The organism is Absiella sp. AM09-50 (genome assembly GCF_003433845.1).
Taxonomy (GTDB): Bacteria; Bacillota_I; Bacilli_A; order Erysipelotrichales; family Erysipelotrichaceae; genus Hoskinsella; species Hoskinsella hominis.
The window spans coordinates 1-57,671 of the sequence record NZ_QVFI01000013.1; the positions used below are offsets into that span (position 1 = coordinate 1).

Here is a 57,671-nt window from a genome sequence, read left to right on the forward strand (position 1 = left end):
GGACAAAAATGTTTTAATTATTTTGTGTGTCTACTTGACACAAGCTGATCAAAGTATAATGGTTTTATTTCACTTTCACAAATATAACTTTCCTGATTTTCCTGTATGACAATCATCTGATTTTCATATCTGATCAAACAGCCAGTTACTGTCTGTTTCAGATATATCTTTAAACCATCCAGATGTAATATCAGACTTTCCTGCTTATCATCATATATTGCTTTTCCACGATACTGATCATTTTTATAATGATAAATAATACCATCTTTTGTTTCTTCAATATATCCATACCCAATCTGTGTATTGCCTTTGGTCATTTCTAAACGTGTAAATTTCTTATGCAGAACATATACCATATGACCATTTGTATCCAGCATTTGCCAGCGTTGATATTTCTTTCTCCAGATATACTTCACGTTTTATCACTTCTTTTATATAATCAGATAAGCAATACCGCCAATCACACCTGCCACAATCATAACGGTTGTTGGACTTGGTTTCCATTTTCTTAATACGAAAACACATACCGCAAAAATCACAACTGCCAAAATATCTGTTTTCTCAAGCATAATTCCACTTTCTCCCCAGAATGCCAGGATTCCAATAGAAATACCTGCTGCCGCAATCAATGAAACAACGGCTGGACGAAGTCCCTGTAACACTCCTTGAATAATTTTTAAATCACTATATTTGTAATATAAATAACCTAACAACAACATTAACACGATGGATGGGAATACACATCCGATTGTTGCGACGATTGCGCCGGGAAATCCAGCCACCTGAATACCAACAAATGTCGCAGAATTTATCGCAATCGGTCCTGGTGTCATCTGTGAAATCGTAATGATATCACTGAACTCTGTCATCGTCAGCCAGTTATGAATACTGACAACCTGATTTTGAATCAAAGGCATTGCCGCATAGCCGCCACCTACAGAAAATAATCCAATCTGTAGAAAGCTCCAGAATAATTGTAAAAATATCATAATTCAGCATCCTCCTTTGTTTCATCTTTCTCCATAGGTTCCTCCTTGTGAAGATGATGATCAATTACCATTTGCAATACACCCAATGCTCCACAAGCAAGTACGATCACGATAACATTTACCCCAAAGAAATAATTCGCAATAAATGCGCCAAACATAACAATTGTTGGAATCACTTGTTTTTCCTTTAAAACACCTGAACCCATTGTCCAAACAACATCACATATAACAGCCGCAACAGCAGACTGCATGGCCTTCAAAACAGCATTCACCACAACATTATCACGGAACGCCGCATATCCAATAGATATCACAGATAAGATAATCAATGGTGGTAAGACGGTTCCCAATACTGTAATCATAGCTCCTTTGATACCTGCAATACGATATCCTAATAAAATAGAAGCATTTACTGCGACAGCACCTGGTGCACTTTGCGCAATTGCTGCTAAATTTAACATTTCTGTTTCATCAATCCAATCTAAATCATCCACAAACTTTTTCTTCATCAGTGGAATAATGACATATCCTCCACCAAATGTGAATGCACTTAAATAGAACGTTGAAGTAAATAATTTTTCATATGTTTTCCAACCCTTCTTCATAACATCATCTCCATTTCTCTCTTTTACTTGTATTATAATCGTTGCATCATCATAAGTAAAATATTATAATTAAATAGTAATTATATCATTTTACTTATGATAGGAGGCACATATGAATATTCGTCATTTACGTATCTTTCTTACTGTCTGTGAAAGTGGCAGTATGACACAAGCCGCAAAGCAATTGTATATCTCACAACCATCGATATCTCTTGCGATATCAGAATTGGAAGATTATTATGGTATTCTTCTATTTGACCGTATTTCACAACGTTTATATATTACACAGGCAGGCGAAAAATTTCGCCAATATGCCCAGCATGTCATTCAGTTATTGGATGAAATGGAAAGCAATATCAAAACTTGGGACCATACTGGTACCATTCGCATTGGTGCCAGTGTAACCATAGGCAATTATTTTATGCCTGAGATCATCTCTACCTTTAAACAGCGTTTCCCTGATTTAGAAATCACATTGCAAATCAATAATTCCGATAACATCAAAGCTATGGTATTAGAAAACAAGATTGATGTTGGATATGTAGAAGGCAACGTTCGTGATGAATATCTGGAACGCATCACCTTATTAGAAGATTATCTGACTTTGATCTGCGCCACTAATCATCCTTGGACGAAGAAAGCTAAAATTTCTCCAACTGAACTAGAAAAAGAAAAATTCCTACTTCGTGAAGTAGGAAGTGCTGGAAGGGAATTATTTGATTCCTATGCACAATTACATGCGTTATCTATTACACCTGTGTGGGAAAGTACATCTTCTCAAGCCCTCATTCGTGGGGTAGAAAAAAATCTTGGGGTATCCATACTCCCATATCTGCTTGTGAAGGATGCCATTGATGAAGGAAAAATCGCTTCTGTACAGCTGGAAGATGGAGAATTATCCAGAAGCTTTTCCATCATTTATCATCGCAATAAATTTCTGCCAGAAACTTTTCATGATCTTGTGGAAATCTCAAAGGATTTCTCTAAAACCATTCGATATCAATAAACCTAATGATCTATTTATCTTATTCATAACACAAACAGACGCTTGAAAAAGAGTCTGTTTTTTTATAATATTCTAATTTTAAGTCCCGTTACTCTCGAAGACATAACTTAATAAGTCAGCATCAGGACTAACTCTTTGGTCATATTTTAATTCAGAACTAACAAAATTAAATCTGTTTCTGTTTTCCATACCATTGCACATACAAAAAGAGAAACAAATTATACATCTGTTTCTCCTATTTTTGAATATCATTCTGTATTTCTTTTTGTGATTTCTTTTTATATATCATATGATATAACTGTAAACAACGTTTTTTTATTCCTTTGATAATTGATAATATAGGATGAAACTGTTTTGATATCATACCACTTGTTTCAATAAACAGTTCTACCACAATGGCAATAATAAATAACACCAAAAATCCAGTGCCTTTATTCACAAGATATAAATATGCGGTAAATCCAAACAGTGCTGTAACAATATATAGAATCAATACTGTATTTCGATGACCAAATCGCTGCATCAATAAGTGATGCAAGTGCTTTTTATCTGCTTCATTGAATTTATGACCGCTTAGTTTTCGTCTTAATATAGCACCCAGCGTATCCACAATTGGTACTGCCAGCAAAAGAATTGGTAATGCAAGTGTCATAATCGTAGAGCTTTTGAATCCAAGCAATGATATTGCGGAAATAATAAAGCCCAAAAACAATGCACCACAATCCCCCATAAATATACTGGCTGGATGTAAGTTGTAAAACAGAAAGCCAAGAATAGAACCCGCAAGCAATAAGGACATCGTTTCAATATCCAGTCTTGCTTCTACCACTGACATACAGGCAATTACCACAAGGATAATCGCACAGATACCACCAGATAACCCATCTAATCCATCAATCAGATTAACAGCATTGGTAATACCAATAATCCATACAAATGTCACAATAAAGGAAATAATTCCCATATCAATTGTAATACCAAATGGTAAACGTATGACATCTAAACTTACTTTTCCCACAACCATTAATACAATGGCAGCCAGACATTCGATTGCCAATTTGTATTTTGGTTTGAGATCCACCATATCATCAATCAGTCCGCCAAGGAACATGATGGTTCCACCGATGAGGATTCCATTGATTGTTGCATCTGTCTTCATAAAACACGCCATACACACGATGAAAGATACATAGATGGCTACACCGCCAATTCTTACGATTTTTCCACTATGTACCGTTCGTTCATTCATTTGAGCATATATCTCTAATTTAACCGCAATCACTTTAAGAATGGGTGTAATCAGTGCAGACATGGTTAATGGAATCAACAGATATTTCAGCCAATCCATAGATCCACCTCGCTTTTTTTATCTTACCATATGAAGGTTTTCTAACAGAATACCAGTACCTTCCGCTACACAGCGAAGTGCATTTTCTGCCACATATACTGGAATATGTAATTCATTACGCAACAATTCATCAATGCCATGAAGCAATGCTCCACCACCTGTTAATACAATACCTCTTGTGACGATATCACTTGCAAGTTCTGGAGGTGTCTGTTCCAGAACTGTTTTACATGCACGTACAACATCCTGTAAACTTTCACGCATACTTCCTTCGATTTCATCACTGTTTAAGGAAATGGTTGTAGGCAGACCGCTTACTAAATCACGTCCACTGACTTCCATTGTTTCATGAATACTGCCTTTCCATGCAGTACCGATATTTTTCTTAACTTCTTCTGCTGTACGATCACCGATCAACAGTTTCTTTTCTTCTTTTACAAATTTGATGATATCACGATCCAGTGTATCACCTGCGATTTTTAATGAGGTACTTGATACAATTTCACCAAGGGAAATAACAGCGACATCGGTAGTACCACCACCTATATCCAATACCATACATCCACTAGGCTTTCCAATATCCAATCCAGCTCCAACAGCTGCAACTTTTGGTTCTTCTTCGATATAAACCTTCTTTGCACCTGCACGATATGCTGCATCACGAATTGCATTTCTTTCCACACTTGTAATATTACTTGGGCAACAGATTAGAATAGTAGGACGTTTAAACATTCCTTTGATTGCCAGCTTCTTGAAGAAGAAGTTCAGCATAATTTCTGTTACTTCAAAATCTGCGATAACTCCATCCTTTAATGGACGAATAGCAAGTACTCTGCCTGGTGTTCTACCAAGCATATCTTTCGCTTCCTGTCCTGCAGCAAGACATTTTTTTGTTTCTGCATCTATTGCTACAACGCTAGGTTCGTCAATAACGATTCCTTCGCCTTTTACGTACATCAATAAATTTGCCGTTCCTAAGTCGATTCCAACTTCTTTTGAAAACATGTATTCTCTACCTCCGTTTCGCGCATGTACATTATATCATAATTTTTCAATTTAAAAAGACTTAACCTAACGTTTCTTAAGGAACCTTAAGAATTGTTTTTTATAAGAAAATAGTACCTGTTATCGGTACTATTTGATTTCTTCTATGGTTTTGTCATAGATTGTTTCTGGATCAATGATCGCTCCTGTTTTGGTCGTCACAATATGTAAGTGGTTTCCCAGATCTTTATTGTAGATATTCGCACCGGCTTTACCAATCACAGCGCCTTGTTTTACTTCATCGCCCTGTTTCAAACCAGTTTCACCAAGACTTTGATATGTGATATCTAAATCATCTGTTGTAATCGTCACACTCTTACCAAAAACAGAATCATCTTTTACTTCACTCACTTTGCCAGAAAAGCATGCTGTTACATCAAATGCCTGATTATCAAGTGCATAATCCATGCCCTGATTGCCACGGAATACACCTTCAAATTCTGTAATGCTGTCAACCTCGCCTTCACTTCCATCAAAGTAATCTAATACCACTTTCGCATCTACCTGAAATGGCTTTTTCGCTTTTTCTTTGGCAGCATTAGCTGGCAGGGTTAATACAGGTACATCATCTTCATTGAATACTGCTGTATCCTTTTCTTTATTCAATGTGTATTCATAACTCAAAAAGGCAACAGCTACCACAAGTAATGCAGATAAACCTACGATCATTTTTCGCTTTGGAAACTTCTTTTTCTTTGTATAACTATACATTTCATCACCTCTATTGGTGAGTATACCCTTGATGAAATGCTTTATACACGTTAATTTTCCACTTTATTCCAACGGCTTGCTGGATAGTTTTTTGCGATATTCACTTGGCGAAATGCCAAAGCTTTTCTTAAATACCTTATTAAAGTAGAATTGATCATCAATTCCCACCTGCATAGCAACATCTTTGATCATATAATTATCATCCTTTAAAAGCTCTTTGGCTTTCTTCATCTTACGCTCATTGATAAAGCCAATCAGATTCATGCCTGTTTCATTTTTAAAGGTACGGCTCAGATAGCTTTCACTCATACCAAATGCTTCCGCAATCATCTTTAGCGTTACTTTCTGTGCAAGATGTTCTTCTACATAGGCAATGATCTGCATGATATTCTTCTTATATTTATCCGAACCGGTAGACCACAGCCATTTACATATTTCTTCAAAGGAACGCTCTACATTATCACAAAGCCGGTCAAAGGTTTCACTAGCATAGATATGGCGATGTAAAAGATCAAATGGATATACTTCTTTCATTCCTTTCACAATCTCATTTCCTTCGATATTATTCAAAATAAATATAATATATTCTTTGACAGAATAAGGTGCAATCCGGTGCACCTTCATATAATGAAGTGTTTTTTGTACGAGTGCATTAACCTGTTCGATATCTTTTGATGATATAGCCGCAAAGATATTGGTATGAAAATCAATCTGATTCATATCTAAATCTTCAAAATCAATGGATTCTTCACTTAATAACAATGTGCCTTCTCCCTCATAAAAACGTTTTTCATGTGAGGACAAGATATCCAGATAGCTCTGATAGAAAGTGGAGATATCTTTTTCTTTTGGGGATACGATAACGGATAATGGCAAGTCCAGATATTGGGATATATTACGGATAATGCTGTTACAAATATTCAACACACGTATTTTTTCTTCTCCATGAAACATCAAAACACCAGAGTGATTGCTTAAAAAGATCATCAGGTATGGCATGGAAAAGGGAATCGTTTCTTTGATTAAATCCTGTAAATTCTGTTTCAGCTTGGTATGATCACGTACTTTGTTTTCATAAAGGATATTGATATTGTCTATACGGAAGTATGCCATTTGATAATCTTTATGATATGGTGTAAACACTGGCTGTTGCAGGGTTGCTAAGAATTCTTCTTCCTCCATCACATGTTCGTTTTTCCTTAAAATCATACATTGTCGCAGCTGCATCAACGCCTGATCTTCTTCTTGTGAGATATTCGCATGTTGAGATTCACAGTTTTCTTTGACCTGTTCGATAATGGTTTCTAGTTCTTTTTCTTCTAGTGTAACTTTTAATAAATAATCAAATGCACCGGCTTTCATCGCATCACGCACCAATTCAAAATCGGAATAATTGCTTAATGCAATCACTTGTGTATTGGTATTTTCACTTCTAATCTTTGTGATTAGTTCAATGCCATCCATTTTCGGCATCTTTAAATCTGTAATCACTATTTCCGGGTGTGCTGCACAATAGATATCATAAGCTTCCTGCCCGTCTTTGGCGAGTGCAATCACTTCACAATCTAATGCTTTCCAATCAATCATATTTTTCAACGTGATACGAATAAGATTTTCATCATCTGCAATCAATACCTTATACATGCCTATGCCCTCCTATTTATCAATTTTCCAGCGGCAGCAGCAACGTTGTGATTGTGCCAACATCAATCACGCTTTCAACTTTCATAGAATATGTATCTCCATACATTAACTGAATACGTTCCTGTATGTTTTTCATACCGATACTAGATAATTTCTTGTTGCTGGATACTGAATCTTCTACACAAAACCCTTTCCCGTTATCCCCTATTTCTATGCAAAGATAGCCATTTTTTTCTCTTGCGCGGATGGTTAGTATTTGATGTTCGCGATCTTCTTCAAATGCATGCAAAATACTGTTTTCCACAATTGGCTGTAATAAAAATTTTAAAATCTTTTTTTGTTTGATATTTTCATCTATATTATATACCGTTTCAAATAAATCGCCATATCGAAGTTTTTGAATAATGATATAATTTTTTACATTTTCTATTTCTTCCTGTACACTTACCATTTCATTACTATCCACGATGGTATTGCGAAGCAGTTTCGCAAGCGCATTGATGCCCTCACTTACCGGCTTGTCCTCATTCAAAATCGCCAGATATCGTAAAGTATTTAACGTATTAAACAGAAAATGAGGATTGATCTGTGCCTGTAACAGCTGTATTTGGGTTTCTCTTCGCTGCTCTTGTTCTCTTTGCACAGTCGTTAATAATTCTTCAATTCTTGTTAACAGATCATTGAATGTAGTACTCAAATGATGTAATTCATCTCTTCCTCCATCCTTGATTTTGATGGTTTCCAGATTATCTTCTCGAAAATCCTGCATAGAGGACAACATCGCATTGATTGGATCATGCATACTGTGATATGTCAAACTTGCACACAACAACAATACAATCATGGCAATCAAGCAATATACTAGTATCAGATTTCTAAAGTTGTGAATCTCTTCAAAAACATGATCACTGCTGACCATATCCATGATTTTCCAATCCATGCCTTCAATTTGGCGCAATGTCACAATATATTCCATATGATTTATTTTTGCCATTTGATCATCTATCTGAATTTTCATCTGATAAGGCAGACTGCTTTGTCCAAAAAGGATACAATCATTTTCATCTAATATCTGGATTGCATTGGTTTTACTGTTTTTTTCAGTAAACAAAGGCGCAAATACTTCTTTTGGAAAATATGCATATACACTGCCAATCAAGGTATCATCTTCTATAATCGTACTGATATACAACATTTTATCGATATCATGTTCATAATACCAGCCCTGCTTATGTTGATGAAGCAGATTAGAAATACCATTAGACTGACCACTTTCACCAATCAGTTCTCCCTGGCGATTATACAACTGGATCAAAGTGCTTTCCATATTGTTGCGGGATCGCTCCATAATCTGTTTCTGTGCATCTGTTATGGTCTTATTTTGTATTATCTGGATACATGAATTTTTTTCACTGAAATTATCCACCTTGCTTTTTAAACGTTCAGCATTTAAAGACAGATTTTCTTCTGCCATGGTAATGAGCTGGATACTTGCCTGTTCACTTTTCTGAAGCAGCACAGACCTGCTAAAGGAATAGTAAAACATAAAACATATCAACATAAGAATGCTTGGCAATATCGCAAAGCCAAACAAACGCTGCTTTATGCTGAATCGTCGTATCCAGTCATTAAATCGTTTGAGATAAAATGTTTTCATTTAAAATCCCATGGATAACGACAATAAAAATTGTCCACAAAGATATGCTAATGCCATGGATAACAGCAACAGCAGCATCTGTGTTTTACCCGGCTTACTAACATTTGTGAATTTTTGAAATTGTACATTAGATAATGCCCAAAAGCTTAAACAAAAACATATGAGGTAAACGCTAAGACGTACGAGAAAATAAATCATAGGAAGGTCCTCCATCTTTTAATTATTATTATACGGTCTGAAATGCCAAATGTAAAATAACATCTTTATTTTTTTCAATTTTCTGCGGTTTTTACCAAAAAAAAGATTCATTACTTCTGAATGATATTTACATTGGTTTTAGATTTTTGTTTAATCGTTCCACCATCCATTTGATACGATGCTTGCGCCCTGTTTCTGTTTTAGCGTCAAGATAAGCCTTTGTATATGTCTTTTTCACAGATGGTGACATTGCCATAAAATTCGTATAGGCAGGTTCATATGCTTTTAATATATCCGCAAGCGAAGTGATTTGTTGCTCTGTCACTGGTGGTGCTTTGGGACGATCCCATTGACCATTCTGCTTTGCCTCTTCTACTTTTGCTTTTCCTTGTGCTGTCATCTTTCCTTGTTTTTCAAGCTCCATGACGATTTTTTTATTTTTATCTGACCATTTGCTGTTTGATCGCCGGATAGAAAAATATTTCTTATATGATGTATCATCAATGCGCTGCATCACACCATCAATCCATCCAAAACACAATGCTTCTTCCAATGCCTCTTTACTGCTTATTGTCTTTGGACCATTTTTCTTCCCAAATAACAGCCATACACCATGTTTTGATGTACCGTATTCTTCCAGCCATAAGCGAAATTCTGCCCTACTAGAAAATGTTAATATTTCATCCATCTTTTTACCTCCATCATGCTCCTACATTCATCGTACCATATCCTATAAGAAAAAGAAGCATCTTGTGCTTCTAATGTTCTTTATGAAAATAAATAGAGCTGCTGCTTAAGATTAACAGGAATAAAAATCCTGTCTGAACCCAATAAACAGTATAATCTAAAATTCCATGAATCAACACTGTCAGAATACATGCGACAATCAAAGAGAATAAACGCATATCGATTCTTCTTTGAAATAAACGCCATACCTGTTTCAGATTGCTTCCTAAATATACCGCAAATATCGCAACACCAATCACTCCATGACTTAAGAACGGATCAAGATATACACTGTGTGCATGCTGGGTTGGATGTCCATGATATAATGGATAGATATGATAATATGTTAACGGTCCTTCTCCTAACAACGGATGTGCCTGTATCCCTTTCCAAGCTGTCTGCCATATATTTGCACGTTTTAGAAAATCAGTAAAAATACTGGTACGCTGTAAGATATCCGGTTTGAGTAATAATGCGATGCCACCTGCACCAAGGGTTCCCATGGTTGTGCCAAAATATCCCATGCGCTTATTGATCAAAAACATAAATGGAATGGTAACCACAAATGGTACCCACGCTGTTCGACATCCTGTCAGATATAGCGCAAACAGATTACAAACGATTGTCACGATATAGAATACAATACGACGCATGGTTTTTACCTGCATCATCTTATAAACACAAATCAATACCAGAAATTCAATCATCATGGCATAATAATTGGCATTAAAGAAAGTTGAATTGATACGATCTTTTGGATTATCTTCCACACGAAGTTCTAAAAAGCTGTAATCCAGACGATGAATAATTCTAAAATATTCCATCAATGCCCAGGCAAAACAGAATAAGGATATGATACAACAAGCATCCAGCAATAATTCAAATAAACGCTTGTTGATGATTGTACGATAATAGAAAATAAACAACAGCAATAATAAAATACCAATTGCACAAACACCGCCTAAATAGTTGCCATTCACAAATGCAACAAGCGATGTCAGTAAACAAAAGCCTATGGCCCATTTACTGCGGGGTACTTCATTTATGATATTTTTCCACCGTTTTTTTACCAACAGATATACCAGTGTACATGCAATGGCAATCAAACAACAATAGAATGGAAGAAAAATGGAACACACAACAAACATGATGATGTATTCATCTAACGTAAAACCATCCAGTTTTCGATGTAAAAAGGCTTTTAGTCTTTCCATAACCATCCTCCGATCCTTTATTGCTCTCCCATTATACCATTATGTAAAAAAAATAACAATTTCTACAGCGCAGTCTTACAAAATTGATATAAAGGCTGTAGAAACCGTCATTTTTAGGAGTGAATTAATATCTCTTTTTAATATCCAGGGTTTCCAGAAATTCATACAAGGGAACACTTTCATCTTTTAAAGCATCCAATATGCCATATGGATCTTCGATTTTCACATGATTGACTCTCAACATCTGTATTAGATTACAAATATCTTTACGATCATGTCTGCCATTAAGAGTTGCCCCGCCAAAACCACTTGGCATAATGATCCCATTATCAATAGGATCAATATATAAAGGCAGCTTTTCATTTCCAATATAGAGTGTTAAACGATACGTATACCAAGAATATCCCAGCATGCCACTCGCATGACACATCGCATCAAATACCCCTTTTTGTATATTCTGAAACGGTATTACACGTAAAAAAGGTTCTATAGTATCGTTGCACAATATGTAGCCAATAACTTTCCATTTCTTCATCAAAGGATAGGATGGAAGGATTTTCATACTGTGTTCATCAATATCAGATATCTGACTTTCTGCGACAAACATAGGCAGCCATAAGATGACCAAAAAGATTGTAAAAAACAATATACACAGAGAAACATTAAAATGAAAGCCATATTCTTCAAGTCCAAGCAATGCTCTTGATATCAATAATCCAAATACAATGCCAAACGCTGAAATCGCTAAAATCAACATAATGATCCGTTTACGATTCCATACGATTATTTTTTGAAATCTACGTTTTTCCATTGTATCACCTGTCCTTTTTAATAACGAATTTTTATATCAAGACTTTCCAAATAATCATATATCACAATCTCTGTGTTTTCTAACGCTTCTATCATATGATAGGGATCTTCGATTTTTACCTGATTGACCTCAAAGAATTTCATAATATTGCAGATATCTTCTCTGCTCTTTAAACCATCAAAGATGAAGCCACCTCTGCCACCGGGAATAAAGATACCATTATCCATGGGGTTGATCACAACCACAATATCACGATTATCTAAATAAAGCGTCAATACATAAGTATAGTTGTGAAATCCCCATCCTGCATAGCGACGATCCACACTGAATTCTCCATAATAGATAGCAGATAAAGGGATTGTTTCCACAAACGCTGAAATATCATCTCTGCACAGGATATGCATGATCAGTTTCCATTTCATAGCGATGGGATAAGGAGGGATGACTTTGATTCGGTTTTCATCAATATCATAAATCTGTCCAACGGGCATCCATAAGGGCGTACACAAAAATATCACCATGACCACAAACAACACAATCATGAATGCCATATTCCAATGAGAATATTCTTTTGTTGTAATGGATATCGCCTGAGCACAGCTGACACCAAGCAATGTTCCACAAAAGATTTCAATCAACAGTTGTGATATGATTTTTTTCCTGTTTATATTTAATTTTTTAAACAATCGCTTGTTTTCTGACATCCAATCATTCCTCTTTCGTTTTTATCAGCTTCTAATAGCGAATCTTGATATGCAGACTTTCCAAATAATCATACATCACGATATCCGGATTTTTTAATGCGTCAATCATATAGTAAGGATCATCAATTTTTATCTGATGTATCTCAAAGAATTTCATAATATTACAAATATCTTCTCTGCTTTTATATCCACTAAATACAAAGCCGCCTCTACCCGCAGGCAACAATACTCCATTGTCCATCGGATTGATGGCAAGTTTTACCTCGTGATCTTTTTGGTAAAGTGTTAAAAGATACGTATATCGGGAATAGGCCCAGGAACCTGCATGGCGGTCCACACTAAATTTTCCACCTGTAAATGATGATAACGGCATCGTTTCTATAAATGGAAAAATATCATTTTTACATAAAACATACAGGATAATTTTCCATCTTGTGCTGATATGATATTGCGGAATAACCTTGATATTATCATCATTGATATCATACACCTGCCCTTGCGGCATCCATAAAGGTGTCCACAAAAACACGAGCATACATACAAAGATAATAATCAATAATGGCATATTTACATCTGCTTCATCCACAATGGAAACAGAAGTAATCGCCTGATGACATACAGAGCCAAGGATTACTCCCAGAAAAACTTCTGTGATTAATTGGAAAAGAATCTGTTTTCTACCTACATTTAATTTTTTAAACATCATTCTATCTTCTGACATAGCCATCATCCTTTCTAACCATATCATACCCCAATTCTGAATGAATGTATGGATATTTGCAAATGTGGTTTAATTTTCAACATCATCGGTATTCAAAAAGGACACCGCTGTAGTAAAGATTCCATGTTGATCATCCACTTCACATAAAAGTTCTCCATGATATTTCTTCGCAATGCCTTCGATATTCTGCATACCAAAACCATGAGCGAAACGATCAGGCTTGCTACTTCCCTGTACAACTTCTTTTTCTATCGTACTATTTTTCATCTTCCAGATAATTTTATCATTTAAAATGCGCATACGAAGTAAAATAAAACGTTGTTCACATTTGATACAGCTCTCATATGCATTATCCAGTAAGTTACAAAGCACGGCACAGATATCCACAGCATCCATAAAGTCATAATGAATGTCTTCACTTTCTATATTACACTGAATATTTGCTTCTTTAAATTTTGGATGATATAACTGTAACACTTTATCAATCAGCACATCCCCTGTTTTTTGATACTGCAGCAGCTCTTCACTTTTTTCATAAATCTCTTTACGATAGTGTTCAATCTTTTCATTCTCACTACCCATCTGATCCAACATATCCAAATGCTTTTTTAAATCATGCATATTCTTCATGATAAACTCATTTTCTTTTTGTATGGCTTCATATCGTTCTTTATTTCCCACCATGGTATGTGCTTTTTCCATAGCCAGTATTTCTTTTTCCTTACTGACTTCCATACAAAAACAGATACGATAAAAGGAAGATACCAACATGAACAACAACTGGGTTGCCATCAGGATGATATCCTGATCAATATATTGATGATGTGTAAAATACACAAGAATGAACAAATAGCTGATAACCGCAAATATGACAGGATATATATACATCTGATCATATCGTTTTTGGCGATGACTGCAGATTGCCAGTTGACATAAAAAAGCACTTCCCAATATAAATAAATCATCATGAAATGCATAAGAATACAAGATTTCATGTGATCCCATATACACTCCAACCAGCTGATATGCAAAGACAGCGACAAGATAAGATCCCAGTAACCATCCTGTTGTTTTTATAAAATCTTCTTCTTTTCGATAAATCAAGGATGCCACAATAATCATCACAAAACATAAGATGTGATACGCCAATGCGTTTAATAAAATACTTGATAAAAAACAAACGACATAGATAATCAAAAACTTTTGAATCCTGGTGTATAAGGAACGATATCCACTTGTCATAATTTCATGAAACTGGTATACCTGTACTAGAATTAACGCAATTTCCATACCTAATACAAGATAGTTCATAAACTTTTCTCCTGATAGGCAAACCATTTTCGATTAATTTCTTCCACTCTTCTTCTCGCAAGTGGTAATGTCTGTCCATTCTCCAACTGAATGATTTCTTTTTGTATCATTTTTATATGTTTTAAATGCACCAAAATCCCCTTATAACACTCACAAAACATGGAAGCATCCAGCTGTTCCACCCATGTCCCAAAAGATTCTTTACTGATAAATGCTTCACTTCTTGTGTGGATACAGACCTTTCTGCCATAAGATTCAATATAATAGATATCTGAGCGGCGGATCCTTTGTGAAGTCGCACCATCTCTTGCGATGATATAAGAACCATGATCATACAACGATAATACTTCATCCAGCTCACTAAATAACAATGACTTTGCGACTGGCTTCAACAAATATCTTGCGGCCTGTATCTTGTAGCCTTCCATGCTATATTTTAGATAGGAGGTAATTACCACAATAATCATATCTGGTTCATGTATTCTTAATTTCTTTGCGATATCGATTCCATTTTCATTTCCTACTTCGATATCCAGAAACAATACATCATATTTTGTTTTCGATTTTAACAGAGATGTCCCATCATGAAAGACATCAAATCGATTGATTTCCATTTCTCTACAGTCAAAATATTCTTCGACCATGCATTTTGTATCCTGTGCACAAATTGCGTCATCATCTAAAATACAGATGTTTAACATGTCTGATCCCCTCGCTTTTCTGTTTTTTCATTATACCATGTCATAGATACGTTTTGTATCAGTTTTTGTATAGATGGTTATTGATTCCATAAAAAAACAAACCATATGCCCTTTTGGGCATATGGCCTAGTTAAACTTATTCAATTCTGTTGTTTTATCAGATACCTGAATTTCCAATGCTTCCTGTTCTTTCTTCAGGTTATCTAATTCATCTTTTGCGTCACTGATTGCTTTATCAAGTGATTTTACTTTTTCCGCGTATTTTGTATTTTCTGTTTCAAATTCAGTAGAGATGCTAGAAGCAGCCTGTTGTTTTTCCTGCATATCTTTCTGTGCAGCATCTAACGCTGCTTTATTTTCCTCAGTTGGATTTGCATCATAATTTGCTTGTGCATCTGTATAAGCCTTTTCTGCTGCTGCCTGATTGTTTTTCGCAGCCTGTGCTTCCTGACTTAATGTACTTACCTGATTCAGATAATTTGATTTATTTGTATTCGCTTCATCCAATGCTTTCTGTGCTGCCGCAACTTCATTTTTCTTAGAAGCCAGCTGATCTTCTAATGCTTTTAACTCACCACTGACCTTTGCCTTTTCCGCACTGTTATCGGTGATATTCGCATCAGATTTACCATCATTTTCATTTGTTTTATCATCATCAGTTTTTGGAGTATCTGTAGTAGGCTTGTTGGTTTCTGTAACTTTTGGATCATCTTTTTTCTTATCACTATCACCAGACAAGAATTTGCCAAGTGCATATTTCACACCAAAACCACCAGCTACTAATAGCAACACAACGACAACACCAATAATAACATACGTAATTATCTTATTCATTTTCTGATCTGCTTCAGGGTTTTTATCTTTTTTTGATTTAGATTTCTTTCGTCTTGGAAGATCATCATCTTCCTCCTCTTCTTCATCCTCATCATAATCGTCATGAAGATCACTAAAAACCTGTGTATGTGAAGAATTATCCATTTCTTCTTCCTCTTCCTCATAATCAGGTTCTTCATATTCCTCTTCTTCTACTTCTTCACTTTGGAAAGTAGCTTTTGGTTTACTATCCATAATAACCAAAGTCTTATCATAAGCACTATCGCCATCAAAACCGACTCTTGTCTTGGTTAAATCATCATCGGCCTGAATATCAGGAATTCCACTTGTCTTTGGCAATGGCTGCGTATCATCTGCTTTTAAAGTTGAAAAAGCAAATGTATCTTCTGTTTTTCTTGTACTTTCAGCTTCTGCTTTTTGTTTTTTCAACTCATTGATTTTCTTTTTCAATTCGTTATCCTGACTGTACGCGTTGATCATGTCTGACAAATCATCCTGATTTGCATTGTTTCTTTCGTCTTCTTCATTCCACATAATGAATACCTCCACATCAATATATTCAAACAGCATCTGCTGTAGTCCTAATAATGGAAAGAGTGTTCATAGAAATGAACACTCATATCGAATTATCTGCATCTCAAAGGAGGAGAGAGAAAATTCGTATGTAAGTTCACATACATTACTTTCATTGGCTAGATGAAAATATGCAATCTTACACATAGATTATACCATGGAATTTTCTAATCCGTCATTTTATTTCTTAAAATTTACTTACATTTAGATTAGATTATTTCCTAATATTAGGAAATCCATCCTTTAAGGGAACTTTTACGTACATTAATCATGGCCATATTATAAATATATGGCAATGTAGACAAAAGAACATCTGCGATTAAGCAGATGTCCTGTTTACTTAAATCCTAAGCGCTGATATTGTTCATTTGGTGCATGATTCTCTTTCATTGCTTTAATCATTAATTGTTCCATATAACTTATAATACTGGTATCCTTTATTTCCCTTGTCTGACCATAATCTTCTACAATATCAAATAAATGATCTGTATTTACATATGTTGGATCTTTTACTATCGCATTATGATAAGATGGCACTCAATGCAAAGGATATGGAACATCAGGTAAGAAATGCCCGCATTCTATTTCCTGGGGAATATCTTTACACCACAAAATTTTTAACAACTATCTACATCATTTACATACTATTTGGTATGTAAATCACATATTCGGAAGAAAAATATTATTACTTAGTCCTTAAGCTCAATTACCATATATGAATATTTTGTTACACTTCATCTAGCTTTAGAACATTTGATATCAGAAAAATGTCTTTTGTCTACATCAAATTTAGATAAAAGTTAATAGTAATGTGATTAATTCAGTTGTCTAGACAAAGCCAAAGATCAGATAGAAATTTATTAGAAGTTCTTTTATTTATCAAATAAAAAAGCCATAATTCATAACGCAAAAAAAGACTATCATTTTATATAGTCTTTTCATTTACTCTGTTCACTATGATATTTCAGGAAGAAATGATGTCCCATTTTGTGGTGCTTCCACATGGAAATAATCACAAACACTTGCACCTACATCTGATAGTGTGTGTCGCAAGCCAATACTGCAAGGTGCATGGCCTTTCTTATAAATCAATAATGGTACATTTTCTCTTGTGTGTTTATTATGCCCAATCAAAGGATCATTTCCATGATCTGCCATAACCAATAAAATATCATTTTCGTTTAATTTTTCTAATATCAAGCCAATCTTTTTATCCGCAATCACCAATAAATCTTTATACCATTCCACATTCTGACTATGTCCAGCCAAATCAGTTTCTTGTACATTCGTACAAATAAAGCCATAATCCATATTTGAAAGCTCTGCGATTGTTAAATCTAATACATCACTTGTGTCAACACATGAAACAGATTTTCCTTCATCATTTGCTACGATATCCGCAACCTTGCCAAATAAAGATACGGGAATTCCTGCTTTTGTCAATATCGTTGGTACTTGTACATTCTTATCTACACCATAGCCTAAATGCAGGCACTGATATCCTTGTTCATAAGATTTAGATTTTACCGCATGAATGCCTATGTAATCACTGCCTCTTGTTTCTTCAGCAGCCAAGATATCTTCAATCGTATTTCCAGTGCCACCAAAGACGATTACGCGATTTACAGTAGCGATTTCACGTACTAAACGGGCAATTTCTAATTCTTTTTCAAATGGCATCTGATCTAAAGGTGCAGTACAGTTATATGCCATACCCAAATCTGCATCGATATTATCTGCCACTGTACAATAATGATCCACCAATAAATAGCGTAATTTTCCATTTGTCTTTATTTCTACATCATGGTTTGCTTGAAGTAAATGCTCTGCGATTTCATCTACTTTTTCCTGAAATGGAATTGCTAATGGTTTCTTAGGCTTTGTACCCATAATTTCTTGATGCCCCATAAAGGTATCAGCGCCAAAATGCATTAATTCACTTTTTCCAAAAACTGCCTGATTGGAAAAATGCATATTCTTGCTTTCTTTTCCATATGCATTCATTAACCCTAATTTTTCCAGATTGGGAAGTTTTAAATCTGGATAGGTTTTTAAAATGCTTCCAAACGTTGTGGATACTTCATCTCCTGGTCGTTGTATTTTTGCATCCTTCATTGCTCCCATACCAAAACCATCTAACACAATGACGATAAATCTTTTATTCACAATACTTCCCCCTGACTGGTATACATTCCAACAATTTTAGGTGATCCCTGATGAATTCCTTCAATCAGACAAACATTGCTTCTGGTTACGAAAATCTGAAAACGAAAAGCCATTAATACCGTATCATTTACATTGCATATTTCATTTAATCCAAAATAATAATCAATACTTTCTAATGTAGGAGGTGTAACCTCGACCTCTTTCATTTGTGTATATTTTGTACCTACAAGCGCATGTTTTACATGTGAACGGCGATAGAATCCGCCTCCATAACAATAGGCATTCCCTTCAAAGTTATGTGAAATTTCTGATACATATACCACACAAGGCTTTTCATCACATGCACGATAGGCATGTAATGGTGTAGTCCCACTTAGTCCATGTCCCGGTTCCCCACTTGTGACATGATAAGGTCCCATCTGTTTTAAAGTTTCTACAGAAGTTGTAGAAGGTGCATTGATATTTTCGATTTCAATGCCATGAGATGACAGTATCTCTTTCGCTTTATATAATGTTTCAAAATTAGGTGTAGGATGAATAGATTCTTCTTTTTCATCATATAGGAAACATGGGAAAGATGTTACTCCTCTGATTTTCACATGATCAAGTGCTTTTACTTCTTTGATTAATTCATCTAATTCATTTAGATGAAACCCAGCAGTCTGACCACTATAAATCATGTCATTTTCTCCTACAACTTTTATCAATAATTTCTGAACAATGCCTGCTTTCTTTGCACATTCATTAATATCTTTGATTTTTTCAAGAGAAAATACAGTGAAATAAGTACAATGGTAATTCACCAATGCCTGTAACATAGCTTTTGGAGGCTGAACCAAATGCCCTACATTTGAAATCGGAATATCATGCTTCATCATTACCTGTGCTTCTTTAAAATCAACCACAACTGCCCCATCATATCCTAATTCGACCAGCTTTTTTGCGATATATGGATTTCTTCCTAACTGCTTCAACATAAAATACAAATGGATATTTTGTTTTTTCGCCTCATTTAAAATCTTTTTTGCATTTTCTAACAGCATATCCATATCGATGACATAAGTATCTGGTAAAATCATGCCTGCCTGATGAAGCTGTGTAGCTGTTTCAAGTAATTCTGGGTTGGTTTCAGCTATTTTTTCAAGGAACATGCTTTCACCTTCTTCATACTTTCTGTTAATATACGAATAATTGTATCCGCCCCAGTACGATTTGGATTGATACGAATCATACGATCATCTAGTGTAGGATCTTTCGCTCTAAAAGTTCCTGAAACACGATAGAATAAAGGACACATTTCATATTTTGACTCAGCGCCTACAGGATTGCGTAATGCGCCAAGTTCTTCTGCATATTTCAATACTTCTTTTGCGATTGGTTCTTCAAATTCTACCAATAATACTTTTGATTGTGCATTGGCAAGGAAAGCATCAGCGATACCCTCCACTTCTTTCTTTACGCATAAACGTTCTACAAGCTCTTCATTTACCATAGCCTGAATTGCCAAAGAAACAGGAGCATAAACCAATCCATGCAAAACATCCAATGCTTCCCAACCCTGTGTCTGACTTCCACCAGAATAGTGCTCTTTTACCAAAATATCAATATATGCTTTTTTTCCTACAATACAGCCAATTCCTTCTGGCCCTAATAGTTTAAATGTAGAGAAACATGCTAGATCTGCACCACATTGACTTCCTATTTTTTTCACTTTCATAACGGCATAATTATCATCTGTCACAATGGGAATATCTTTGCACCCTTTAATTGTTTGTACAACTTCTTCCATATTATATCGATCATCCATACTCTGGCGTGTGTATTGTACAAGTGCTCCTTTGATTTCAGGATGTTCTTTCATGACTTTTTTTATATCCTCTAAATCATTAAAATCAGCTTCTATTGTTTGAAGTCCTAACATAGAAATTGTTGTAGTGGTTGTGGAATATACAGGTGCTTTATGAATCAATAAAGTATCATTTGCATGCATTGTGGAAAACAACGCATAACGAATCGCTCCTGTGCCAGAACCTCTTACTAGAATTGCTGCTTCTGCGCCAAAGAAATTGGCAATCGCTTTTTCAGCTTTCAGCGTCGTTTGGGGTTTATTAATGCCTGGCACAACCCCTAAATCTCCGCGTGTCAGGATTTCACTGCCTTTAAATTCTTTTGTAATACAATCTATCATACGAAACTGAAATTGCATTGCTTCTTCCAGTGTAATGCTTTGTAATGGGTAAGTCTGTATCATCATGTATGACCTCCTTTCCTTTTCGTTAATCATACATATCTAAATTACTAAAATATCTTTGTACCATTTTCAATGGCTCACTTTTTATCATTTCTGCACATGTAACCATGCAGTTTATTTTTTCCAGTTTTGACTCACAGATTAGTAAATATCCTGTAGAAAGGGCACTTGATGGAACACAGATTGCTGTTGCATTTACCATATTGACAACTCTTAATAAACCTTTTCCTGATTTTCTTTGTGATGCTTTGCAATCATCACCAAAGCTGCCAAAGATACTATCGCCTAAACCTTCATAATCAATCGGACCTTCTTTAGATATCAGAAAATCACACTGCTTTAATGTTTTCTTCAAAAAACGGATAAGCTCCATTCGCTCATTGAATATATCTGGAAATGCGATTTTCTCAACATCAAATGGATATGATTCATTATCCAATGTGGATATATAAACGGTCTTTGGCATCTGAAAACATATAGGCATAATCACATCTATTGCTGCTTTTAATTCTGGATATGTTCTACACATAAAGCCAAGTGATGGTGTAAATTCTATTCCATCTGTGGATACTTTTTTAAATTTTTGCATATATGTTTCTTCAAACAAATTTGATATCATGCCATATAAATTTAATGACATAGCCGGAGCTAAAACAGAACCGCCGCCATCCGTACCGATTCCTAAATCATTTAGATAACAGAATACATTTACAGCTGTTCCACTGCTGCTGCCACTCATAATATTTCCAGTAACAGGATGCTTGATATTGATATCAACAGCTCTGCCACCCCATGCATGCGCATCATATGTATGTAAAACGTAATTGCCCTGGTCAATAAAACGTTTCACAAAATCTAATGGTATCTGTTCAACATCTTTTACACCAATATAATTTTTATCAACTGCCTGTTCCAACACTACCCGATTAACAGAATGATATGGATTTTTTCTGGCAACTTCTATTCTTTTTTCTTGATAAGTCATCATTCCATAATTCTTTTTGGATTATTTACTAACATATCTGTGATAAATGATTCACTTATGGCAGCTTTTCGTGCAGCAGGTAAAAAGCTTTCAAACAGATAGGCATATCCAATACCGCCTTTAAACGCTAAATGCGATTTTCTTGTTAAATCTTCTGATAATACAACTTGAGATGTATAACCAGTTTTCTCTAGTTCTAACAGATGTGCAATACGTTTTTCATCTGGTAAATAATTGTTTTTTCCAATGGTATCAAAACCAATGGTAACGCCTGTTTTCAACACTTCCTTGATATAGTTGATATCCTCGCATAAATCTACATGTCCAATCACAATTCTGTGTGGATCAACGCCATGACTCACAAGATATTTAGCCTGCTCCAGCGCTAATGTAGATAATGTTGTATGTGTATATATTGGTCGATTAGTTTTTTTATGTGCAATAATGGCTGCATCAAATAATCTGCGTTCACTATCTTTCCATTCATTTTTACTAGTACCAATTTCTCCGATCATCATCGCTTTTACATTGGTTCCTTCGATTCCGTTTTCGATTTCATCTATCATGATAGAAGCCAGTTCTTCTGTGGTCTTATTAAGATATTCCTCTGGTATAAATGGCTCTTTATACCAGCCTGTTGACTTTAATATCTGGATTCCAGTTTCTTTTTCAATACGCTGGATATAATCAATATCCCTACCCATACCGATATTACTGACTTCCACAATATTTCTTACACCATAGTGATATAACTTTTTTAATTCTTTTACTGTTTCTTCATAACAATCCAAATGGCAGTCTTCATCTTTTTTTACACCAGATAAGTCAATTGTCATATGCTCATGCATATAAGTATAGCCATCTATAAGTTTCATCATATACTCCTTATGCTGCCAAAGTAATTAATTGACACAGCATTAATACATTTAATAGAATTCCATAAAGTATACAAGCGACTGGTCCGATTGCAAGTTCTACAATTGGTTTTTTGGAAACACGATTCAGTAACAAACAGCCAATAACAAATAAAGCACCAATACCTGATAAACCAAATGCAGCAGACATTGCTTCTGCGGCAGTCACACCACCAACTAATAAAGCTACTTCCAACACTTTATTCATAGATGTACGAATATGTTCTCCCATATCTTTTACACCTGGGAATTTATCCATACCTTTTGCGAATACGTTAATCAATAATAATTCAATGACCATAATCGCTGCACCTAACACAAGTGCAATGATTGGATTTTTCACAAACATTAAGCCAATTGCGAATACAAATGTACATCCTGCAGGAGCATATACGCCTGTAACGATAGCCGTTGTAAATACCAATGGAATAAAACCGATAGCTCTTGCGAAAGCGGCAAGTGCTGCTTCTGAATATGCTCCATTACTTGCTAAAGCTAGAGAAATAGGGTCACCACCAATAATCAGCATACTTGTTCCACAAGCAATCAATCCACCCATTATCGCAAGTAAGAACCAATTCTTTCTGATTTTAGAAACTTTCTCAGAGAACACACTTACTAAATCAGAATTTGCACTGCTGTTATCCCCTTTTACAGTTGCGGCAAAGATTAACATTACAACTGTTCCAGCCAACATTGCCATACCTTCTCCATTTAATGTTAACGTTGCATCACCAATTGCAAACGTACCAAATTTTTTAACAAGGAAGAATGTTAAGACAGTGATAATACCTGTGATCACACCTTTTTTAAAGCCATGCTGATATCCAACTGCTAAAGATGGGAAGATTGCGAAAGCAACCATAACATAAGCAGATACACTTCCTAAAGCATTTAAGAAATTGTAAGGCAAATATGAGAATAATTTAACAACAAAATCAAGACCAAGTACTAGTAACACTCCATATAAAGCCCCGATAACACCAGCAGCAATCGTACCAATCTTACTATCAGGACACCATGTCCCAATGATATCTGTTGTTAATAATACACAGTGAATTAAAATAATAGTAGCTGCAATTGATGTAGGAATACCAAATCCAATTACCAATCCAAAACTGATAGCAAATGACATTGCCGCAAGTTCTTTTCTACTAATACTTCCTTCATAATACTGTGGTACAATTGGTCTGAAACCATCATTAAATACTGCAATACCTTTATTCGCCAGAATGGAAGCTAAAGCTCCAATAGCCGCAATTACTATATATTCCATTTAATTAAGCCTCCTCTTTTTCAGCCAACGCTTTCAATAAAACAGGTAATACCTGTGTAGCATGCTGTGCTGTAAATCCAAAAGCAATTTTACCTGAAGCAACCGCTGCCTGAATTTCATTATCACTGCTGATTTTTCCTGGCATACTGATGGTCTGACATTTATCTTTTCCTAGTAGTGCGATTGCCATGGCAAGCGCTCCTCCACCACCAGTGTTACAAGCACCTACATAATAATCGTATTTCCCCATTTTGATTAGATTTACTGCATCTAAATCATTTTTAATCGCAAGCTCTACGTTTCCCTTGAAATAATCATTGATAAAATCGTGAATTTCCTGTTTGTTAATTTGTCCTCCAACTACTATTTTCATCATCATTTCCTCCTATCGTATTTTTTATTGATGAAGATTGCATAAATGCATCATTAAGAATCTTTTTTCTCCCTCTGGAAATTTACATGGTGCCATTTCTTCAATCGTTATGAATGTTTGCTCGGCTAAGTCATAACATGGAGATTTTAAAACATCATTCCATATAGCTTCATCCAATTGCTCAACTTCATCTTGATTTATAATCCTTTGTGTAGCCATAGCAAGATGAGTAGTAAACATTTCCATTCCACTTTCTTTTTCTGAAAATGAAGGTTCCAAAAGATCAATTACCTGTTTTACATAATCGCTTACTTCTTGTGATATGACAGAAGCCTGTTGTAAAATGTCCATTCTTTCCTTTAGCATATGTGCCCTCCTTTTTTATTGTACATTTTTTTGTATATTGATTGGTTAGACAAGGACTTGCATCATGCAAATCCTCAATATACATTTTTATGTATTTTCTTTACACCTATAATTTAACATCATTCCCAAGGTATGTCAACCAAAATTTTGTATATTCACAAAATTAAATTAATAACTCGGTGTAATCTTCCCATCAAGTACCAATTTTTGATTAGATAAGACTGTCTTTATATCAATCATATCATTCAATAACATTGCCATTTCTTTCTTATTACTATCCACAACCAATACAGCTTCAGTATCTGCAGTATCATTTAATTGAACAGGCTGATAATTGATAGATACCAGTTTATCCGTTACCTCATCCTCATTCCATATCGCAGCATCCACTTCTCCATTTAAAGTTTTTTCCAATATCTGATTATATGCTAAAGGCACAAAAGTAACTTTTTTTCCTTCACAAATACGCATTGTTAATTGCGATTGGTCAATTGAATCCTTATCAATGCCCACACGCATCCCATCTTCAATTGCTTTTTTAGAAGCATCATGAAAAACTGTAATATGATGAGAAAGATAAGAATATTCACCAAATGATTTCACAATCTGAATATCCATTTTTTTCTTTTGCATTTCCAAAGCCGCAAATTTAGAAATTATTGCGAAATCATAACGATCAGATAACAACATACTGATTCTATTTTGAGCTCCTCGCATATAAGCCATGGATACCGGCATTCCATATTGATTTTCCATCGCTACAATAATGCCCGTCGCAAAGCCTTCATAACGTTTTGAATATGGCAGTGGCATAACGCCAACAATGGATGTGATTCCCGCAAATTCTAAAAGTATTCGCATATCTTTATGTTTTAAAAAAGTACCTAAATGACCTCTTGACTCCAAGCGGATAGCACCTTGACTTTGTAGCATTTTAATGGAATTTTGAATGGTACCTCTTGCAAGATCAATTTTATCATTCAACTCAGTAACTGTAGGTATTTTTTCCCCTTCTTTTAAACCTAAAAACAGTTTCGCAAGTGCCATTGTGGATAATCCATTTTTACTATATAACATTTCTTTATATTTCATATCATCCCTCCATCATTCTCACCTACATTATAATATACAAATTATTGTATGAAAAGAATTTTTATTATTTTTCATAAGAGAGAATCTAAACATTACTTTTTTTGTCGAAAAAAGTCAAAAATCCATGATATTTATGTAAGCCATTTCATAATCCCATGATATAATACTAGTACAGGTAAAAATGTACAGCAATATAGCGTTTAAGAAAAGAGGATTTTGTATGGAAAAAAACATAAGTGTGGAACTTGGATGCGAGCACATCCGCGTCGCTTGTGTTGGCATAAATGGCAAGATATATCAGATACTTAGCAGACCGACACAGATACATGAAGGAAAAGAAGGATTAGCAAAACAAATCATCTCCATGATTCATGCATTAGATGATGCATCAGAATGTAAACACATTGGCATTGGCGTACCAGGACCAGTAGACACAAAGAAAGGAATCATTCGTTTATGTAATCATTTCCCTGAATTAGAGAATTATGCAATTGTCGAACGTATCCAACAGGAGATACCTCTACCATGTACTCTGGTAAATGATGTCAATGCCGCTGCTTTGGGAGAAGCATATTTCGGTGCTGGCAAGAATCATGAATCCATCTATTATATATCTCTTTCCACAGGAATTGGTGGAGCTTATATTTATCATCATCGTATTATTTCCGGAAACAATGGATATGCTGGTGAAATCGGCAATATGATTGTGGATCAGAATCGTGATAAAATCAATAAACTGAATGTTGGTGCGATTGAAAATGAAGCAAGTGGACATGCGATTACACGGGAAGGGCAATATGTTTTTGGAGAAGATATGATACATAATGCTGGTGATGTATTTGAACAGGTAAGAAAAAAAGACCCTGTGGCCATCCAGCTATGTGAAGATGTCAGTAAGGATCTTGCGGTTATGTTATCTACGATTGCTTTGGTATTAGACCCACAGGTGTTTATCTTTGGAGGGGGCTGTATGAAAAGTGATGATGTATTTTTTCCTTTGATGGAAGAACATTTCCGTTCTTTGATTTATGATGATATGCAGGATATTCAATTAGTAAAAGAAGAACTGGAAGACCCTGAATTATTAGGGCTTGCCATGTGTGCGAGTGATAATGAAAAGAAGGCATAAGTTGCCTTCTTATTTTTTATGCATGTTTTACACGATCGTGTTCTTCTGCACGTTTTGCGTCATTAAAACGATCAACTGTGCCTACCAGATAACCTGTGATTCTTCTGATCTTTTCAAATCCTTCCGGCTGTAAGTGATATCCTAAACCAACTTCTTCACCATCAAATTCTAAATCGATAGAATCAATTTCCTTACGTGGATTGTTTTTACGTACATAGGCAATATAAGCCTTTGCAATCTGTTCACTGATTTCTTCATTTGAATGAATCGTGATACCTTCTACTACCTTTTCAAATTTCATAACATTCACCTTCCATATATTCATTATAGAAATTAGATGATTGCTTTGCAACTACAATGCCCTATTCCCCATTTCCTACAATCTTCATTCGATTAAACGGGAAGAATACATAAACATCTTTGCCAACGATATTCTCGCCTTTAAATGGTCCCACCATACGAGAATCTGTCGAATTCACACGATTATCTCCCATGAGGAAATATTCATCTTCACCAAGAATTACTTCATCAAAATCCGCTGTAAAATTATCTCCGCGTTCACGAATCTTATTTGCATAATCGCTATCCAAGTATGGCTCATCAATTGGTTTTCCATTGACATAAACCACATCATCTTTCGCATATATACGATCTCCTGGTAATCCAATCACTCGTTTTACCCAGTCCTCTTTCACCTTATCGTTATATACAACCACAACATCATATCGATCAACACCAAACATTTTACGAGATATTATATTCATAATTCCGATATCATCATCTTCCAGGGTAGGATACATACTACGCCCATCCACACGAACTGGTCTAATCAAGTAGGTTGTAATCAAAAATATAGCGATAAAACAAATCACAAAGGTTTTTATCAAATCGAATAATTCATATTTCCACCCGCTTTTTGGGGATTCCTCGGGTTGCTTATCATCTGGTTGTGTATCCGTATGATACTGTAATTCTGTATAGCTGTCGTCTTCCATAAAGCCACTCCTTTTACCAATGGCTTTATTATATCACTGAACATTCCAAATAGAAACAAAAGAAACCGTAAGAAATTCTGTTTTTTTAAAGATTTTTTCATATGATATATAAAAACCCTGTCCTGTGAAATTAAACAGGTTCTTTTCTATGATTCTAATTCACTATTTCCAACATTTTCATCTCATTAATATTCCTATCGGATGCATGTTTTTCCCCTGTACGTTCAATATCATCATGTAACATATTGAAAATCAGTATATAATCATGGAATCTTTGTAATCTTTATATTTCCTTCAAACTATCATGACGAATTTATGATATACTTAAATTAAGCAGAATCTATAAAATCTGAAGGGAGAAGCTTATGTATCAAGATGAGTTGTTTCAAAATTATAAAAACATCTTAAATGCTATTACAAATCCCATCATTATCCTTGATTTAGAGAAAAGAATCAAGTTTGTGAATACAAGTGCACTGAATATCATGCCAAAGGATGCCGGAAATGTGATTGGTAAGAAGTGTTCTTGTATGAATACTCCATATTGTAATACAAAGGACTGTTGTGTGGAACGTTTTTTAAGGGGAGAAGCCGGCATGGTCCAAAAAGGACCTGGAAAAATCGCAAATCGTGTTTCTCTTTCAGAATTAAAAAATGATAAAGGAGAGCGCATTGGCTATATTTCTGTATCGACTGATGTTCATGAGCTGATGGAAACACAGCGAGAATTAATGATCAATGAAGAGCGTTATCAAATTGCCTTAAAACAATCGCAGAGTATCTTATGGCAATATGATCCTTATGCCAAAACCATTACACGTATTGATTCAGGTAATCAACATACCTCAAAAATTCTTCATAATATTCATCGTGTAGAAAATTTTCCTGATGTTCTATGGGAAAAAGGAATGATGGATAAAGATTCCTTAGCAGAAGCGAAAAAGACATGTGAAGATATTTTAAATGGGAAAAAAGAATGTGAATGTGTTTTACATCTATTTGATGAGCATCATGATTCTCACTGGTTTCATATTTTTAGTACGTCGATTTTTGATAAAGATGGCACTGTATTAGAAGCGATTGGTATTAGTAAGGATATTACTGATTTGAAGCAGCTGGAATTAGAGTATCATAATGAAAAAGAATATCGTGATATCATTTCTTCAGATTTTGTCAGTGTATTTGAAGTCGATTTGACCGCAGATAAAATGTTAAATGTCAATAAACGCTGGATGGAAGAAATGAATTTAAAAGAAGATGCGACCTATGATGATTTGACACAACGCATTGTAGAATATATGCATCCGGATTATAGTTATATTAAAGCGATGAAAACCAGAGAAAATATGCTGGAATGTTTTTCACATAATCAAAAAGAACTTGTTTGTGAATATCGTAAATTAGTCAATGGAGAATATCGTTGGATTCATAGTGTGACCCGTATGTATCAACATAAATCCAGTGGACATGTCATCGCATGTACAGCAATGAAAGATATTGAAGATGAAAAACGAAAAGAAGCTCAATGGCGATATAAAGCCGAACGTGATTTATTGACTGGTGTATATAATCACTCCACCATTGTTTCTATGATCAATGCGAAACTAAAAGCTGCACCTGAAGTAAAACATGCGTTTATTATCATGGACCTGGATAATTTCAAGGATATCAATGATTTATATGGACATATGTATGGCGATCTTGTGTTAAAGAATGTATCTGCGCAATTATGTGAATGCTTCAAAGAGCACAGTATTATCGGGCGTATTGGTGGAGATGAATTTGTGGTCTTTTTATCTGATCTGCATGATCAGATTTCTGTGATATCACAATGTGAAAAATTCTGTGATGATTTGTCCTCCTCTACATATACCTATTTGAAAAATGCCCATATTTCTGTATCTATCGGACTGGCATTCTATGATAAAAATCAATTATGTTTTGATGATCTATATCACAAAGCGGATATCGCCATGTATTATGGTAAATATAATGGAAAGAACCAGTGTAGTGTTTATCAAAACGGCATGTTTGACTATACGCAAAGCAATCCTGTAGATCTTTCTCCCGACGTGAGTGGGCCTTTAGAAGGCAACATACGTGAATTTATATTCCGTACGCTATTCACCTCATCCTCTACTGATTTTACACATAAACTAGATGAAGTCTTACGCCTGACTGGCCACTTTTTCCAGTTACATCATGCGGTGATTTTATCTTATGATAATCAAATGGAAGAGATATCTGTTTTAAATGAATGGAAAGATTCTAGTATGGGACATGAGAAAATGAAATATCATGTTTCCTTGATGAAAGAATGTTTATCAACCTATCCTGATATTAGTGAACATGCGGTATTTATCTATGAAAATAAAAATAATACACCGTTTGAAAAAGCGATATTGGCTTCCGTACATGCGAAAGCCATAACCGCGATGTCCATGGCTTTGGATGAAGTAAATTCTGTCATGGTTATCTTTTGTGATAATCTTCGTGCACGAAGTTTTACACGCCAACAGCGTAATGATCTTCAGACCATCATGGAAATCATTGAGATATTCTTACAGAATCAAGCGCAGAAAACCCGACAGAATGAACAGTTGAATATGATGATGTATTTATTAAATCATATTGGCAGTGCAATCTATATCATTGATCCTGCTACGTATCATCTTATCTATTTTAATGAAGATACCAAACGGCTATTTCCATATGCGGAATATGGTTCTATCTGTCATAAATGTTTTCGTGGCAGTGAACATCCATGCGAGGACTGCCCAGTTAAATTATTAGAACATCGTGATCAAAACGATCGCAAGGTCGTAGATATTTATAATAGTGTTGTACATCAATGGGTACGCACCACTGCTTCTTATATCGACTGGCCGGATGGTCATCTTTATATCCTGTTATCTTGTACAGATATTACTGATTATATGCAATAAAGAGGAAGATCACATGCTTCCTCTTTCTTTATGTTATTCCATTTTGAAATCTTTTCTTTCTATTAAAATAGTATGAAACTTGGTTTTATAATTTTTAGTCTGTGTCATGCTTGTGAGTATATCATCTACTGGTTGATAAGAATCCGCTAATGAATGGTAGGTATAAGGATATTGGAACCAGCTGTCCTGGTAAATGATATTTGTGGCAAATTCCATCATTTGATCATCAGATATATCATGAATAGAATACACATATCCACGATGATGCTTTCCTTTCGCAAAGTTAATATCAAACGACTGGGATGATTCTTTTCTTCCATATGTTGTATCGCCTTGATCATACAAGAATGCGACCTCTTTATCCAGCATTACACCATTTTCTCTACTGGTATTCCATACAGGAATAATACTACAGTTTCCATTAAAATCTACTTTATCAAAGTTGATCCACATCAGATGATATAAATTTCCATCCTGATCAACCCCTACATATTCTTCTGTTTGTGGAAAATCTTGATTCTGATTTTCTTCATAAACACGGAAAGCTTTTACTTCTGATAATGCTTCTACTGCATCATCGCTTAAATCTTTACTAACCTGTTTTGACAAGCCTTTTTGAACCAGTGCATCTCGTTTTTCACCTGTACTTATTTTCCACACCTCATAATCACTTGTTAGATTTCTATGTACAAGATAGCTAGAAGTCATAATGATGGCGATGATCACGACGATATAGGTTGCAGCTGCTGGTATAACAGGCACAAAGCAGCATGTAAATTCTTTATTTTTCACATGTTCTTTCACAATGGAATGTATGCGATAGATCTGTACAAGAATGACAACCAATAAGATGATTCCAAAGTATATCAGCGAAGTTGGTACTACTATTGTAAAATACATAAGTCCAATATAAGCAAGATATTCCTTATAGATACTTTTACATTGTATTATGCTTTTCCCACCATATGCCAGATTTAAATCCTGCATACCTTTTCCATATTGATATAATAATACCAGCATACAGATTGGCTTCACTACACTGATAGAGGATAAACCTATCCATGGTGTTGCTCTTATGATTTCCACAAAGGTAAAAATCACAAGTATACAGGAAGTCAAAACAAATGATTTTCGCAGGGCTTCATTTTCTTTACGCAAAATATAACAGCCATACCACATCAACAGCGCAGATATTCCAGTTGTAAAATCTGTCAGATAAGAAATTTCTAAATGGATAAAACTGAATAGAAATCCTACAAACATGATATTTGAAACAGTGGAAAACCGATAACTTTTCGCTTTCATTTCATCACCCTCTATCTCTACTTTCAGTATATCATAAAAGCATAAGAAAAAGGCAGAATATCAATCATATCCTGCCTGATTTTTTTATCCTCCGTATACTTTAATACGGTTGATTGCTTTCGCAAGTGCAACTTCTGCACGTTTGATATTGGTACGGTTGTCACGTTTCGCAAGGCGTGCTTCTGCACGTTCTTTCGCACGTTTTGCTCGTTCAATATCGATTTCTTCCCGACCTTCAATTGCGTCTGTTAATATGCGCATTTCATTATCTTTGAACTGCATCATACCACCAGCCATCGCATAATCATGATAGTCGCCTTTTTCTTTTAAGGAGCACTTACATGTTTCTAACATGGCAACCAAAGGAATATGGTTAGGAAGAATGGTGATATCACCTTCCACGGTACGTAAATGAACAGCTTCCACTTCGCCTTCTTTATATAGACCAAGAGGAGTGATGATTTTCACTTTGATCATAGATTAACCTTCGTTCAAAGTTTTAGCTTTTTCCACAGCCTGTTCGATGGTTGAAACGAACATAAATGCTGCTTCTGGAAGATCATCATATTTACCTTCCAACAGTTCCTTGAAGCTTCTGACTGTATCTTCACGGGATACATAGCATCCTGGAATACCTGAGAATACTTCCGCAACGTGGAAAGGTTGAGATAAGAAGTTACGTACACGACGTGCACGGTTTACAATAATCTTATCTTCTTCACTTAATTCATCCATACCTAAGATGGCGATGATATCCTGTAATTCTTTATAACGCTGTAGAATTTGTTGTACACCACGAGCTACTTCATAGTGTTCTTCTCCTACAACAAGTGGATCAAGAATACGAGAGCTTGATTCCAGAGGATCAACGGCTGGATAGATACCTAATGCCGCAATATCACGGTCCAATACAGTTTTCGCATCCAGATGCGTAAATGCAGTCGCTGGCGCAGGGTCTGTCAAGTCATCGGCAGGCACATAGATTGCCTGTACAGATGTAATAGATCCATTCTTTGTGGAAGTGATACGTTCCTGTAACTGTCCCATTTCTGTCGCAAGGGTTGGCTGATAACCAACGGCACTTGGCATACGCCCAAGCAGAGCACTAACTTCAGAACCTGCCTGTGTGAAACGGAAGATGTTATCGATAAACAGCAATACATCCTGATGATCATGATCACGGAAGTATTCTGCCATGGTAAGTCCTGTTAAACCTACACGCATTCTGGCACCTGGAGATTCATTCATCTGTCCATATACCAATACGGTTTTGTCAAGGACACCGCTGTCCTTCATTTCATGATACATGTCATTACCTTCACGTGTACGTTCTCCTACACCAGTAACAACAGACATACCACCATGTTCTTTTGCGATATTGTGGATAAGCTCCTGAATCAATACGGTTTTACCTACACCGGCACCACCAAACAGACCGATTTTACCACCTTTTGAATATGGACACAACAAGTCGATAACCTTAATACCGGTTTCCAGCATTTCTGCGCTGGTCTGTTGTTCATCAAAAGTAGGTGCTTTACGATGAATTGGCCATTTTTCATTTGTGGCTGTTTCACCTAATCCATCAATTTCACGTCCTAATACATTGTACATTCTACCCAGTACTTCTTTCCCTACAGGGACACTGATTGGTGCGCCTGTATCAATGGCATCCATACCACGTACCAAGCCATCGGTACTTCCCATGGCGATACAACGTACACGGTCATCCCCAATATCCTGGCTGACCTCAACGATTAAAGACTCTTTATCTTTCATAGGAATCTCGATCGCAGTCAATAAGTCTGGCAGTTCTCCATTTTCAAAGACAATGTCAACGACCGGACCAATGACCTGAACGATTTTTCCGATATTTTTACTCATTCGCTACACTCCTTCCAGGGCATTGACAGCACCAACAATTTCGGTAATTTCCTGGGTGATGCTTGCCTGTCTTGCCTGATTGAATTCCAATTCCAGGGTTTCTTTGATTTCATCCGCATTATCTGTCGCACTTTCCATCGCCATACGACGGCTTGCCTGCTCACTGGTTTTTGTTTCTAAGAAATAACTGTACAATAATGATCTGACATACATTGGTACTAATGTATCCAAAATCTTATCTCCAGCTGGTTCAAATTCAGTTAAGGCATTTCCTGAATGTTCACGATCATCTTTTTCCACAGGCAGCAAGGTTACTAGCTGTGGCTCAAAGGATACAGAATTAATAAATTTTGTGTACAGAATACGGATTTCAGATATTTCTTTTTTGCGATATAAATCAAGTGCCATATCCGCAATTTCCACCAGTTCACTGTAACATTCATCTTCCAGATCTAGTTCTTCACGAATCACATGATATCCTTTATTGTGAATCCATCCGGCTCCACGAAGCCCGATCATTACGATATCATCATCTTTACTGACAGTATTTTGAAGCATACGATAAATATTTGCATTATATCCACCACATAATCCCATATCACTGGTAAATACGATGGTAAATGCTTTCTTCGCATCATTTTTCTGTAAGTATGGATGCATGCTGTTTTCAATAGAAGATAAGATTTCCTGCACTGTTTCTTTTAGATAATAGGCATATTCTCTGTTTTCTTCCATGAACTGTTTCTGTTTTTTCAGTTTACTGCTGGCAACCAACTGCATGGCTTTGGTAATTTTTCTTGTAGAGTCTACAGAACGGATACGAGCCTTGATCTCTAATTTACCTGCTGCCATAGACTATCCTTCAATTAAATTCTTGAATTCTGTCGCAAACGCTGTCAACGCCTCTTTGATAGATGCTTCCAGTTCACTGTCTAAAGCCTGCTTTTCATTGATTGCGGCAATGATATCTGCATGCTCTCTTTCCATGTATTTCAACATTTCTTTTTCGTAAACTTTCACATCTTCTACTTTGACAGGTTTCAGGAATTTATGTTTTGCGGCAAATAAAGATAATACCTGATGAGCGACTGGCATTGGATCATACTGATTCTGGATCAGCAGTGTTGTTAAACGTTCTCCATGCGCCAATGTTTCGGTTGTTGTCGCATCCAGATCACTACCGAATTTCGCAAATGCCTGCATTTCACGATACTGTGCAAGCTCCAGTTTTAAGCTTCCACTAACCTGTTTCATTGCTTTGATCTGTGCGGCACTACCAACACGGGATACAGATAAACCACTGTCTACCGCTGGTCTTACACCACTGTTGAACAGCTCTGTCTGTAAGAAAATCTGTCCATCGGTGATAGAAATAACATTGGTAGGAATATATGCTGCGATATCTCCGGCCTGTGTTTCGATGATAGGAAGTGCAGTTAAACTTCCTGCACCTAATTCATCATTTAATTTTGCGGCACGCTCTAATAAACGAGAATGCAGATAGAATACATCACCAGGATATGCTTCACGTCCAGGTGGACGTTTCAACAATAAGGACATGGTACGATAAGCAACCGCATGTTTACTCAAGTCATCATATACGATCAATACATCGTCCCCATTTTCCATCCATTCTTCACCAATCGCACAACCTGCATATGGTGCAATATATTGTAATGGAGCTGGTTCACTGGCAGTTGAAGATACAATGGTTGTATATTCCATAGCGCCATGACTTCTTAATTTTTCTACAATTTGCGCAACGGTACTTGCTTTTTGTCCGATTGCGACATAAATACATTTTACGTTTTGACCCTTCTGATTGATAATAGTATCGATGGCGATTGCCGTCTTACCTGTCTGACGATCTCCAATGATCAACTCTCGCTGACCTTTACCAATAGGAATCATAGAGTCAATGACTTTTAATCCGGTCTGGATTGGCTGGTGTACACTTTTTCTTGTCATAACACCTGGAGCTACACGCTCTACTGGGCGGAATTTATCTGATACGATAGGTGCACCACCATCAATTGCCTGTCCCAATGCGTTGACAACACGACCTAGCATGCCATCCCCAACTGGTACTTCGACAATTTTACCAGTACGTTTTACTTCGTCACCTTCTTTAATGGAAGCATCATCTCCCATTAATACGGCACCGACATGTTCTTCTTCAAGGTTTAATACCATTCCATAGACATCACCTGGAAATAACAGCAGCTCTCCAGCCATTGCATTTGCCAAGCCATGAACAAGGGCAATACCATCACCGATCGTGATAACGGTTCCTGTTTCACCAGTTTCCAGTTCATCATCATAGCGTCGGATCTGTTCTTTGATCAGTTTGCTTATTTCTTCTGGTCTTAAGCTCACCACATTCACCTCACTTGTTTGCTTCAGATGCAACGACTTTCTTCAAACGTTCCAGTTTGTTTTTCGCTGTATTGTCGATGATCTGATCATTGATTTTGATACGGATACCTGCCATCAAGTCTTCATCTACTCGTAAGACAAGCTCCACTTTTTGATTTAGTTTATTCATTAATGCTACTTTCAGTTTCGCAATCTGTTCATCATTCAATGCAGTTGCGCTATTCACATAAACTACTTGAATGTGGTTTTCCACATTGTAGCATTTCACAAATTCTTTTGTGATATCCGGCAGAATACGGAAACGGTTTTTATCTACTAAAATCTTTAAAAAATTTAACAGCATGTGTTCGATACTGTCTTTATAGATTGTTTCCAGCAGCTGCTTCTTTTCTTCCTTGTGAATTTTTGGATGGTTCATCACACTTACAAATTTTGTATCTGATGCCATCGTACTTTTCACAAGCAATAATTGTTCTTTATAAATATCCAGCTTGTTTTCTTCCTTTGCGATTTCAAACAACGCATCACAATAGCTTTTTGCTGCTATGCCTGCCATGTATCATCACCTGCATGTTCAATAAAGTCATCCACATAACGCTGCTGATCTTTTTCATCCAGTTCCTTCTTGATGATTTTTTCCGCAGCTTCAAATGCAACATCCGTAATCGTCTGTTTCATTTCTTTCTGTGCCTGAACTTTTTCGCGTTCAATATCCGCTAATGCTTTCTGCTTGAGGTTTTCCGCTTCCTCGCGTGCTTTCGCTAACACTTCTTTACGCTCTTCATTGGCATTCTTTGCTGCCCCTTCTAAAATTGCGTGTGCTTCACCTCTCGCACTTGCAAGCTGAGTTTCATATTGAACTTTATATTCTTCTCCATCTTTACGTGCCTGTTCACCTGCGGCAATATCGTCCGCAATTGCTTTATGACGTGCATCAAAATAATCCAGAATGACATCCCAGAAAAAATGCTTTGCCACCAAACAGATGATCAGTGTAGAAATACAAACAAGAATTACATCCACCAGGTCTAATCGCAGGTAATTTGTTATATCAATATTCATGTTCCAAAACTACCTCCTTGTATCAATAATTCTTATCCTTTCATGAAGATCAAAATCAATGCGATTACTAATGCGTAAATACCAGTTGTTTCGGCCATGGCGATACCAAGAACCATGATACTACGGATTTTACCAGCTGCATCTGGATTTCTGCTGACACCTTCAGCACCCTTACTAGCCGCAATACCCTGTCCAATACCAGGACCTAAACCAGCGATCATTGCGATACCAGCACCTAATAAAGCCATACCTTGTACAAAATATTCGTTCATTTTTCATTTCCTCCTAGATTGTTATGTACGTAATTGTTAATCTTCACTTGGATATGCATCCGACAAGAAGAAGCTTGCCAGTGTGAAGAAGATATAGGTCTGAATAAGACCTGAAAAGATATCGAAATATGCATGCAGGAATGGTGTTAACGCATATCCTAACACACCTGCAGGCATCATACCTCTCATTAAGGAATAAACCATTCCTACAATGATGGTACCTGCCAGCATATTTCCAAACAGACGCAGAGATAATGAAACAGGAAGTGCCAAATCACCTAATACATTTAATGGCAGAAACAGGAAGAATGGATCGCACAGACCCTGAATCTTTCCTTTGATTCCCTGTTGTCTGATCTCTGTGTAGCGTACGAGCAAAAACATCATGACCGCAAGTGTCGCATTCACACTTAAATTGCTCGTTGGTGGCTGTAGCCCAATCAATCCTAAAAGGTTGCTTGGAGCCATCATAAATATCAGTGTACCAAAGAAAGGCAAAAACGTTCTTGTCCGCTCCTTCAGGTTATCACCGATAATACTGATTCCAAGATTGGCAACACTTTCGCATACCAATAGGAATCCTTTTGGCGCCTGCCTTGGATCTGCTTTCTTTATCTTTTTGCCCGCTAAGATAAAGAACACACACAGAATGACACAAAGCAATAGCCAGTTCACAATGGATTGGTGTATAAATAAGTGGAATCCTCCAATCGTGATATCGATAGCCACTAACCTACCTCCTTTCTATGCAGAATCGCATAAATAACGATAGACGCTTTATGACACAGCATCCCTACCAAAAGTGCCAAAGGATGGACACCTTTATATATACTTAACGCAAAAACAAGGGTATAAAGTGCGTAACGTTTCACATAAGCACCCTGACCTCTGCCCTTTGCATTTGTATATAGTTCAATATTGGAGCACATACGTTCAATCATGCCAAAACCCAGCAGACCACACATTGCGCCAATGATGATACCTAAGGTAATGCTTTGAAAGCTTCCTTGAAATACCAGTAAAGATAAGCCACTGATCACAAGCATCAAAGCCAACGTAATTTTGCGAATTTCATTTCCCTGTGCTTTATCAATCATCTTTACTCACCGCCTTCCACAATAAATAGAAATTGGCTCCAATGGCATACGCAAGCAATACCAGTAAAAAAACCGGTGCGCTATGAAGCTTTTCATCCAGCCAGACTCCCGCTAAGACGCAAAGAATACAGCTGATTAATAATGTCATAGTAAAGCGTATCGCTTTTTGGACATCTTTCATTATTTTGTTCCGAAAATTCGATCTCCGGCATCACCCAAACCTGGAATGATATACCCATGTTCATTCAGTTTTTCATCTAATGATGCCAAATAAATATCAACTTCAGGATGTGCTTTCTCTACTGCTTTTACACCTTCTGGTGCACCAACCAGACAAACTAGGCGAATATTTTTAGCGCCTTGTTTCTTTACCATGTCGATGGCAGCAATTGCACTTCCTCCTGTTGCTAACATTGGATCAACAATCATGACAATTGCATCCTTCACAGCCTTTGGATACTTTTCAAAGTACGTATGAGGTTCTAATGTTTCTTCATCACGATACAACCCAATATGTGCAATTTTTACCGTAGGAATCAGATTACAGATACCATTTACCATACCTAAACCTGCACGCAGGATTGGTACCAAAACGATTTCCTTTTCCATTTCATACGTCTTACACGTAGCAACCGGTGTTTCAATTTCCACTTCTTTCAGTGGAATGTCACGAGTGATTTCATATGCCATTAATCCGGCAATTTCATCCAAATTCTGGCGGAAATCCTTCGTACCACAGTTCTTATTACGCATTTGTGTCAACTTGTGCGTAATAAGCGGATGTTTTAAAACTTTTAACATAGCCCATTTCTCCTTATTTGCGATACGGCAAATATTTTACCATATCCTAACCGATTGTGTAACCAACATTTTCATATATCTGTATAAAATGTTTACACTGTAAATATTATACCATGATTGCCCTCTGTTTTAAGCACTTTCAGGCACTTTTTCTTTGTTTTCTCCTGTTTAGTATTTTTGCTTTCTTATATATTATACATATTCTTTCAGATATCGTAACGTCATATCATTTTTTATGATGAAAGATGTTGTGATTTTATATATACGGTCTTTAAAATCATATCTTATAAACATCATAAAAAGAAAAGCAACTGATCTAATCAATTACTTTTCCACCTTATCCATAAACTATTCTAATGCGACAACTGATTGTAGTGGTTCATATTTACCACTCACATTATTCTTCACCCTGATATCATCACGATCTGTAAGATGATCAGGATCTTCAACTTCGCGCATACCATATGCAAAACCACTGATTGCATATTCATTTTCTTTTTGAGATGATGTATGATCTAAAAACACAAGATATGTTTTATTCTTTTCTACAGGGATATCATGTTCATACTCACTAACAACAGATGTGTACCCTGCATCTTCTAACATATCGACCTGTTTTTGAAGCAATCCTTTCTTCCATTCGTTATAACTTAACTTCCCACCTAATCGAGTAAAAGCAATCTTATCATCAATTTTAAGATTGCCTTTATATACGGCTTTCACTACTGCTTTTCCATACGTATATATATCTACATAGATTGCTAACTTATCGTTATAATTAGATGTACCACCAATATCTGTAATTTCAACCAAAGCAATATCGTTATGATGTTTATTCAGCTCTAAATTATTACTTAAATCATACGCATAATCAGAATCAGAATCGATTGTGAGTACTTTATCTTTTTTTTCGCTTTTTTCATCAGTTGAACATCCAGATAATACCATCAACCCTAACAGGAATAGGCAAATTATTTTTTTTAACATTTTTCCTCACATCCTTTTGTTCTTCTAAAAGACTTAACATCTTGAATATCTTTATTGACTCATAATTAGATATATCCCTTATAGCTTTTTTTAGTCAGACATTAGTTGTGAATCTGTATCATTTCTTCAGTTTAGAATCTTGTTGAATGCTTTTTTATACATATGATAATCCCCAAGCTGCCACCATATATATGAATACAGAAAGAAAACCATAGAACAATAAGAAAATTATTGGAGTTTTATTGTCGTTCTTATATTTTAAATTTACTTTTGATTGTATTAAATTTGAAATCATATATGTGATTAGGCAAATGATTACTTTATTCATCAAAACTTCGTTATACATAAATGACGATAATACTATTTCAAAAAGGATCAATAAAATCACAGAATTGGAAAAATCTATGATTTTCATTCTATTGAAAGGGACTTTTTGTTTCATGTCAAACCAACTTTTATATGCAGATAATATACCACTTGATATTAAAAATAACGGTATAGATAATTGAAATATCACATCTTCACTCATAGCAATTAAATTTGAATTTTTGAAAAAGATTAATAATATACAATAAGAAAAAATATATTCAATATAAATACTTCGTGATTGAAATAGTAATAAAAAATAATTTTTTAATATATTCATATTACCATGTAATAGCAATGGTTTACTATCCTTCACATGATTTCTTAATACATAAGCACTTTCTATTTTACTTTTTGTATAAAACAAATAAATTACAAATGATAATAGTACCATTACACTAATAATCACAAAAAATGGTATACTCATCACTGTACCTAAGCTCACATATTTTACAGGTAAATAGAACAAGAAAGCGAGTATTGTGGCACTTATTCCCTCAAAAACTGCTATATATTTTGTTTTTATATATTTCAGAGAAAAATTTACCACACCCTGATAAATAAACAATAAGATAAACAATATTGAATCAAAGGAAAACAAAAATAATACTATAAAAACAATCGAAGAAAAAAAGTTTGAAGAAGTATGCATAAGCAACTCCGCTAATATTACGAAAAACAAACTATCTAACATCATCAAACAAAGTCCCATATTTGCTAAAGAAATATCTTTATAAGATATATTAAAATGTCTATACTTTTCATAACTTCTATTATTAATTTGTGTAATCATGATATATAATGGCGCAGATAAAATAATAGTATAATAAAGCAGCTGATGAAAAACTGCGCTAAAGGATTCAATCAATTTTAAAATATCTGAATTTATTGAAATACTTTCTAAACCATTTGGCATAAATATTTCCGCAATAAAATATATTACAATTGGAGTTAAAATCACCAACGATATATAATATGGACTATCTGCTAAGTGCCTAATAATAAAATTACTAAAAGTTTTTATTCTAACACGAGCAATCTCTTTAGCCTTGCCCATATGCTTGCTCACTTTCCATTGATTTTGCATTTAGGAATTCCGTTTCTAAATTCAGAGAACTATCATTTATAATATCTTTTACAATCTGGTGATGATTAAATAATAATATTCTATCACACACATCCTCTAAGAATTGTGTATTATGACTAGATATTATAATTGTAGAAGAAAACGTATTATGTTCTTGTTTTAGTAATTTTTTTAATGAAATGATCATGCCAATATCTAATCCATTTGTTGGTTCATCAATTAATATAATATTTTTATGTAAAAACAATTCACCAATGATTTGAATTTTTTTCTTCATACCAAAAGAGTAATCTTTTATTAATTTTGATTGATATTCGCCAGATAAATCAAATAGATCTACATAACGCATGATTTCTTCTTTCTTATTATCATAATCTAATTTTTCAATATGACATATGAATTTAATATATTGCTCTGCTGTTAAATAATCAAGAAGATTAGGTGTATCCTGTATATAAGATACATTTTCTTTGATCATTTGATTATCAATTACTGGATTCGTTGACAATATTAAAATAGCTTCTTGTTTCCCATGAAAACCATATAAGGAATCCAAAAAAGTTGTTTTCCCAGAACCATTTTCCCCCAATAATCCTATAATTTCTCCCTTTGCGATATGGAATGAAACATGCTCTAAAACTGGCTTATCCCCATAAAAAAAACTAAAATCATTTACATCTATTACATTTTCCATTATGGTTTCCCCTTTCATTTTTTGTTATAGTTTGTAATAAGATTTTTTGTAATAATCGTCATTACTATAACAACAATTAATAATATAAATCCAACGATAAATGGCAAATAATCATACATCATATTTTTTACGATGGTTATTTCATATCCTCCATTATTATATATGCTTCGAAATTCTTCAACTTTTATACCAAATAGTTTTACTGTTTGAACAGTTTCTTCTTGTATATTGACCATTGCTGCTGTCATATCGTAAGATCGCTTAATAATTAAAGCAATCGTACCTATAAAACCAACAAGAAAAACAATAATCGCCATAACAATAATTTTTAAAATTTTTATTAACATATTTTTATTCAATGTCACCAACTCCTTTTTGTACATAAATTCTAAATAATAACATATACACTCACCAATAAAAACACCAGCAGTATCTCCCCTTGATGACAAGAATGCGTTACATTTAATGTCGTATACATATCTCTTTTTTGCTTATACACTCATGATATCATATATTTTTCATATGGCAATATAAGTGGGATATAACGTAATAAAAGTTATAAATTAATTTGTTTTCATGTATGAACTTAATACATTCTTATTTATACAATAAAGGATAATATAAAAAATATGATGTATATTGTAAATTATCATCTATTATTCCATTATAAAAAAGATAGAATTTTCAAAAGTAATGAAAATCCATATCCTTTTTATTCAAATTTTTCCATAAATCACCTACTATAATTTCTACCACTCATCAAGTAACACCCTATTTCTGTATTACTTCACGCTTTATATACTTCCATATCTATTTCTTTAACAGTGATATTCCCATGCCCATCACTTGCTTTAATGAACACTTTATACTGACCTGGATATTTTATATCCAATGTTTGATTCATTATGCCTTCTTTCGCATCCTTTATCTTTTCCTCATCATTGACAGGAGCGTATGTTATAATATAGCCTGGATAAAACTTACTGAATTGCTCATAAGCTTTAATATCTACCTTTTGTTTACCTTTAATATCATAAACATTTAAATCTTTATTTATATCATATGATCCTTGTACCTTCATTCTATTTTCGCCACTATATTCAATTACAGGCGCTTTGGTATCATCTATCAATATCGTAAATATCTTTTTATAATCTTTATCTTTATATTTAATAGAAACTTTCATGTCTATGATTTTTCCAACATTATCTTCATCATATTCAAATTTTGTTTCACAATCTTTTTTATTAACACCTTCTCCTAAGCTATAGTACATATCTTTTGATTGTATATCCTCTCCCCATTCTATAACTTGTGTACCCTTTCCATCTATTCCGCCACCAATTGTAGAGAATCTAATAGGTTCTTCTATTTCTGAATCCTTATTTTGGCATCCGAATAATAATAAGCAGCTTGGTATCACAAATATTAGCATTGTTTTTAATTTTTTCATGATTTGTTTTCTCCTATTATTTTATAAACATCAAATATAGTTCGTAAGTATAGTTATGATAATTACAAGGTAATAACGATTTTCCATGCTCAAAATATCATAAGAGAATGTTTTTAACCTAACTTTCTATCTAACATAATTGAATAGTTCAAATATTAATATACCAATAATGATACCTATAACAAGTATAATAATTGACTTTTTATTCATAATTTTTTCCTCCCTTTTTTACAATATTTATATATGAATGAAATGATAATATGCTTAAGTAAACTGTAATCGTGATAACAAAGCATCTTAATATTGTTTTCGCATGATAGCCTTCATACTCACTTCTGAAAACATAATAGAAATGCTAATGTTTCCACATAAGTCTTTGATATAATGCACTACCCAATGATAACTGCTATTTCCAGAAATTCACTCATCATAATTTCTAGTGCATAGCGAATATCATCGATTTGATTTTCCTCAATTACTTGATGATGATATAACAGCTTACCTAAAGCAATCCCTATCCTTACGATCATATATCCTCCTTTTTCTACTTTCATTATAATCCTAAAAGAGAAAAAATCTATAATACTTGCAACGAACGGCTAATTTCTGCAACGAACGGCAGCTATTTAAAAAAGCAACAAAATACATTGTTTATATTCTTCATTTTCACTAACATCAAGATCTCCATTATACTTTTCTATGATACTTTTTAAATAATCATCTTGGAATTTATTTATATACTTTGGCTCTTTAACCATGCAGATTGGAAAATGTTCATAAATTTCTAATTCATTATCAAAATATCTAATTTCTAAATAGTAATCAGATTTCTTATTTTTTCTCAATAGATTACAGCTACGATTTATTAATATCGTTAGAAAGGCAATTAGGTCAGTCGTATTCATATTGATGATTTCAGGAACATTTATCGTTAAATGAAACGTAATATCAGAAAATTCGTCTATTTTAGATTGTAGAATATTATTAATATAGACATTTAGACAAATTGGTGTACGGTAAGATGAATAATAATTTACCTGCCATTGCCTGATGTACGGTTTAATTTTTTCTATTTCATTTTGATCAATCATCATTTCAATTTCTAATAATTGATTTTTTGTATCATGAATTAATTTTTGAATTTCACGTTGTTGTATTTCAATCTGATCTATATTCTTTTCCGTCATGGCAATTAATTCCTTGAATATTGTCATATCATATTTCTTTTTTAATATAATGCGATAATATAAAACAAAACATAATATAACAAAAAATATAGTTTCATACAAAATCATTAAAAATAGAAATTTATCATTTTCCTCTGATAATTGAAGGATACGAGATGATATGAATGTACCAACACCTAAACAAATGATTATAATCATAAAACTTTTTCTTTCGACTAGCACTTCTGTTTTTTTTATTTGCATAACTTCAAACCACATTAGTAAAAACATGATAACTTTCAAAATCAATGTAAATATCAACCTGAATATGCCTGGCTCTAGCGACAGTCTTAAATCAATGTTCAATAAATCTGCCATTGTAATACAAAAAGATAAAGTAAAGAAAAATAATGTATCGATTATAAAAGCATTTACTATATTTTTGAAATCAATCTTTTTAGAATATGCAATCAAAAAAAACATAAGTAGAAAATTATCTTTCAATGACGCATACATTCTTGGTAATTCAACAAATTCACTTACATATTGAATTGATGAAAAAATGACCACTGCAATAATAAATTTTACTTTTTCTATTTTCTTGTTCGTTAGTAAGTGAAAAAATAATAAAACATAGCAATAATCTATAACGCTGAACAAATATTCACTCATGCGTATACCTCAATGAATGATATCTAGATTTAAAATCATTCCATTTTTTATCACTTACTTTGATTGTTTTGTCATCTTGAGTCATTAATTCATATCCTCTAGGAACTATTTTTTTTATTTTCATAATATTTACAATCGTATTTCGATTTACTTTATAAAAATTATCAGACAATTTATGATTTATTTCCGATAACGATCTTGCGCTAAGATAGAGAAAAGATTTTCTGTTTTCTATTTTCATACATACGGTATGATCTGAATACATAAAATATAAGATTTTATATTCTTCGATTCTTATATCACCATCCAATGTTTTAAAATTATACAATTTATCTTTTTTTATTTCCTGTTCCACTTCATTTACCTTATCAACTAATAATGCATTGATTTTGTCTTTTGGTATAAAACCTAAAACATTAGAATGAAAAGCCTCACCCATCATCTCAGGATAAGATGATACATATACAACATATCTATGTTTCTGAGGATTGTTTTTTATATATCTAATTCCTTTTTCATCTTTTAACTCGATATCTAATAACAACAGCTCATAAACACCTTCACTTCTTTCATAATCTCTTATATTTTCAAAATCTGAAATATCATCTTTTTTTCTACATTCTTTCAAAACTTGTTTCATTTTATTTCTATGTAGTTTATTATCATCAACAATCGCAATCCTCATAAACATCACACCTTTTTCTTTTATGATAGCATATATTTTTCACATAGCAAGAAAAGTGGGATATAATGTAAAAAAAGTTATTAATTAATTCCTATTCATATACGAACTTAATACAAGTAAATTATATTATATTTCATCGTAACTCTATTATATAAATAACAGCATATACAAAGGATAGCACTTAATCTTTTCATTTACATTTGTATTATTCGTAGACAATTTATAGCCTTTTGTTAGATAAAAGCGTTCCATAGAAGCTTGTAGGCTTTTAGACTTTGTATTACCTGCCGATTTCACTTCAATCGGCACAACTCGATCATTATCATAAATCACAAAATCAATTTCATATTGACTTCTATATTCATAGTAGTAAATATTTTTATGATGCGCTTGTAAGCATTGATATACTACATTTTCAAAGATGCCCCCTTTATATATTAATAAATCATCCTGCAATATCATTGCGCCAACATTTTGTTCAAACATCGCCAACAATAGACCTGTATCATGAAAGTAAACCTTGAATGCACTTAAATCAATATGGGCTTCCATAGGTTCTTCTAAAGTATCTAATCGATATAATCGATGAATCAGTCCACTATCAAACAGCCATTGTAAACTACTTTCATATATTCTTGCGTTTCCGCCTTTTTTCAAAAGTTTATATTGGAACTTTTTATTGTCTTTTGCTAGTTGTTTTGGAATAGAAGTAAAGCATTCATGAGCTTTTATCTTTTCGCTTCCTTCTCCATACTTCACAATATCTGCATAATATGCATTCAATATCTGTTGCTGCAGTTGTTTTACTTTATCAAAATTCTTTGATGTTATATATTCCTTTACGACTGCTGGCATTCCACCAACAACAATATATTCCTTAAATAACTGCATCATTTTTTTGTGTAAAGGTTCCATTACCATTGTACCTTTTTCATAACATTCTTTTAGTTGTTTAAAAATTGCTTCAGGTATTTGATTGGCAATAAGGAATTCTTCAAAGTCCATTGCATGCAAATCTACCATTTCTACATAGCCTACTGGAAATGATGTTGTATGCGCAATAGAAACACCTAATAAGCTTCCACTTGCAATGACATCAAAATCTTGATTCGCAAAAAATTTCAATGATGTTAAAGCACTACTGGAAGATTGTATCTCATCAAGGAAAAGCAACGTATTTTGATCAAATATTGTTTCTGGATGTTGAAGTTGATACATGGCAATGATATCTTCTACTTTTCTTGTTTGTTCAAAAACTTCTTTCATGTACATATCTTGTTCAAAATTAATTTCTATTACATGTTCATAATTTGCTTTCGCAAACTTTAAAACACTGTATCTTTTTCCAACGAACCGTGCGCCCTTAATAAGCAATGGTAAATGATTATTCTTTTGTTTCCATGCGATAAGTTGATCATCAAATTTTCTATACATTGTATCATCTCCTTGTATCTTTTTATAGTAGCACATTATTCTCCGTGAACAAAATAAAAAGCAGATAAGCCTGAATTTTTGGATATCTAAATTATCGTAGGGATAAAGGACACCTCCAAATTATCATAGGGTTTAGTAGAAGGTTGGCTCTAAATTTTTATAGGGTCAATCTTTTTGTTCATTCCTATAAAAATAAAACCTTTCGCTGTACAATGTAATCGTCAAACAACATTTAGCGAAAGGAGTGGTTTTCCACTATGGATATTATATCAGATTTTCTTAACCTTTCTCAAGATTCTGTATCAAATCTTTCTTCTTACATTGAAAATGATATTCTCATAATCTGTTTAACTTTAAAACCTTTTCCTTGTTCTTGTCCTATTTGTAATTCTTCCACATCTCATATCAAAGAATACAAACTAAAAAGAATTAAACATTCTGCATTAAATCATCAAAAATGTTTGATCGAATATCGGGCTCGACGTCTTGTTTGTGATAACTGTGGAAAAACTTTTTATGAGAACAATCCTTTTATTCCTATAGGTCATTCACTCAGTAATTTGACTGTTCTCAACGTTTTACAAGAATTGAAAGAATCCAATGCTACCTTTGCCAGTGTCGCTAGACATAATTTCATTTCTCCTACTAAAGCACAAGAAATCTTTGATCTGTATGTAAGGATTCCTAGAAGCTCTTTACCAGAAATCCTTTGTATCGATGAAGTATATGCTTTAAAGGATAACCACAGTAAATATGTATGTATTCTATTGGACTTTTTATCTCATGAAATGGTCGATATGCTTCCTGATAGAAAGAAATATTCTCTTTTGAATTATTTTGACAGAATCCCTATTCAGGAAAGAAATAATGTTAAATATATTATTATGGATATGTATAGCAGTTATCGTGATGTCGCCCACAGTAAACTCAAAAAGACTGTTTATTGCAGTTGACTCATTTCATGTTATCATGAATATCAATAAAGCTTTAGACAAGGTAAGAAAACGTATCATGAAAGGCAAAAAAAGTGATAGCATAGATTATTATCTGCTTAAAAATTTTCATTGGTTATTACTCACAGATGAAGTAAGAGAAAACAAACGCAGATTTAATAAGCGATTACAGAGATATATTAATTATCCTCAGATTCTTGACCTACTATTAAACATATCACCTGAACTCAAAGCAGCATATGAATTTAAAGACTTATATCTATGTTTCAACAGGATAAGTGATTATGATCATGCAGAGCATGACTTTCTTGATTTCATGATAAAAGTCAAATACTGTAAAATCCCTGAAATGGTCGAGATGATTAAAACATTGAATAATTGGCACGATGAAATCATCAATTCATTCATCGTAGTAAACGGTAAGCGTTTATCAAACGGCATAATGGAATCTCGAAATTCTATCGTGAAGCTTATTAAGAAAACAGGTAATGGTTATGTTAATTTCGCTAGATTTAGAAATCGTTGTATGTATTGCATGAACAAAAATGCTAAGCCTAATATGGCCGGTTATGATGTACCATTAAAAATGAAAGGACATAAACGAGGTAAATATAAAAAATAATGATAAGTGTTGTTTGACTATTATAAAAGGCAGCGAAATGTTCATTTTCTAACATTTCTACTGCCTTTTTGAAACCCTACGTTAATTTAGAGCCCCGAATTTTTCCACTGCTTTAACTGCTTTTATAACTCGCATAATTATATCAAATAGTGGTAAATTATACACGTTTGAATTTATCAAAACATCACGTAGCTATTTAATATAGATTCTTTAAGACTTGATGTACCTGTAAATAATTACTACTTTATTGAATACTAGACCAATGTTTGTACAATTTCGTATATAAAACGTAGTTAGTAAAGCATAATTACAAAATGATAACAATTTTCTCCTAATCAGGAAATCATAGGGGAATGTTTTTCACATAACTTTTCATCCAACATATTTAAAAAACTCAAATATTAATATGCCAATAATGATACCAACAACAAGCATTATTATCGACTTTTTATCCATATTTTCCCCTCCTTTATTGCTATATAATTTATTTGAATTATCATATCAAACTTCATGTTTTTTTGATAATCAATTCTATATAGTTTTACTAAAAGGTGTTAATCTACTGAAAATTTGCATACCCATGAAGCTTTAGGATTAGGTCTTACACATTCTTGCCCACCTAAAGTAGAATATCCTATAACATATTGTCCATCACTTGCGACACTTTTTAAATTAGCATTTCTATTACAAAAATTTTTTACGCTTGTTAATCCTGCTGCAGTCCACTCTGCAGCACTATGCCCTGAATAATAAACGATGACTCCATCTATAAAATATCCAATAACAATACCAGCTAAAAAGATTAGAATGCCACCATCTCTAGGCTCAATCAAATAAGTAGGTAGAATTGGATCAATTTCTAATTTATTATCAACGAAAACCAATTCGTCTGTATTTAATAAATTCACATCCTTTTGTTTGGCTTGAATATTACTTGTTAAAACAGTAAATAATGATAATACAATAGCTATGCAAGCAAATCGCTTAAAAAATTTCTTTATAAACATAATTTTTTTACCGCCTTTTCTTAATTTATATTGATAATTCCCATCAATTCATTTAATTTTTCTAGGTTTATAATAACCTCTAGGTGATACATTTCCTTCATAGTGTTTGCTAACTGAAATCATCAAATTAGCAATTGACTGAATCAATCTATCTTTCATAAGCTCTCCTTTCCAGGATGTATGATAGTATAACGATGAATTGCGTAAGACTCAAAATCTGAAAGATACTAGCGTAACCAAGTTGATATAATAATATCCCTGCAAGATGATATATCATTGCCACAATGATTGGTCTTTTCTTTTTATCGTTCAAATAATATTGCAATTGCTTCATTATGATAAAGATTATCATTACCATATACATACCAATATTTATATATGAATGAAATGATAATATGCTTAAGTAAACTGTAATTGTGATAACAAAGCATCTTAATATTGTTTTCGCATGATATCCTTCATACTCACTTCTTAATGATTAAAAACATAATAGAAATGCAAATGTTTCCACATAAGTCTTTGATATAATGCACTACCCAATGATAACTGCTATTTCCAGAAATTCACTCATTATAATTTCTAATGCATAGCGAATATCATCGATTTGATCTTCCTAAATTACATAATGATGATATAACAGCTTACCTAAAGCAATCCCTATCCTTACGATCATATATCCTCCTTTTCTACTTTCATTATGCATTATAAATTAGACGATATCAATAAGAAGTCTATGAGTGGTCAATCTTTTCTTTAAACGGTCGATTTTGAAGCAAATAACAGAATTAAACATTCAAAATTTTCTGAATGATGAATTTGCAAGTCGCCTTCATATTTGCTTACTATGTTCTGAAAAAAGTCATAATTGAAACTTCCTGATTGTAAAACAGCCTGTGGATTTTTCACTGTTCCTCTTGCTCTAATAGATAATTCATTTCCATTCCATTGAATTTTTAACTCTAATTGTTTTTCAAGAATGTTTGGACAAATTTCATCTAATAACAACGTTAAGACCATAACCATATCTTTTGAATTAATTGAAATATTTTCAGGAATATTTTGAATCAATATAATTTCACAATCAGGATATTTATTTTCTTTTTGCCTGATAACTGTGTCTAAATATACATAAGCACTTTTCATTTGATAACTCATAGAACTACTTTCATACAAATACTTTTGCACTTTTTCCTTTGCTAAATCATATGATTGATGATCTAAATCAATGTATATATCTAAAAACATATTTTTTGTATCATGGATAAGTTTACGTGTTTCCTTTTGTTCGATTATAAAATTCTGCATCTGATTTTCTGTTAAATCACTCATTTTTTTATATAATTCAACATCATAATTCTTTTTCATTAAGATACTATAGTTAATCAATATATATAAAATTAAACACGCAATTCCAATAAGTATTACCATAAAAAATTTCATTTGCATATGTGTTGAAAACTGCGATATCAATGAAGTGATAATTTCACATATGATAAAACAGCTAATGAAAATACTATAATTTTTTTGACTGATGAGTATTCTTTTTTTCTTAAACTGTATAACAGTCATGATCAAACAGGAACAAACAAACACTTTTAGTACCAATGTAAAACATAATCTATATAATCCAAAAACAAAAGTTTTCATGATATCTATAGAGCATAGTGTAGCAATAGTAATTCCTAATGTTAGAAATAAAGCAAATAAAGAATCTATCATAAGTGCATGAAGGAAAGTTATTTTTTTAAAACTTTTTCCAATTATCAATAAAAATGAAACAATCAATATACCATCTTTTAAAGAACCAAAAAACAGTGGTAGTTCTATAATTTCTGTTAGTTGTTGAATAAGTGCAACTACCATAATCGGCAATATATTTTTCTTGAATTTTATCTCTTTTCCTTCTAACAACAAGAATGCTAATAATATATATGTATAATCAATAACACTAAAAGCATATTCATATAAAATTTCAATCATTAGAATACCTCATCTTATTATATTTTCCTTTGAATTCTGTCCATAATCGCCTGCTTACTGTTACACAGTTTCCATCTTCCATCATAATTTCATGCGTTTTCACATCTATATATTGTATTTTCATTAAATTCACAACATAGTTACGGCTTACTTGATAAAAAACAGTAGATAATTCTGATTTTATAGTGGATAAATATTTTGCTGTAAGTCTAAGCAATTCTTTTTCTTGTTTGATTTTAACATAAACAATTGTATCTCTAAAACAAAAATATAGTATATCTTTTTCTTCGAAGATGATATTTCCATTTAGTGTTTTAAATACATATTTTTTTCCTTTTTCTAATTTCTGTCTAGCGTTTTCAATATTTTCAATCAACAGATTTAATAATTGTTCTTTAGGTATAAAGCCTATCACATTTTCATGAAACGCATTGATCATTAATTCTGAATGTGATGTAATATAAATAATCTTTGAATTTTTTTGTAAACCATGATTCACATAAGCAATTCCATCTTCACCTGGTAATTCAATATCCAGTAAAAGCAAATCAAAATACTGATTGTCTTGTTCGTATTCTTTTATGGAAGCGTATGTTTCTATTACATCTTGTTTCCCATTATTATGCAATATTTCTTTTATATTTTCCCTTTGTGTTTTACTATCATCTATAATTGCAATTTTCATATACATCCCTCTTTTTGCTTATATGCTCATGATATCATATATTTTTCATATAGCAATATAAGTGGGATATAATGTAAAAAAAGTTATTAATTAAGTTCATATTCATATATGAACTTAATACAAGCAAATTATATTATATTTCGTCGTAACTCTTTCATATAAATAACAGCATATACAATGGATAGCATTTAATCTTACATTTACATTTGTATTATTCGTAGACAATTTATATCCTTTTAATAGATGAAAGCGTTCCATAGAAGCTTGTACGCTTTTAGACTTTGTATTACTGTGCCAACATTTTGTTCAAAAACTTCTTTCATGTACATATCTAGTTCAAAATTAATTTCAATTACATGCTCATAATTTGCTTTCGCAAAGTTTAAAACACTGTATCTTTTTCCAACAAACCGTGCGCCCTTAATAAGCAATGGTAAATGATTATTCTTTTGTTTCCATGCGATAAGTTGATCATCAAATTTTCTATACATTGTATCATCTCCTTGTATTTTTTATAGTAGCATATTATTCCCCAGTAAAAAAGTGTTTTTTTACACATTATTCCCCATGAATAAAATGCAGTTAAAAGAAAAAAAGCATAAAGACTACTCGTCTCCATGCTTATTCCATACTCTTACAAAGATGATCAATCGCACAATACCTAATACTAATAACGCAATTCCTATGATTGACATTGCTATCTGATCTGATGTAATTCCATAGTAAATAAAGAATATAGAAACCAGAATCAATGCAATCGCCATGCCCATAGCACGGAAAATCATCTTGCTATCCAATTAGCTCACCTTCGTTCCATTTGGAAGATCTTTCGCAATCGTCACAATATCCAGGTCATTATCATTGCTTGCACATAGAATCATACCCTGGCTTTCTACGCCACGTAAAGATACAGGTTTTAAGTTTGTCACAACAACTACTTTTTTACCTACCACTTCTTCTGGCTTAAAGCTTTTCGCAATACCACTGACAATCTGGCGTGTTTCATCACCAAGATCAATTTGTTCAACTAATAAACGATCTGCTTTTGGATGTTTTTCCGCAGATACAATCGTACCGACTTTTAATTCCACTTTTGTGAAATCTTCAATACCGATTTCTGCTTTTGTTTCATCATCTGCTTTTTTCTCAGCTTTCTTAGCTGCCTTTGCTTCTTTTTTCTTATCTTCTTCTAACGTTTTCATAAATTCTTTTACATCAATACGTGCGAATAAGATTTCAGGTTTTGGATCAACTGTGTGTCCACATTCCAGATTGCCAAATTCTTCAAGACTAGCAGCATCACGTTCACTCGTGCTTAATTCATCCAGAATCTTTTCTGCTGTTTCAGGCATATAGCTGCTTAATAATACTGCCGCAAAACGAATGCTTTCCAACAGATTATAAAGTACCGTTGCCAAACGATCTTTCTTCGCTTCATCTTTTGCCAATGCCCAAGGTTCTGTTTCATCAATATATTTGTTACATCTCTTTAATAATGTAAAGATTTCTTCAATCGCATCTCCTACATGTAAGGTATCCATTTTAGCTTCTACACGTTTTGGCGTATCTAATGCCAAGTTGATTAATTCATCATCAATTGGCTCTTTTTCAAGTGGATTGCTGATGACACCATTGAAATATTTATTCTGCATAGAAATCGTACGATTCACAAGATTTCCTAATACGTTTGCTAAATCAGAATTTACACGTTCTACCATTAAATCCCAAGTAATTGTTCCATCTTGTCCAAATGGCATTTCATGTAATACAAAGTAACGAACAGCATCTACACCAAAATAGTGTACCAATTCATCTGCATAAATTGCATTACCTTTTGATTTAGACATCTTGCCATCACCAACTAACAGCCAAGGGTGTCCAAATACCTGTTTAGGTAGTGGTTCCCCTAAAGCCATCAACATGATTGGCCAATAAATGGTATGGAAACGAAGGATATCTTTTCCAATGATATGTACATCTGCAGGCCAGAATTTCTTATAATTTTCTCCATGATTGCCATCTGCATCATATCCTAATGAAGTGATATAGTTACTTAAAGCATCTACCCATACATATACCACATGTTTTGGATCAAAGTCTACAGGAATACCCCATTTAAAACTTGTACGGGATACACATAAATCCTGTAATCCTGGTTTTAAGAAGTTATTGATCATTTCATTCTTTCTTGATTCTGGCTGAATAAATTCTGGGTGTTCTTCAATATGCTTGATCAATCTAGGTGCATATTTCTGTAAGTTAAAAAAGTATGCTTCTTCTGTTGCTTTTTGTACTGGTCGTCCACAATCAGGACATTTGCCATCAATCAGCTGACTTTCTGTCCAGAAGGATTCACATGGTGTACAATACATACCTTCATATTTACCCTTATAAATATCTCCCTGTTCATACAGCTTCTTAAAGATTTTCTGTACCTGTTTTTCATGGTTCTCATCTGTTGTACGAACAAAGTAATCATAGCTTGTATTCATCATATCAAAGTTCTTACGAACAATGCCTGCGACATTATCCACAAATTCTTTTGGTGTAACACCAGCTTCTTTTGCTTTTTCTTCAATTTTCTGACCATGTTCATCTGTTCCAGTCTGGAAGAATACATCATATCCTTGCTGACGTTTATAACGGGCGATTGCATCTGTCAAAACGATTTCATACGTATTGCCGATATGTGGTCTACCTGATGTATACGTGATTGCGGTTGTGATATAATACTTGCCTTTTTTGTTGTTACATTTTTCACACATAGTTATAGCCTCCTATTCATATAAAAAAACTTTCGCCAAAGGACGAAAGCTCGTGGTACCACCTTTATTTGTGCATTGCTGCACCTCAAATCGTTAACGCCGACAACGTCTTTTCCTAACTATTCGGAAAAGCGGTTCCAGGTCCATGTTCATCTATTCATCCATACAGATTTCCACCAGCCATCTGCTCTCTATCATTTCCAAATAGACTACTTTTCCTGTCTTTACCTTTTGGTATCATTATATAGAATTATAGCCATATTTACAAGGGCTAAACCGAAATTTTCAATTATCGGCAAATCTTTTTTTGCATTTCCTTCATGATCCACTGCATAATGATCATCACAATATAATCCTGTTGTTTTTCAGATAAGTGTCCATGCTTGGAAATCGTATGCCATTTAGATAAACATCCCCTACAACAAGTCGCTGTAGCATGTTGTGCCACAAACACAGGATGTCCTCGCATTGGTGTCTGTTTCCCATCGTTTTCAATCACTGCAGGTGCTAAACGTTTTCTAATAAAATCACGCGCATGTTCTTCAATTGTATCCATGCCTTTTTCTTGAATATATATTTTATCTTTATCACTTAAATGAAATTGGGAACGAAACGTTGACTGGCTTAATTTAAAAAACAACTGATTCATCCATTCTTGTTTATCCATGTAATCACCTTCATAAAACAGTATATCATGGTTTTCAATGAATTCTATTATTTTTGGATACAAGTTGATCAAAAGATGCACGAATGATTTCTCTTGTATCTTTTAATTCCGCAAGCCTTTGATATCCTCCCTCATTAGCCTTTAAGTCCATATCCGTATATCCTAATTCTTTCATAATTTCATAATATTTATCTTTATTAAAATCAAGCATATCATATTGCATCATATCTTTTGCCTTCATTTCAGAATCATATACTTCCATATATGCATCTTGCTCATAATTATATTTTCCATATAAAGATGATATATATTGGTATCGCTGATCTGCATTTTCTTTCAAAAACAATATATATGTTTGATTT

Annotated in this window: 63 protein-coding genes, 1 pseudogene and 1 other annotated feature (1 of these 65 running past the window's edge); of the genes and pseudogenes, 5 read left to right on the forward strand and 59 right to left on the reverse strand. The window is 33.9% G+C overall.

Translation table 11 applies throughout. The features are described from left to right. Positions 1-17 precede the first annotated feature (17 nt). From DW114_RS11760 to DW114_RS11770, 3 genes are read right to left on the reverse strand one after another with little or no spacing between them, the layout of a single operon-like run. Positions 18-416 (reverse strand): hypothetical protein, encoded by a 399-nt coding sequence (locus DW114_RS11760; protein WP_147322629.1) that lies wholly within the window; start codon positions 414-416, stop codon positions 18-20. Between the two features lie 15 nt (positions 417-431). Further along, positions 432-989 (reverse strand): chromate transporter, encoded by a 558-nt coding sequence (locus tag DW114_RS11765; protein ID WP_117453954.1) that lies wholly within the window; start codon positions 987-989, stop codon positions 432-434. Next, positions 986-1,594 carry a chromate transporter gene (locus DW114_RS11770; RefSeq protein ID WP_117453955.1) on the reverse strand — a complete coding sequence of 203 codons (609 nt, stop codon included), beginning with the start codon at positions 1,592-1,594 and terminating at the stop codon, positions 986-988. Before DW114_RS11770 ends, DW114_RS11765 begins: the two co-directional genes overlap by 4 nt. A 112-nt stretch (positions 1,595-1,706) precedes the next feature. Here DW114_RS11770 and DW114_RS11775 point away from each other — a divergent pair, with 112 nt between their 5' ends. Next, positions 1,707-2,600, forward strand: coding sequence for a LysR family transcriptional regulator (locus DW114_RS11775; RefSeq protein WP_117453956.1), 894 nt, complete (start codon positions 1,707-1,709; stop codon positions 2,598-2,600). A 235-nt stretch (positions 2,601-2,835) separates the two neighbouring features. Here the strand turns inward: DW114_RS11775 and DW114_RS11780 are convergent, their stop codons facing one another. The 24 genes from DW114_RS11780 to yhfZ form a co-directional block, all read right to left on the reverse strand. Further along, a complete protein-coding gene (locus DW114_RS11780; RefSeq protein WP_117453957.1) occupies positions 2,836-3,948 on the reverse strand; it encodes an MraY family glycosyltransferase in 1,113 nt (370 codons plus the stop codon). An 18-nt stretch (positions 3,949-3,966) separates the two neighbouring features. Next, positions 3,967-4,953, reverse strand: coding sequence for a rod shape-determining protein (locus tag DW114_RS11785; RefSeq protein WP_117453958.1), 987 nt, complete (start codon positions 4,951-4,953; stop codon positions 3,967-3,969). 129 nt (positions 4,954-5,082) lie between these two features. Next, positions 5,083-5,703: a M23 family metallopeptidase gene (locus DW114_RS11790; RefSeq protein ID WP_117453959.1), complete on the reverse strand. Its 621-nt coding sequence runs from the start codon at positions 5,701-5,703 to the stop codon at positions 5,083-5,085. 63 nt (positions 5,704-5,766) lie between these two features. Continuing rightward, positions 5,767-7,347, reverse strand: a complete 1,581-nt coding sequence (locus tag DW114_RS11795; protein WP_117453960.1) for a response regulator transcription factor — start codon at positions 7,345-7,347, stop codon at positions 5,767-5,769. Between the two features lie 19 nt (positions 7,348-7,366). Continuing rightward, on the reverse strand, positions 7,367-9,004 hold the full coding sequence (locus tag DW114_RS11800) for a sensor histidine kinase (protein ID WP_117453961.1): 1,638 nt from the start codon (positions 9,002-9,004) through the stop codon (positions 7,367-7,369). Further along, positions 9,005-9,202 (reverse strand): DUF1146 family protein, encoded by a 198-nt coding sequence (locus DW114_RS11805; RefSeq protein ID WP_117453962.1) that lies wholly within the window; start codon positions 9,200-9,202, stop codon positions 9,005-9,007. 127 nt (positions 9,203-9,329) lie between these two features. Next, positions 9,330-9,890, reverse strand: coding sequence for a YdeI/OmpD-associated family protein (locus tag DW114_RS11810; RefSeq protein ID WP_117453963.1), 561 nt, complete (start codon positions 9,888-9,890; stop codon positions 9,330-9,332). Between the two features lie 70 nt (positions 9,891-9,960). Continuing rightward, positions 9,961-11,142 (reverse strand): O-antigen ligase family protein, encoded by a 1,182-nt coding sequence (locus tag DW114_RS11815; protein ID WP_117453964.1) that lies wholly within the window; start codon positions 11,140-11,142, stop codon positions 9,961-9,963. Between the two features lie 124 nt (positions 11,143-11,266). Then, the gene (locus tag DW114_RS11820) at positions 11,267-11,953 is read right to left on the reverse strand and encodes a hypothetical protein (protein WP_117453965.1); all 687 of its coding nucleotides are present in this window, start codon (positions 11,951-11,953) and stop codon (positions 11,267-11,269) included. Positions 11,954-11,970: 17 nt separating this feature from the next. Further along, complete coding sequence (locus DW114_RS11825) at positions 11,971-12,657, reverse strand: hypothetical protein (RefSeq protein ID WP_117453966.1); 687 nt, start codon at positions 12,655-12,657, stop codon at positions 11,971-11,973. A gap of 31 nt (positions 12,658-12,688) precedes the next feature. Further along, positions 12,689-13,378, reverse strand: a complete 690-nt coding sequence (locus DW114_RS11830) for a hypothetical protein (RefSeq protein ID WP_117453967.1) — start codon at positions 13,376-13,378, stop codon at positions 12,689-12,691. 69 nt (positions 13,379-13,447) lie between these two features. Continuing rightward, the gene (locus DW114_RS11835) at positions 13,448-14,689 is read right to left on the reverse strand and encodes a GHKL domain-containing protein (protein ID WP_158552244.1); all 1,242 of its coding nucleotides are present in this window, start codon (positions 14,687-14,689) and stop codon (positions 13,448-13,450) included. Then, positions 14,686-15,390: a LytR/AlgR family response regulator transcription factor gene (locus DW114_RS11840; protein WP_117453969.1), complete on the reverse strand. Its 705-nt coding sequence runs from the start codon at positions 15,388-15,390 to the stop codon at positions 14,686-14,688. Before DW114_RS11840 ends, DW114_RS11835 begins: the two co-directional genes overlap by 4 nt. 126 nt (positions 15,391-15,516) lie before the next feature. Beyond that, a complete protein-coding gene (locus DW114_RS11845; protein ID WP_117453970.1) occupies positions 15,517-16,758 on the reverse strand; it encodes a hypothetical protein in 1,242 nt (413 codons plus the stop codon). Between the two features lie 375 nt (positions 16,759-17,133). Beyond that, entirely contained in the window at positions 17,134-17,334 is a 201-nt protein-coding gene (locus DW114_RS11850) for a hypothetical protein (protein ID WP_117453971.1), read from the reverse strand. 417 nt (positions 17,335-17,751) lie between these two features. Continuing rightward, complete coding sequence (locus DW114_RS11855; RefSeq protein WP_117453972.1) at positions 17,752-18,963, reverse strand: phosphopentomutase; 1,212 nt, start codon at positions 18,961-18,963, stop codon at positions 17,752-17,754. Next, positions 18,960-20,114 carry a YhfX family PLP-dependent enzyme gene (locus DW114_RS11860; protein ID WP_117453973.1) on the reverse strand — a complete coding sequence of 385 codons (1,155 nt, stop codon included), beginning with the start codon at positions 20,112-20,114 and terminating at the stop codon, positions 18,960-18,962. Before DW114_RS11860 ends, DW114_RS11855 begins: the two co-directional genes overlap by 4 nt. Beyond that, complete coding sequence (locus DW114_RS11865) at positions 20,096-21,217, reverse strand: aminotransferase class V-fold PLP-dependent enzyme (protein WP_233509418.1); 1,122 nt, start codon at positions 21,215-21,217, stop codon at positions 20,096-20,098. Before DW114_RS11865 ends, DW114_RS11860 begins: the two co-directional genes overlap by 19 nt. Positions 21,218-21,239: 22 nt before the next feature. Continuing rightward, complete coding sequence (locus DW114_RS11870; protein WP_117453974.1) at positions 21,240-22,202, reverse strand: amidase family protein; 963 nt, start codon at positions 22,200-22,202, stop codon at positions 21,240-21,242. Continuing rightward, positions 22,199-23,074 carry a phosphotriesterase family protein gene (locus tag DW114_RS11875; protein WP_117453975.1) on the reverse strand — a complete coding sequence of 292 codons (876 nt, stop codon included), beginning with the start codon at positions 23,072-23,074 and terminating at the stop codon, positions 22,199-22,201. Before DW114_RS11875 ends, DW114_RS11870 begins: the two co-directional genes overlap by 4 nt. A gap of 10 nt (positions 23,075-23,084) precedes the next feature. Further along, the gene (locus DW114_RS11880; RefSeq protein WP_117453976.1) at positions 23,085-24,389 is read right to left on the reverse strand and encodes a YhfT family protein; all 1,305 of its coding nucleotides are present in this window, start codon (positions 24,387-24,389) and stop codon (positions 23,085-23,087) included. A 4-nt stretch (positions 24,390-24,393) separates the two neighbouring features. After that, on the reverse strand, positions 24,394-24,762 hold the full coding sequence (locus DW114_RS11885) for a DUF2620 domain-containing protein (protein ID WP_199483580.1): 369 nt from the start codon (positions 24,760-24,762) through the stop codon (positions 24,394-24,396). A gap of 24 nt (positions 24,763-24,786) precedes the next feature. Then, positions 24,787-25,128 (reverse strand): PRD domain-containing protein, encoded by a 342-nt coding sequence (locus DW114_RS11890; RefSeq protein ID WP_117453978.1) that lies wholly within the window; start codon positions 25,126-25,128, stop codon positions 24,787-24,789. A gap of 168 nt (positions 25,129-25,296) precedes the next feature. Continuing rightward, positions 25,297-26,220, reverse strand: coding sequence for a GntR family transcriptional regulator YhfZ (gene yhfZ, locus DW114_RS11895; RefSeq protein WP_117453979.1), 924 nt, complete (start codon positions 26,218-26,220; stop codon positions 25,297-25,299). Between the two features lie 220 nt (positions 26,221-26,440). On the opposite strand from yhfZ, the gene DW114_RS11900 reads away from it, so the two are divergent. Further along, positions 26,441-27,349 carry an ROK family protein gene (locus DW114_RS11900; protein ID WP_158552245.1) on the forward strand — a complete coding sequence of 303 codons (909 nt, stop codon included), beginning with the start codon at positions 26,441-26,443 and terminating at the stop codon, positions 27,347-27,349. A gap of 16 nt (positions 27,350-27,365) precedes the next feature. Here the strand turns inward: DW114_RS11900 and nrdD are convergent, their stop codons facing one another. Together nrdD and lepB are read right to left on the reverse strand one after the other, a co-directional pair. After that, on the reverse strand, positions 27,366-27,650 hold the full coding sequence (gene nrdD, locus DW114_RS11905) for an anaerobic ribonucleoside-triphosphate reductase (RefSeq protein WP_117453981.1): 285 nt from the start codon (positions 27,648-27,650) through the stop codon (positions 27,366-27,368). A gap of 61 nt (positions 27,651-27,711) precedes the next feature. Beyond that, on the reverse strand, positions 27,712-28,344 hold the full coding sequence (gene lepB, locus DW114_RS11910) for a signal peptidase I (RefSeq protein ID WP_117453982.1): 633 nt from the start codon (positions 28,342-28,344) through the stop codon (positions 27,712-27,714). A 365-nt stretch (positions 28,345-28,709) separates the two neighbouring features. Between lepB and DW114_RS11915 the strand changes: the two genes are divergently transcribed. After that, positions 28,710-31,289, forward strand: coding sequence for a diguanylate cyclase (locus tag DW114_RS11915; protein ID WP_117453983.1), 2,580 nt, complete (start codon positions 28,710-28,712; stop codon positions 31,287-31,289). A 33-nt stretch (positions 31,290-31,322) separates the two neighbouring features. Here DW114_RS11915 and DW114_RS11920 read toward each other — a convergent pair whose 3' ends face one another. The 22 genes and pseudogenes from DW114_RS11920 to DW114_RS12020 all read right to left on the reverse strand — a co-directional run bounded on the left by DW114_RS11920 (position 31,323) and on the right by DW114_RS12020 (position 48,630). Further along, positions 31,323-32,594, reverse strand: a complete 1,272-nt coding sequence (locus tag DW114_RS11920; protein WP_117453984.1) for a hypothetical protein — start codon at positions 32,592-32,594, stop codon at positions 31,323-31,325. Positions 32,595-32,678: 84 nt separating this feature from the next. Next, the gene (atpC, locus tag DW114_RS11925) at positions 32,679-33,071 is read right to left on the reverse strand and encodes an ATP synthase F1 subunit epsilon (RefSeq protein WP_117453985.1); all 393 of its coding nucleotides are present in this window, start codon (positions 33,069-33,071) and stop codon (positions 32,679-32,681) included. A 3-nt stretch (positions 33,072-33,074) separates the two neighbouring features. After that, on the reverse strand, positions 33,075-34,478 hold the full coding sequence (gene atpD, locus DW114_RS11930; RefSeq protein WP_117453986.1) for a F0F1 ATP synthase subunit beta: 1,404 nt from the start codon (positions 34,476-34,478) through the stop codon (positions 33,075-33,077). A gap of 3 nt (positions 34,479-34,481) precedes the next feature. After that, positions 34,482-35,330 carry an ATP synthase F1 subunit gamma gene (atpG, locus tag DW114_RS11935; RefSeq protein ID WP_117453987.1) on the reverse strand — a complete coding sequence of 283 codons (849 nt, stop codon included), beginning with the start codon at positions 35,328-35,330 and terminating at the stop codon, positions 34,482-34,484. A 3-nt stretch (positions 35,331-35,333) separates the two neighbouring features. Next, positions 35,334-36,854, reverse strand: a complete 1,521-nt coding sequence (atpA, locus tag DW114_RS11940) for a F0F1 ATP synthase subunit alpha (protein WP_117453988.1) — start codon at positions 36,852-36,854, stop codon at positions 35,334-35,336. A gap of 10 nt (positions 36,855-36,864) precedes the next feature. Beyond that, the gene (gene atpH, locus DW114_RS11945) at positions 36,865-37,410 is read right to left on the reverse strand and encodes an ATP synthase F1 subunit delta (RefSeq protein ID WP_117453989.1); all 546 of its coding nucleotides are present in this window, start codon (positions 37,408-37,410) and stop codon (positions 36,865-36,867) included. Continuing rightward, positions 37,398-37,916 (reverse strand): F0F1 ATP synthase subunit B, encoded by a 519-nt coding sequence (gene atpF, locus DW114_RS11950; protein WP_117453990.1) that lies wholly within the window; start codon positions 37,914-37,916, stop codon positions 37,398-37,400. Before atpF ends, atpH begins: the two co-directional genes overlap by 13 nt. Before the next feature lie 32 nt (positions 37,917-37,948). Further along, complete coding sequence (gene atpE / locus DW114_RS11955) at positions 37,949-38,188, reverse strand: ATP synthase F0 subunit C (protein WP_117453991.1); 240 nt, start codon at positions 38,186-38,188, stop codon at positions 37,949-37,951. A 36-nt stretch (positions 38,189-38,224) separates the two neighbouring features. After that, positions 38,225-38,917, reverse strand: coding sequence for a FoF1 ATP synthase subunit A (locus DW114_RS11960; RefSeq protein WP_117453992.1), 693 nt, complete (start codon positions 38,915-38,917; stop codon positions 38,225-38,227). Then, entirely contained in the window at positions 38,917-39,285 is a 369-nt protein-coding gene (locus DW114_RS11965; RefSeq protein ID WP_117453993.1) for a hypothetical protein, read from the reverse strand. Before DW114_RS11965 ends, DW114_RS11960 begins: the two co-directional genes overlap by 1 nt. Then, on the reverse strand, positions 39,278-39,466 hold the full coding sequence (locus DW114_RS11970; protein WP_117453994.1) for an AtpZ/AtpI family protein: 189 nt from the start codon (positions 39,464-39,466) through the stop codon (positions 39,278-39,280). Before DW114_RS11970 ends, DW114_RS11965 begins: the two co-directional genes overlap by 8 nt. Then, complete coding sequence (gene upp / locus DW114_RS11975) at positions 39,466-40,086, reverse strand: uracil phosphoribosyltransferase (protein ID WP_117453995.1); 621 nt, start codon at positions 40,084-40,086, stop codon at positions 39,466-39,468. The genes DW114_RS11970 and upp overlap by 1 nt, the downstream gene beginning before the upstream one ends. Before the next feature lie 348 nt (positions 40,087-40,434). Continuing rightward, positions 40,435-41,073: a hypothetical protein gene (locus DW114_RS11980; protein WP_117453996.1), complete on the reverse strand. Its 639-nt coding sequence runs from the start codon at positions 41,071-41,073 to the stop codon at positions 40,435-40,437. A 154-nt stretch (positions 41,074-41,227) separates the two neighbouring features. Then, positions 41,228-42,496, reverse strand: coding sequence for a hypothetical protein (locus DW114_RS11985; RefSeq protein ID WP_117453997.1), 1,269 nt, complete (start codon positions 42,494-42,496; stop codon positions 41,228-41,230). Further along, positions 42,483-43,220, reverse strand: a complete 738-nt coding sequence (locus tag DW114_RS11990) for an ATP-binding cassette domain-containing protein (RefSeq protein ID WP_158552246.1) — start codon at positions 43,218-43,220, stop codon at positions 42,483-42,485. Before DW114_RS11990 ends, DW114_RS11985 begins: the two co-directional genes overlap by 14 nt. Before the next feature lie 14 nt (positions 43,221-43,234). Then, on the reverse strand, positions 43,235-43,579 hold the full coding sequence (locus DW114_RS11995; RefSeq protein ID WP_117453999.1) for a hypothetical protein: 345 nt from the start codon (positions 43,577-43,579) through the stop codon (positions 43,235-43,237). Positions 43,580-44,007: 428 nt separating this feature from the next. Next, positions 44,008-44,673, reverse strand: coding sequence for a hypothetical protein (locus tag DW114_RS12000; RefSeq protein ID WP_117454000.1), 666 nt, complete (start codon positions 44,671-44,673; stop codon positions 44,008-44,010). A gap of 202 nt (positions 44,674-44,875) precedes the next feature. Then, positions 44,876-45,010 (reverse strand): annotated as a pseudogene (locus DW114_RS22190) (accessory gene regulator B family protein); the annotation flags it as partial. A gap of 52 nt (positions 45,011-45,062) precedes the next feature. Further along, positions 45,063-45,203, reverse strand: a complete 141-nt coding sequence (locus DW114_RS21270; protein ID WP_158552247.1) for a hypothetical protein — start codon at positions 45,201-45,203, stop codon at positions 45,063-45,065. Between the two features lie 96 nt (positions 45,204-45,299). After that, complete coding sequence (locus tag DW114_RS12010; protein WP_117454001.1) at positions 45,300-46,511, reverse strand: hypothetical protein; 1,212 nt, start codon at positions 46,509-46,511, stop codon at positions 45,300-45,302. Further along, a complete protein-coding gene (locus tag DW114_RS12015; RefSeq protein ID WP_158552248.1) occupies positions 46,504-47,196 on the reverse strand; it encodes a LytR/AlgR family response regulator transcription factor in 693 nt (230 codons plus the stop codon). The genes DW114_RS12010 and DW114_RS12015 overlap by 8 nt, the downstream gene beginning before the upstream one ends. A 147-nt stretch (positions 47,197-47,343) precedes the next feature. Further along, entirely contained in the window at positions 47,344-48,630 is a 1,287-nt protein-coding gene (locus tag DW114_RS12020; protein WP_158552249.1) for an ATP-binding protein, read from the reverse strand. A 257-nt stretch (positions 48,631-48,887) separates the two neighbouring features. Here DW114_RS12020 and DW114_RS21985 point away from each other — a divergent pair, with 257 nt between their 5' ends. Further along, entirely contained in the window at positions 48,888-49,583 is a 696-nt protein-coding gene (locus DW114_RS21985) for a transposase (RefSeq protein ID WP_207732791.1), read from the forward strand. Next, complete coding sequence (locus tag DW114_RS21990) at positions 49,498-50,205, forward strand: transposase (protein WP_255411982.1); 708 nt, start codon at positions 49,498-49,500, stop codon at positions 50,203-50,205. Before DW114_RS21985 ends, DW114_RS21990 begins: the two co-directional genes overlap by 86 nt. A 554-nt stretch (positions 50,206-50,759) precedes the next feature. Here the strand turns inward: DW114_RS21990 and DW114_RS12030 are convergent. The 8 genes from DW114_RS12030 to DW114_RS12070 all read right to left on the reverse strand — a co-directional run. Beyond that, entirely contained in the window at positions 50,760-51,212 is a 453-nt protein-coding gene (locus DW114_RS12030; protein WP_117454004.1) for a hypothetical protein, read from the reverse strand. A 753-nt stretch (positions 51,213-51,965) separates the two neighbouring features. After that, on the reverse strand, positions 51,966-53,192 hold the full coding sequence (locus DW114_RS12040; RefSeq protein WP_117454006.1) for a hypothetical protein: 1,227 nt from the start codon (positions 53,190-53,192) through the stop codon (positions 51,966-51,968). Then, positions 53,185-53,877, reverse strand: a complete 693-nt coding sequence (locus DW114_RS12045) for a LytR/AlgR family response regulator transcription factor (RefSeq protein WP_158552250.1) — start codon at positions 53,875-53,877, stop codon at positions 53,185-53,187. Before DW114_RS12045 ends, DW114_RS12040 begins: the two co-directional genes overlap by 8 nt. Before the next feature lie 236 nt (positions 53,878-54,113). Beyond that, positions 54,114-54,368, reverse strand: a complete 255-nt coding sequence (locus DW114_RS12050; protein WP_117454008.1) for a hypothetical protein — start codon at positions 54,366-54,368, stop codon at positions 54,114-54,116. A 114-nt stretch (positions 54,369-54,482) separates the two neighbouring features. Further along, positions 54,483-54,674 carry a hypothetical protein gene (locus tag DW114_RS12055; protein WP_117454009.1) on the reverse strand — a complete coding sequence of 64 codons (192 nt, stop codon included), beginning with the start codon at positions 54,672-54,674 and terminating at the stop codon, positions 54,483-54,485. Beyond that, a complete protein-coding gene (gene metG / locus DW114_RS12060) occupies positions 54,675-56,642 on the reverse strand; it encodes a methionine--tRNA ligase (protein WP_117454010.1) in 1,968 nt (655 codons plus the stop codon). A 35-nt stretch (positions 56,643-56,677) separates the two neighbouring features. After that, positions 56,678-56,876, reverse strand: a binding site (T-box leader). Between the two features lie 55 nt (positions 56,877-56,931). Next, positions 56,932-57,309: a DUF4186 domain-containing protein gene (locus DW114_RS12065; RefSeq protein WP_117454058.1), complete on the reverse strand. Its 378-nt coding sequence runs from the start codon at positions 57,307-57,309 to the stop codon at positions 56,932-56,934. Between the two features lie 34 nt (positions 57,310-57,343). Beyond that, positions 57,344-57,671 carry the 3' end of a hypothetical protein gene (locus DW114_RS12070; RefSeq protein ID WP_147322630.1) on the reverse strand. The gene runs 425 nt beyond the window's last position, so 328 of the gene's 753 nt are visible here — the last part of the coding sequence; its start codon lies beyond the right edge, outside the window — the gene reads right to left on this strand; it ends in the stop codon at positions 57,344-57,346.

Coding starts and splice junctions, on each gene's coding strand:
- DW114_RS11765 (WP_117453954.1), bottom strand. CDS start 989: ATGATATTTTTACAATTATTCTGGAGCTTTCTACAGATTGGATTATTT.
- DW114_RS11770 (WP_117453955.1), bottom strand. CDS start 1,594: ATGAAGAAGGGTTGGAAAACATATGAAAAATTATTTACTTCAACGTTC.
- DW114_RS11775 (WP_117453956.1), top strand. CDS start 1,707: ATGAATATTCGTCATTTACGTATCTTTCTTACTGTCTGTGAAAGTGGC.
- DW114_RS11780 (WP_117453957.1), bottom strand. CDS start 3,948: ATGGATTGGCTGAAATATCTGTTGATTCCATTAACCATGTCTGCACTG.
- DW114_RS11785 (WP_117453958.1), bottom strand. CDS start 4,953: ATGTTTTCAAAAGAAGTTGGAATCGACTTAGGAACGGCAAATTTATTG.
- DW114_RS11790 (WP_117453959.1), bottom strand. CDS start 5,703: ATGTATAGTTATACAAAGAAAAAGAAGTTTCCAAAGCGAAAAATGATC.
- DW114_RS11795 (WP_117453960.1), bottom strand. CDS start 7,347: ATGTATAAGGTATTGATTGCAGATGATGAAAATCTTATTCGTATCACG.
- DW114_RS11800 (WP_117453961.1), bottom strand. CDS start 9,004: ATGAAAACATTTTATCTCAAACGATTTAATGACTGGATACGACGATTC.
- DW114_RS11805 (WP_117453962.1), bottom strand. CDS start 9,202: ATGATTTATTTTCTCGTACGTCTTAGCGTTTACCTCATATGTTTTTGT.
- DW114_RS11810 (WP_117453963.1), bottom strand. CDS start 9,890: ATGGATGAAATATTAACATTTTCTAGTAGGGCAGAATTTCGCTTATGG.
- DW114_RS11815 (WP_117453964.1), bottom strand. CDS start 11,142: ATGGAAAGACTAAAAGCCTTTTTACATCGAAAACTGGATGGTTTTACG.
- DW114_RS11820 (WP_117453965.1), bottom strand. CDS start 11,953: ATGGAAAAACGTAGATTTCAAAAAATAATCGTATGGAATCGTAAACGG.
- DW114_RS11825 (WP_117453966.1), bottom strand. CDS start 12,657: ATGTCAGAAAACAAGCGATTGTTTAAAAAATTAAATATAAACAGGAAA.
- DW114_RS11830 (WP_117453967.1), bottom strand. CDS start 13,378: ATGTCAGAAGATAGAATGATGTTTAAAAAATTAAATGTAGGTAGAAAA.
- DW114_RS11835 (WP_158552244.1), bottom strand. CDS start 14,689: ATGAACTATCTTGTATTAGGTATGGAAATTGCGTTAATTCTAGTACAG.
- DW114_RS11840 (WP_117453969.1), bottom strand. CDS start 15,390: ATGTTAAACATCTGTATTTTAGATGATGACGCAATTTGTGCACAGGAT.
- DW114_RS11845 (WP_117453970.1), bottom strand. CDS start 16,758: ATGTGGAATGAAGAAGACGAAAGAAACAATGCAAATCAGGATGATTTG.
- DW114_RS11860 (WP_117453973.1), bottom strand. CDS start 20,114: ATGTTCCTTGAAAAAATAGCTGAAACCAACCCAGAATTACTTGAAACA.
- DW114_RS11865 (WP_233509418.1), bottom strand. CDS start 21,217: ATGATGATACAGACTTACCCATTACAAAGCATTACACTGGAAGAAGCA.
- DW114_RS11870 (WP_117453974.1), bottom strand. CDS start 22,202: ATGATGACTTATCAAGAAAAAAGAATAGAAGTTGCCAGAAAAAATCCA.
- DW114_RS11875 (WP_117453975.1), bottom strand. CDS start 23,074: ATGAAACTTATAGATGGCTATACTTATATGCATGAGCATATGACAATT.
- DW114_RS11880 (WP_117453976.1), bottom strand. CDS start 24,389: ATGGAATATATAGTAATTGCGGCTATTGGAGCTTTAGCTTCCATTCTG.
- DW114_RS11885 (WP_199483580.1), bottom strand. CDS start 24,762: ATGAAAATAGTAGTTGGAGGACAAATTAACAAACAGGAAATTCACGAT.
- DW114_RS11890 (WP_117453978.1), bottom strand. CDS start 25,128: ATGCTAAAGGAAAGAATGGACATTTTACAACAGGCTTCTGTCATATCA.
- yhfZ (WP_117453979.1), bottom strand. CDS start 26,220: ATGAAATATAAAGAAATGTTATATAGTAAAAATGGATTATCCACAATG.
- DW114_RS11900 (WP_158552245.1), top strand. CDS start 26,441: ATGGAAAAAAACATAAGTGTGGAACTTGGATGCGAGCACATCCGCGTC.
- nrdD (WP_117453981.1), bottom strand. CDS start 27,650: ATGAAATTTGAAAAGGTAGTAGAAGGTATCACGATTCATTCAAATGAA.
- lepB (WP_117453982.1), bottom strand. CDS start 28,344: ATGGAAGACGACAGCTATACAGAATTACAGTATCATACGGATACACAA.
- DW114_RS11915 (WP_117453983.1), top strand. CDS start 28,710: ATGTATCAAGATGAGTTGTTTCAAAATTATAAAAACATCTTAAATGCT.
- DW114_RS11920 (WP_117453984.1), bottom strand. CDS start 32,594: ATGAAAGCGAAAAGTTATCGGTTTTCCACTGTTTCAAATATCATGTTT.
- atpC (WP_117453985.1), bottom strand. CDS start 33,071: ATGATCAAAGTGAAAATCATCACTCCTCTTGGTCTATATAAAGAAGGC.
- atpD (WP_117453986.1), bottom strand. CDS start 34,478: ATGAGTAAAAATATCGGAAAAATCGTTCAGGTCATTGGTCCGGTCGTT.
- atpG (WP_117453987.1), bottom strand. CDS start 35,330: ATGGCAGCAGGTAAATTAGAGATCAAGGCTCGTATCCGTTCTGTAGAC.
- atpH (WP_117453989.1), bottom strand. CDS start 37,410: ATGGCAGGCATAGCAGCAAAAAGCTATTGTGATGCGTTGTTTGAAATC.
- atpF (WP_117453990.1), bottom strand. CDS start 37,916: ATGAATATTGATATAACAAATTACCTGCGATTAGACCTGGTGGATGTA.
- atpE (WP_117453991.1), bottom strand. CDS start 38,188: ATGAACGAATATTTTGTACAAGGTATGGCTTTATTAGGTGCTGGTATC.
- DW114_RS11965 (WP_117453993.1), bottom strand. CDS start 39,285: ATGATTGATAAAGCACAGGGAAATGAAATTCGCAAAATTACGTTGGCT.
- DW114_RS11970 (WP_117453994.1), bottom strand. CDS start 39,466: ATGAAAGATGTCCAAAAAGCGATACGCTTTACTATGACATTATTAATC.
- upp (WP_117453995.1), bottom strand. CDS start 40,086: ATGTTAAAAGTTTTAAAACATCCGCTTATTACGCACAAGTTGACACAA.
- DW114_RS11980 (WP_117453996.1), bottom strand. CDS start 41,073: ATGTTAAAAAAAATAATTTGCCTATTCCTGTTAGGGTTGATGGTATTA.
- DW114_RS11985 (WP_117453997.1), bottom strand. CDS start 42,496: ATGGGCAAGGCTAAAGAGATTGCTCGTGTTAGAATAAAAACTTTTAGT.
- DW114_RS11990 (WP_158552246.1), bottom strand. CDS start 43,220: ATGGAAAATGTAATAGATGTAAATGATTTTAGTTTTTTTTATGGGGAT.
- DW114_RS12000 (WP_117454000.1), bottom strand. CDS start 44,673: ATGAAAAAATTAAAAACAATGCTAATATTTGTGATACCAAGCTGCTTA.
- DW114_RS21270 (WP_158552247.1), bottom strand. CDS start 45,203: ATGATCGTAAGGATAGGGATTGCTTTAGGTAAGCTGTTATATCATCAT.
- DW114_RS12010 (WP_117454001.1), bottom strand. CDS start 46,511: ATGAGTGAATATTTGTTCAGCGTTATAGATTATTGCTATGTTTTATTA.
- DW114_RS12015 (WP_158552248.1), bottom strand. CDS start 47,196: ATGAGGATTGCGATTGTTGATGATAATAAACTACATAGAAATAAAATG.
- DW114_RS12020 (WP_158552249.1), bottom strand. CDS start 48,630: ATGTATAGAAAATTTGATGATCAACTTATCGCATGGAAACAAAAGAAT.
- DW114_RS21985 (WP_207732791.1), top strand. CDS start 48,888: ATGGATATTATATCAGATTTTCTTAACCTTTCTCAAGATTCTGTATCA.
- DW114_RS21990 (WP_255411982.1), top strand. CDS start 49,498: ATGTTAAATATATTATTATGGATATGTATAGCAGTTATCGTGATGTCG.
- DW114_RS12030 (WP_117454004.1), bottom strand. CDS start 51,212: ATGTTTATAAAGAAATTTTTTAAGCGATTTGCTTGCATAGCTATTGTA.
- DW114_RS12040 (WP_117454006.1), bottom strand. CDS start 53,192: ATGATTGAAATTTTATATGAATATGCTTTTAGTGTTATTGATTATACA.
- DW114_RS12045 (WP_158552250.1), bottom strand. CDS start 53,877: ATGAAAATTGCAATTATAGATGATAGTAAAACACAAAGGGAAAATATA.
- DW114_RS12050 (WP_117454008.1), bottom strand. CDS start 54,368: ATGTATAGAAAATTTGATGATCAACTTATCGCATGGAAACAAAAGAAT.
- metG (WP_117454010.1), bottom strand. CDS start 56,642: ATGTGTGAAAAATGTAACAACAAAAAAGGCAAGTATTATATCACAACC.
- DW114_RS12065 (WP_117454058.1), bottom strand. CDS start 57,309: ATGGATAAACAAGAATGGATGAATCAGTTGTTTTTTAAATTAAGCCAG.